This window comes from Pseudomonas sp. H3(2019), from assembly GCF_007713465.1.
Classification (GTDB): Bacteria; Pseudomonadota; Gammaproteobacteria; order Pseudomonadales; family Pseudomonadaceae; genus Aquipseudomonas.
This window is the reverse complement of record NZ_VMSG01000009.1, coordinates 56917-113404: the sequence shown is the minus strand read 5'-3', so window position 1 is coordinate 113404 and position 56488 is coordinate 56917. Positions and strand designations below refer to the sequence as shown.

At 59.7% G+C, this 56488-nt stretch carries 53 protein-coding genes and 1 pseudogene (2 of these 54 running past the window's edge); 27 read left to right on the top strand and 27 right to left on the bottom strand.

The features are described from left to right. From lnt to miaB, 5 genes are all read right to left on the bottom strand, one after another. Window positions 1-907 carry the 5' portion of an apolipoprotein N-acyltransferase gene (lnt, locus tag FPT12_RS11490; RefSeq protein WP_145016360.1) on the bottom strand. 617 nt of this gene lie to the left of the window's left edge, so only the first 907 of its 1524 coding nucleotides appear in the window; it begins with the start codon at window positions 905-907; its stop codon lies beyond the left edge, outside the window. Between the two features lie 8 nt (window positions 908-915). Next, window positions 916-1755, bottom strand: coding sequence for an HlyC/CorC family transporter (locus FPT12_RS11485; protein WP_019691823.1), 840 nt, complete (start codon window positions 1753-1755; stop codon window positions 916-918). A gap of 5 nt (window positions 1756-1760) precedes the next feature. Further along, window positions 1761-2261: an rRNA maturation RNase YbeY gene (ybeY, locus tag FPT12_RS11480; RefSeq protein ID WP_145016359.1), complete on the bottom strand. Its 501-nt coding sequence runs from the start codon at window positions 2259-2261 to the stop codon at window positions 1761-1763. After that, a complete protein-coding gene (locus tag FPT12_RS11475; RefSeq protein WP_145016358.1) occupies window positions 2254-3273 on the bottom strand; it encodes a PhoH family protein in 1020 nt (339 codons plus the stop codon). Before FPT12_RS11475 ends, ybeY begins: the two co-directional genes overlap by 8 nt. Window positions 3274-3477: 204 nt before the next feature. Then, complete coding sequence (gene miaB, locus FPT12_RS11470) at window positions 3478-4806, bottom strand: tRNA (N6-isopentenyl adenosine(37)-C2)-methylthiotransferase MiaB (RefSeq protein WP_178098716.1); 1329 nt, start codon at window positions 4804-4806, stop codon at window positions 3478-3480. A gap of 135 nt (window positions 4807-4941) precedes the next feature. On the opposite strand from miaB, the gene FPT12_RS11465 reads away from it, so the two are divergent. Continuing rightward, window positions 4942-5271 (top strand): DUF1820 family protein, encoded by a 330-nt coding sequence (locus FPT12_RS11465; protein WP_008052403.1) that lies wholly within the window; start codon window positions 4942-4944, stop codon window positions 5269-5271. Window positions 5272-5391: 120 nt separating this feature from the next. Here the strand turns inward: FPT12_RS11465 and FPT12_RS11460 are convergent, their stop codons facing one another. The 4 genes from FPT12_RS11460 to FPT12_RS11445 all read right to left on the bottom strand — a co-directional run bounded on the left by FPT12_RS11460 (window position 5392) and on the right by FPT12_RS11445 (window position 8918). Then, window positions 5392-5946, bottom strand: a complete 555-nt coding sequence (locus FPT12_RS11460; RefSeq protein ID WP_019691827.1) for a tetratricopeptide repeat protein — start codon at window positions 5944-5946, stop codon at window positions 5392-5394. A 223-nt stretch (window positions 5947-6169) separates the two neighbouring features. Beyond that, the gene (gene hemL, locus FPT12_RS11455) at window positions 6170-7453 is read right to left on the bottom strand and encodes a glutamate-1-semialdehyde 2,1-aminomutase (protein WP_145016356.1); all 1284 of its coding nucleotides are present in this window, start codon (window positions 7451-7453) and stop codon (window positions 6170-6172) included. A 25-nt stretch (window positions 7454-7478) separates the two neighbouring features. After that, window positions 7479-8102, bottom strand: a complete 624-nt coding sequence (gene thiE, locus FPT12_RS11450; RefSeq protein WP_145016355.1) for a thiamine phosphate synthase — start codon at window positions 8100-8102, stop codon at window positions 7479-7481. Window positions 8103-8120: 18 nt separating this feature from the next. Then, window positions 8121-8918 carry a hydroxymethylpyrimidine/phosphomethylpyrimidine kinase gene (locus FPT12_RS11445; RefSeq protein WP_145016354.1) on the bottom strand — a complete coding sequence of 266 codons (798 nt, stop codon included), beginning with the start codon at window positions 8916-8918 and terminating at the stop codon, window positions 8121-8123. A 318-nt stretch (window positions 8919-9236) separates the two neighbouring features. Here FPT12_RS11445 and FPT12_RS11440 point away from each other — a divergent pair, with 318 nt between their 5' ends. From FPT12_RS11440 to FPT12_RS11425, 4 genes are all read left to right on the top strand, one after another. Then, a complete protein-coding gene (locus FPT12_RS11440) occupies window positions 9237-11624 on the top strand; it encodes a hybrid sensor histidine kinase/response regulator (RefSeq protein WP_145016353.1) in 2388 nt (795 codons plus the stop codon). Between the two features lie 74 nt (window positions 11625-11698). Continuing rightward, complete coding sequence (locus FPT12_RS11435; protein WP_145016352.1) at window positions 11699-13348, top strand: acyl-CoA dehydrogenase family protein; 1650 nt, start codon at window positions 11699-11701, stop codon at window positions 13346-13348. 118 nt (window positions 13349-13466) lie between these two features. Next, window positions 13467-14966: an AMP nucleosidase gene (gene amn, locus FPT12_RS11430; RefSeq protein WP_178098715.1), complete on the top strand. Its 1500-nt coding sequence runs from the start codon at window positions 13467-13469 to the stop codon at window positions 14964-14966. A 70-nt stretch (window positions 14967-15036) separates the two neighbouring features. Beyond that, window positions 15037-15678: a pseudouridine synthase gene (locus tag FPT12_RS11425; protein WP_145016350.1), complete on the top strand. Its 642-nt coding sequence runs from the start codon at window positions 15037-15039 to the stop codon at window positions 15676-15678. Here FPT12_RS11425 and FPT12_RS11420 read toward each other — a convergent pair. Then, window positions 15673-15882: a DUF2788 domain-containing protein gene (locus tag FPT12_RS11420; RefSeq protein ID WP_003228500.1), complete on the bottom strand. Its 210-nt coding sequence runs from the start codon at window positions 15880-15882 to the stop codon at window positions 15673-15675. The genes FPT12_RS11425 and FPT12_RS11420 overlap by 6 nt on opposite strands. Before the next feature lie 175 nt (window positions 15883-16057). Further along, entirely contained in the window at window positions 16058-16537 is a 480-nt protein-coding gene (locus FPT12_RS11415; RefSeq protein WP_007894448.1) for an Lrp/AsnC family transcriptional regulator, read from the bottom strand. Between the two features lie 435 nt (window positions 16538-16972). On the opposite strand from FPT12_RS11415, the gene FPT12_RS11410 reads away from it, so the two are divergent. Beyond that, the gene (locus FPT12_RS11410) at window positions 16973-18055 is read left to right on the top strand and encodes a DUF6515 family protein (RefSeq protein ID WP_145016349.1); all 1083 of its coding nucleotides are present in this window, start codon (window positions 16973-16975) and stop codon (window positions 18053-18055) included. On the opposite strand, the gene FPT12_RS11405 is transcribed toward FPT12_RS11410, so the two are convergent. Together FPT12_RS11405 and FPT12_RS11400 are read right to left on the bottom strand one after the other, a co-directional pair. Further along, window positions 18040-18945 (bottom strand): cation diffusion facilitator family transporter, encoded by a 906-nt coding sequence (locus FPT12_RS11405; RefSeq protein WP_145016348.1) that lies wholly within the window; start codon window positions 18943-18945, stop codon window positions 18040-18042. The two genes, FPT12_RS11410 and FPT12_RS11405, sit on opposite strands and share 16 nt — an antisense overlap. Window positions 18946-18973: 28 nt before the next feature. Next, window positions 18974-19393 (bottom strand): polyribonucleotide nucleotidyltransferase, encoded by a 420-nt coding sequence (locus FPT12_RS11400; protein WP_145016347.1) that lies wholly within the window; start codon window positions 19391-19393, stop codon window positions 18974-18976. A gap of 109 nt (window positions 19394-19502) precedes the next feature. On the opposite strand from FPT12_RS11400, the gene hrpB reads away from it, so the two are divergent. Next, on the top strand, window positions 19503-22037 hold the full coding sequence (gene hrpB / locus FPT12_RS11395; RefSeq protein WP_145016346.1) for an ATP-dependent helicase HrpB: 2535 nt from the start codon (window positions 19503-19505) through the stop codon (window positions 22035-22037). 50 nt (window positions 22038-22087) lie between these two features. On the opposite strand, the gene FPT12_RS11390 is transcribed toward hrpB, so the two are convergent. Together FPT12_RS11390 and FPT12_RS11385 are read right to left on the bottom strand one after the other, a co-directional pair. Beyond that, on the bottom strand, window positions 22088-23167 hold the full coding sequence (locus FPT12_RS11390; protein ID WP_145016345.1) for an endonuclease/exonuclease/phosphatase family protein: 1080 nt from the start codon (window positions 23165-23167) through the stop codon (window positions 22088-22090). A 341-nt stretch (window positions 23168-23508) separates the two neighbouring features. Then, window positions 23509-24183, bottom strand: a complete 675-nt coding sequence (locus FPT12_RS11385; RefSeq protein ID WP_145016344.1) for a YciC family protein — start codon at window positions 24181-24183, stop codon at window positions 23509-23511. A 177-nt stretch (window positions 24184-24360) separates the two neighbouring features. Between FPT12_RS11385 and FPT12_RS11380 the strand changes: the two genes are divergently transcribed. From FPT12_RS11380 to FPT12_RS11360, 5 genes are all read left to right on the top strand, one after another. Then, complete coding sequence (locus FPT12_RS11380) at window positions 24361-25125, top strand: DUF2076 domain-containing protein (protein WP_145016343.1); 765 nt, start codon at window positions 24361-24363, stop codon at window positions 25123-25125. 136 nt (window positions 25126-25261) lie between these two features. Then, window positions 25262-25741 carry an NYN domain-containing protein gene (locus FPT12_RS11375; RefSeq protein WP_019691557.1) on the top strand — a complete coding sequence of 160 codons (480 nt, stop codon included), beginning with the start codon at window positions 25262-25264 and terminating at the stop codon, window positions 25739-25741. A gap of 39 nt (window positions 25742-25780) precedes the next feature. Then, the gene (locus FPT12_RS11370) at window positions 25781-26392 is read left to right on the top strand and encodes a PolC-type DNA polymerase III (protein ID WP_123584480.1); all 612 of its coding nucleotides are present in this window, start codon (window positions 25781-25783) and stop codon (window positions 26390-26392) included. Window positions 26393-26594: 202 nt separating this feature from the next. Beyond that, window positions 26595-27521, top strand: coding sequence for a drug/metabolite exporter YedA (gene yedA, locus FPT12_RS11365; RefSeq protein WP_145016342.1), 927 nt, complete (start codon window positions 26595-26597; stop codon window positions 27519-27521). Window positions 27522-27573: 52 nt separating this feature from the next. Further along, entirely contained in the window at window positions 27574-28908 is a 1335-nt protein-coding gene (locus FPT12_RS11360) for a DEAD/DEAH box helicase (RefSeq protein WP_145016341.1), read from the top strand. Window positions 28909-28962: 54 nt separating this feature from the next. On the opposite strand, the gene FPT12_RS11355 is transcribed toward FPT12_RS11360, so the two are convergent. Both FPT12_RS11355 and FPT12_RS11350 read right to left on the bottom strand, forming a co-directional pair. Then, the gene (locus FPT12_RS11355; protein ID WP_178098720.1) at window positions 28963-30204 is read right to left on the bottom strand and encodes a TIGR03862 family flavoprotein; all 1242 of its coding nucleotides are present in this window, start codon (window positions 30202-30204) and stop codon (window positions 28963-28965) included. A gap of 208 nt (window positions 30205-30412) precedes the next feature. Next, a complete protein-coding gene (locus FPT12_RS11350) occupies window positions 30413-31333 on the bottom strand; it encodes a histone deacetylase (protein WP_145016339.1) in 921 nt (306 codons plus the stop codon). A gap of 85 nt (window positions 31334-31418) precedes the next feature. Here FPT12_RS11350 and FPT12_RS11345 point away from each other — a divergent pair, with 85 nt between their 5' ends. The 3 genes from FPT12_RS11345 to FPT12_RS11335 all read left to right on the top strand — a co-directional run bounded on the left by FPT12_RS11345 (window position 31419) and on the right by FPT12_RS11335 (window position 33554). Continuing rightward, a complete protein-coding gene (locus FPT12_RS11345; protein ID WP_145016338.1) occupies window positions 31419-31988 on the top strand; it encodes a GNAT family N-acetyltransferase in 570 nt (189 codons plus the stop codon). 106 nt (window positions 31989-32094) lie between these two features. Continuing rightward, window positions 32095-32964: an acyl-CoA thioesterase II gene (gene tesB, locus FPT12_RS11340; RefSeq protein ID WP_145016337.1), complete on the top strand. Its 870-nt coding sequence runs from the start codon at window positions 32095-32097 to the stop codon at window positions 32962-32964. After that, on the top strand, window positions 32961-33554 hold the full coding sequence (locus tag FPT12_RS11335; RefSeq protein ID WP_145016336.1) for an HAD family hydrolase: 594 nt from the start codon (window positions 32961-32963) through the stop codon (window positions 33552-33554). The genes tesB and FPT12_RS11335 overlap by 4 nt, the downstream gene beginning before the upstream one ends. A 73-nt stretch (window positions 33555-33627) precedes the next feature. Here the strand turns inward: FPT12_RS11335 and FPT12_RS11330 are convergent, their stop codons facing one another. After that, window positions 33628-34593 (bottom strand): alpha/beta hydrolase, encoded by a 966-nt coding sequence (locus tag FPT12_RS11330; protein WP_145016335.1) that lies wholly within the window; start codon window positions 34591-34593, stop codon window positions 33628-33630. 360 nt (window positions 34594-34953) lie between these two features. On the opposite strand from FPT12_RS11330, the pseudogene FPT12_RS11325 reads away from it, so the two are divergent. Further along, window positions 34954-35067 (top strand): annotated as a pseudogene (locus FPT12_RS11325) (helix-turn-helix domain-containing protein); the annotation flags it as partial. Window positions 35068-35191: 124 nt separating this feature from the next. After that, complete coding sequence (locus FPT12_RS11320; protein WP_145016334.1) at window positions 35192-36070, top strand: DMT family transporter; 879 nt, start codon at window positions 35192-35194, stop codon at window positions 36068-36070. A gap of 46 nt (window positions 36071-36116) precedes the next feature. Here the strand turns inward: FPT12_RS11320 and FPT12_RS11315 are convergent, their stop codons facing one another. Continuing rightward, on the bottom strand, window positions 36117-37418 hold the full coding sequence (locus FPT12_RS11315) for an MFS transporter (protein WP_256676712.1): 1302 nt from the start codon (window positions 37416-37418) through the stop codon (window positions 36117-36119). 628 nt (window positions 37419-38046) lie between these two features. Between FPT12_RS11315 and quiC the strand changes: the two genes are divergently transcribed. Both quiC and FPT12_RS11305 read left to right on the top strand, forming a co-directional pair. Beyond that, window positions 38047-39948: a 3-dehydroshikimate dehydratase QuiC gene (quiC, locus tag FPT12_RS11310; protein ID WP_145016332.1), complete on the top strand. Its 1902-nt coding sequence runs from the start codon at window positions 38047-38049 to the stop codon at window positions 39946-39948. A 101-nt stretch (window positions 39949-40049) separates the two neighbouring features. Next, entirely contained in the window at window positions 40050-40727 is a 678-nt protein-coding gene (locus FPT12_RS11305; RefSeq protein WP_145016331.1) for a TetR/AcrR family transcriptional regulator, read from the top strand. Window positions 40728-40878: 151 nt separating this feature from the next. On the opposite strand, the gene FPT12_RS11300 is transcribed toward FPT12_RS11305, so the two are convergent. The 4 genes from FPT12_RS11300 to FPT12_RS11285 all read right to left on the bottom strand — a co-directional run bounded on the left by FPT12_RS11300 (window position 40879) and on the right by FPT12_RS11285 (window position 44757). Further along, window positions 40879-41733 carry a shikimate dehydrogenase gene (locus FPT12_RS11300; RefSeq protein WP_145016330.1) on the bottom strand — a complete coding sequence of 285 codons (855 nt, stop codon included), beginning with the start codon at window positions 41731-41733 and terminating at the stop codon, window positions 40879-40881. A 5-nt stretch (window positions 41734-41738) separates the two neighbouring features. Then, the gene (aroQ, locus tag FPT12_RS11295) at window positions 41739-42179 is read right to left on the bottom strand and encodes a type II 3-dehydroquinate dehydratase (RefSeq protein WP_145016329.1); all 441 of its coding nucleotides are present in this window, start codon (window positions 42177-42179) and stop codon (window positions 41739-41741) included. Between the two features lie 206 nt (window positions 42180-42385). Continuing rightward, window positions 42386-43465, bottom strand: a complete 1080-nt coding sequence (gene trmA, locus FPT12_RS11290) for a tRNA (uridine(54)-C5)-methyltransferase TrmA (protein ID WP_145016328.1) — start codon at window positions 43463-43465, stop codon at window positions 42386-42388. Beyond that, window positions 43462-44757 carry an NCS2 family permease gene (locus FPT12_RS11285; RefSeq protein WP_145016327.1) on the bottom strand — a complete coding sequence of 432 codons (1296 nt, stop codon included), beginning with the start codon at window positions 44755-44757 and terminating at the stop codon, window positions 43462-43464. The genes trmA and FPT12_RS11285 overlap by 4 nt, the downstream gene beginning before the upstream one ends. A 215-nt stretch (window positions 44758-44972) precedes the next feature. Between FPT12_RS11285 and FPT12_RS11280 the strand changes: the two genes are divergently transcribed. Both FPT12_RS11280 and FPT12_RS11275 read left to right on the top strand, forming a co-directional pair. Next, window positions 44973-45431, top strand: coding sequence for a DUF4879 domain-containing protein (locus FPT12_RS11280; RefSeq protein WP_256676704.1), 459 nt, complete (start codon window positions 44973-44975; stop codon window positions 45429-45431). Between the two features lie 79 nt (window positions 45432-45510). Continuing rightward, the gene (locus FPT12_RS11275) at window positions 45511-46062 is read left to right on the top strand and encodes a DJ-1 family glyoxalase III (RefSeq protein WP_145016326.1); all 552 of its coding nucleotides are present in this window, start codon (window positions 45511-45513) and stop codon (window positions 46060-46062) included. Here the strand turns inward: FPT12_RS11275 and FPT12_RS11270 are convergent. Beyond that, on the bottom strand, window positions 46028-47311 hold the full coding sequence (locus FPT12_RS11270) for an MFS transporter (protein ID WP_145016325.1): 1284 nt from the start codon (window positions 47309-47311) through the stop codon (window positions 46028-46030). The two genes, FPT12_RS11275 and FPT12_RS11270, sit on opposite strands and share 35 nt — an antisense overlap. A 396-nt stretch (window positions 47312-47707) precedes the next feature. Between FPT12_RS11270 and FPT12_RS11265 the strand changes: the two genes are divergently transcribed. From FPT12_RS11265 to FPT12_RS11255, 3 genes are all read left to right on the top strand, one after another. Then, window positions 47708-49141, top strand: coding sequence for a cytochrome ubiquinol oxidase subunit I (locus tag FPT12_RS11265; RefSeq protein ID WP_145016324.1), 1434 nt, complete (start codon window positions 47708-47710; stop codon window positions 49139-49141). Between the two features lie 3 nt (window positions 49142-49144). Further along, on the top strand, window positions 49145-50152 hold the full coding sequence (gene cydB / locus FPT12_RS11260; RefSeq protein ID WP_145016323.1) for a cytochrome d ubiquinol oxidase subunit II: 1008 nt from the start codon (window positions 49145-49147) through the stop codon (window positions 50150-50152). Between the two features lie 68 nt (window positions 50153-50220). Then, entirely contained in the window at window positions 50221-50388 is a 168-nt protein-coding gene (locus FPT12_RS11255) for a DUF2474 domain-containing protein (protein WP_123423563.1), read from the top strand. A gap of 84 nt (window positions 50389-50472) precedes the next feature. On the opposite strand, the gene FPT12_RS11250 is transcribed toward FPT12_RS11255, so the two are convergent. Together FPT12_RS11250 and FPT12_RS11245 are read right to left on the bottom strand one after the other, a co-directional pair. After that, entirely contained in the window at window positions 50473-51597 is a 1125-nt protein-coding gene (locus tag FPT12_RS11250) for a methyltransferase (RefSeq protein ID WP_145016322.1), read from the bottom strand. 204 nt (window positions 51598-51801) lie between these two features. After that, entirely contained in the window at window positions 51802-52518 is a 717-nt protein-coding gene (locus tag FPT12_RS11245; RefSeq protein ID WP_145016321.1) for an autoinducer binding domain-containing protein, read from the bottom strand. 347 nt (window positions 52519-52865) lie between these two features. Between FPT12_RS11245 and FPT12_RS11240 the strand changes: the two genes are divergently transcribed. After that, on the top strand, window positions 52866-53642 hold the full coding sequence (locus FPT12_RS11240; RefSeq protein ID WP_145016320.1) for a ferredoxin--NADP reductase: 777 nt from the start codon (window positions 52866-52868) through the stop codon (window positions 53640-53642). 45 nt (window positions 53643-53687) lie between these two features. Here the strand turns inward: FPT12_RS11240 and mscL are convergent, their stop codons facing one another. Continuing rightward, a complete protein-coding gene (mscL, locus tag FPT12_RS11235) occupies window positions 53688-54101 on the bottom strand; it encodes a large-conductance mechanosensitive channel protein MscL (RefSeq protein ID WP_145016319.1) in 414 nt (137 codons plus the stop codon). Between the two features lie 285 nt (window positions 54102-54386). Here mscL and katB point away from each other — a divergent pair, with 285 nt between their 5' ends. Together katB and FPT12_RS11225 are read left to right on the top strand one after the other, a co-directional pair. After that, the gene (katB, locus tag FPT12_RS11230; RefSeq protein WP_145016318.1) at window positions 54387-55928 is read left to right on the top strand and encodes a catalase KatB; all 1542 of its coding nucleotides are present in this window, start codon (window positions 54387-54389) and stop codon (window positions 55926-55928) included. Between the two features lie 63 nt (window positions 55929-55991). Then, on the top strand, window positions 55992-56488 hold the 5' portion of the coding sequence (locus FPT12_RS11225; protein ID WP_145016317.1) for an ankyrin repeat domain-containing protein. 58 nt of this gene lie beyond the right edge of the window; the window shows 497 of its 555 coding nt (coding positions 1-497); its start codon is at window positions 55992-55994; the stop codon falls past the right edge of the window.

Sequence of the window (56488 nt, the reverse complement as noted above, 5' to 3'; positions counted from 1 at the left end):
CGCCGGTAATCAGCGCCGAGTTACGTTCAGCGGCGAAGCTGCCCATCATGTTCAGGTAGCCCTCGGCAGACTCCTTGAGCACCGGGACTGCGGTTTCCGGCCAGATCAGCAGGTCGACACGTTTGGAGGTGAAGCTCATGTCGCGGTACAGCGCCAGTTGCGCGTTGAGCTGCGCCGGGTCCCACTTCATGCTTTGTTCGATGTTGCCCTGAATCGCCGCGACGCTCAGCGGATTGCCCGAAGGGCTGGTCCAGGCGTGGCCCTTGAGTAACAGGCCGATGACCCAAGGCGCGGCCAGCAACAGCAGGCCGGCGATGATAAAGCCTTTGTGTCCGGCCTTGATCAGGCGTGGCAGGTTGTACACCAGCGCGGCGGTCAGGGCCAGGCTGAAGGAAATCAGCCACATGCCACCCAATGGCGCCAATCCGGAAAGCGGGCCGTCGAGTTGGCTGTAACCGGAATAGAGCCATGGAAAACCGGTGAGGAACCAGCCACGAAACGCTTCCTGACCCACCCACAGCGCCGCGAATGCCAAGGCGTCGGCCAATGGCGCTTCGTTACGGCGCAACCAGCGCGCCCAGAGCCAGGCGGGCAGGGCGAAGAACCAGGCAATCGCGGCGGTGAACGCCAGCATCAGCAATCCGGCGAGCAGCATCGAAGCGCCACCAAAGTTGTGGATGCTGTAGTAGATCCAGCTGGTGCCCGCGCCAAACAGGCCGAAACCGAAACACCAGCCGCGACCCAGTGCCTGACGAGGTGTCAGTTCACGAAGGCCGGCATAGAAAAAACCGACCGCCAGCAACGCCAGCGGCCAGATATCGAACGGCGCCAAGGCCAGGGTGGTGAGTGCACCGGCCGCCACGGCCAGCAGGTTACCGGGCCAGCCGGGGCGGGTGATCCAACGCATGTCAGTCCTTAGCGGGCTATAGGGGTCAAGCGCAGCAAGTGAATGCGACGGCTGTCGGCGTTCAGGATGCGGAAGCGATAGGCGCCGATTTCAGTGATTTCGTTGCGTTTTGGCAAGTGCCCGAACGCGCTCATCACCAGGCCGCCAACGGTGTCGAATTCGTCGTCGGAGAATTCGCTGTCGAAGAACTCGTTGAAGTTCTCGATCGGCGTCAGGGCCTTGATCAGGAAGTCGCCGCTTGGCAGTGGCTTGATGTAGCTGTCTTCTTCAACGTCGTGCTCGTCTTCGATGTCGCCGACGATTTGCTCGAGCACGTCTTCGATGGTCACCAGGCCCGCCACGCCGCCGTATTCGTCGATGACGATGGCCATGTGGTTATGGTTGGCGCGGAACTCGCGCAGCAACACGTTCAGACGCTTGGACTCGGGCACGAAAGTGGCCGGACGCAGCAAATCCTTGATGTTGAAGCTGTCGCCGTTCTCCTTGAGGATCAGCGGCAGCAAGTCCTTGGCCAGCAACACGCCCATGACGTCGTCGTGGCTCTCGCCGATTACCGGATAACGCGAGTGCGCGGACTCAACCACGGCCGGGAGGAATTCACGGGGTGTCTGGGTCGCCTTGATGCTGACCATCTGCGAGCGCGGGACCATGATGTCGCGTACTTGCAGGTCAGCGACCTGGATGGCGCCCTCGACGATGGCCAGCGCTTCGCTGTCCAGCAACTTGTTCTGGTGGGCATCACGCAGAAGCTCCAGCAGCTCCTGACGGTTTTTCGGCTCGTGGGCAAAAGCCTGGGTGAGTTTACCCAGCCAGGACTTTTGCCCGTTGCTCGATCGATCTTCGCTCATAGCGATTACTCTGAATCCTTTGTTGTCACGATAGGGGATGTTTCGGTTTCGTCGTCCGCATACGGGTCAGGATGACCCAGTTCTGCAAGCAACGTTCGTTCCAGTGCTTCCATTTCTTCGGCTTCTTCATCATCTATATGGTCGTAACCAAGCAGATGCAAGCAGCCGTGAATGACCAGATGTGCCCAGTGGGCCTTCAACTCCTTGCCTTGTTCGGCCGCTTCGCGCTCAACCACTGCGACACAGATCACCAGATCACCCAGCAACGGGATATCCAGCAACTCGTCGGGCACATCGGCAGGGAACGACAACACATTGGTTGCGTAATCCTTTTGACGCCAGGTGTAGTTCAGCTCGCGGCCTTCTTCCTCGTCGACCAGGCGAATGGTCAGTTCGGAGTCGGCGCTGCGCTGACGCAGGGCCAGTTCGCACCATTGGCGGAACTCGGCTTCGCTTGGAGCAGGCGCTTCGGTCGCCAGTTGCAGATCAAGCTCAAGCTCAAGCATCGTGGCGATTGTCCTTTTCGGTGGAAAGTGTTGCAGGTTCGTCAATCAGGCGATTTTCGAAACGCTCATAGGCTTCGACAATGCGCTGCACCAGCGGGTGGCGAACGACATCTTTGGGTTTGAAGTGGGTAAAACTGATGCCCGGTACTTCCTTGAGCACGTCGATCACATGAATCAGCCCGGACTTGGTGCCTTTTGGCAGGTCGATCTGGGTGATGTCACCGGTGATGACCGCGGTCGAGCCAAAACCGATCCGTGTCAGGAACATCTTCATCTGTTCGACGGTGGTGTTCTGGCTTTCGTCGAGGATGATGAAGCTGTTGTTCAGCGTACGGCCACGCATGTAAGCCAGTGGCGCGACTTCGATAACCTGACGTTCGATCAGCTTGGCGACGTATTCAAAGCCGAGCATTTCGTACAGCGCGTCATACAGCGGGCGTAGGTACGGGTCGATTTTTTGAGACAGGTCGCCGGGCAGGAAGCCGAGTTTCTCGCCTGCCTCGACTGCTGGACGTACCAGCAGGATGCGGCGGATCTGCTCGCGCTCCAGCGCATCGACTGCGCAGGCAACGGCCAGATAGGTCTTGCCGGTACCGGCCGGGCCGATGCCGAAGTTGATATCGTTGCCCAGGATTTCCTTCACGTAGCGCTGCTGATTCAAGCCGCGAGGGCGAATCATGCCTTTTTTGGTGCGCAAGGCGACGGAGGGTTCGGCGGGCGAATGGTTGTCCATTTCTTCCACGGCCGATTCCTGCAGGAACAGGTGAACCATGTCTGGCGACAGCTCGCTACCCTTGGTTTCACGGTAGAGGCGGCGCAGAAGGTTTTCCGCGGAGGTGGTGTGCTTGAGTTCGCCGATCAATTCGAACTGATTGCCGCGATTGCGGATCACGATCGCCAGGCGCTGTTCGATCAAGCGCAAATGCTCGTCGAATTGCCCGCACAGATTGGCGAAGCGATGAGCCTCAAAGGGCTCGAGGATGAAACGATGTGGTTCTATGGGTGCGTTCAAGGTTGTTTTTAGCCGCCCTGGGGCAATGGAGATAAATCAAGGATAACGCCAGAGGCCTGGGTGCGAAAGCTCTTAAATAACCCTACATCAAGCACCAACCCTGTGGGAGCGAGCCTGCTCGCGATGACGGTCTGACATTCAACATCTATGTTGTCTGACCTGGCGTCATCGCGAGCAGGCTCGCTCCCACAGTGGAGTGTGGTGTTATCTAATCAGCGAACCACGCAGCGAGTGCGGCTGTGCGGCGTCGATGTGCACGTCTGCGAACTGGCCGATCAAGGTCGGATTGTCGCAGCGAAAGTTTACGATTCGATTATTCTCGGTCCGGCCTTGCAGTTCGCCCGGGTCTTTTTTCGAGTAATCGGTCACCAGGATCCGCTGGGTCGAACCGACCATTTGTCGGCTGATCTCGAAGCCTTGCTGGTTGAGGCGATGCTGCAGGGCGTTCAGGCGCTCTTTTTTCAGCTCTTCCGGGGTTTCGTCGGCCAGGTCGGCAGCCGGGGTGCCCGGGCGCTGGCTGTAGACGAACGAGTAGGAGAAGTCGAAGCCGACGTCTTCGATCAGCTTCATGGTCTGTTCGAAGTCTTTTTCGGTCTCGCCGGGGAAGCCGACGATAAAGTCCGAGCTGATGCAAATACCCGGCACGGCGGCGCGCAGCTTGCGCAATTTCGATTTGTATTCGAGTGCCGTGTGGTTGCGCTTCATCGCCGCAAGAATCCGGTCCGAACCCGATTGCACCGGCAAATGCAGGTGTTTGACCAGTTCTGGCACTTCGGCGTGGGCCTGGATCAGGCTGTCGGAGAACTCCAGCGGGTGCGACGTGGTGTAGCGGATGCGGTCGATGCCATCGACGGCCGCCACCACGCGGATCAGCTCGGCCAGATCGGCCAGGCGTCCATCGTGGGTCAGGCCACGGTAGCCGTTGACGTTCTGCCCGAGCAGGGTGACTTCACGCACGCCGTTCTCGGCCAGGTGAATGATCTCGGCAATCACGTCATCGAACGGCCGGCTGACTTCTTCACCGCGGGTATAGGGCACTACGCAGAACGTGCAGTACTTGCTGCAACCTTCCATCACTGAAACGTAGGCGCTTGGGCCATCGATACGCGGTTCCGGCAGGTGGTCGAATTTTTCGATTTCCGGGAACGAGACGTCGACTTGCGGCAGCTTGGTCAGGCGTGCGGCGTCGATCATTTCCGGCAGGCGATGCAGGGTCTGCGGGCCGAAGACCACGTCGACATAGGGCGCACGGTCGCGGATTGCCGCGCCTTCCTGGCTGGCCACGCAACCGCCGACGGCGATGACCATTTCCGGGTTGGCGAGCTTCAGTTCGCGCCAGCGGCCCAGCTGGGAATACACCCGGTCCTGGGCGCGTTCGCGAATCGAGCAGGTGTTGAGCAGGATGACATCTGCGTCTTCGGCGCGCGCCGTCACTTCCAGGGCCTGATGTTCGCCCAGCAGATCGACCATGCGCGAGCTATCGTACTCGTTCATCTGGCAACCGTGGGTTTCGATATAAAGCTTCTTGGCCATGGACGGGTTCATCACGTGATTCAAAGAACCGCGCATTATAGGGAACAAGTCCCCAGGTTCCTACCGTCGTGCGTCCAGCGGCTATGCTATAGTTCGCGCCCTCATTTTTATCCCTCGATGTGTTACTCGCCCACCATGACCAAACGTGAAGCTCCAATCTACAAGGTGATTTTCCTCAACCAGGGCCAGGTGTTCGAAATGTACGCCAAGCAGATCTATCAAAGTGATCTGTGGGGCTTTCTGGAAGTGGAAGAGTTCGTCTTTGGCGAGCGCACGCAAGTGGTCGTCGATCCGAGCGAAGAGAAGCTCAAGGCTCAGTTCGAGGGCGTGGTGCGCAGTTTTGTGCCGATGCATTCGATTGTGCGCATCGACGAAGTCGAGCGTATGGGCACCCCGAAAATCAGCGAAGCCCGTGGCGCGGTCGGCAATGTCATGCCGTTTCCGATGCCGATGCCTGAGAAGTAGTTGATTGAGTGATCGTTCCCACGCTCTGCGTGGGAATGCCGCTGCCGACGCTCTGCGTCGGGTGACGCAGAGCGTCGCTGGATGAATTCCCACGCAGAGCGTGGGAACTAGCTGACTACCTTAAGGAAGAGGTGAGAAAGGCGTACGCCCGTCGGCGCTTTGCAGTTCCATCAGGTATTTACGGAAAATTTGCCCCAGCACCTGGGTAGCAACTTCCAGCTCATCGCGTTGCATGTGCTCGGCGACTTCGTCGGCGGTGTCCAGCGCATCTTCCGCGCCGTTGACCGCGGCCATTTTCAGCACGATATACGCCTGAACGTTATTGGCCGGCACGCCTTCGCCATGGAAGAACATGATGCCGAGTTTGAATTGCGCTTGAGCGTGGCCTTGCAGCGAAGCTTTTTCGAAGTAACTCAGGGCTTGATTGAGGTCGCGCGGTACGCGTTTGCCTTCGTAGTAGAACTCGCCCAACTCGTATTGCGCTTCTGCATCCCCGGCGTCCGACGCTTTCTGGCAGGCGGCGAGCGCCTCCTTCAGGTCTTCAGGCTGGGTATTGAGGGTGCAACGACCCATCGCTGGGATCAACAACGAGTTGCCGCCTGCTTGTGCGTGCGCGAGCAGGGGCTGAAGGAGCAACAGGCAGCCCAGTGCAAGGGCGCGGCCGGTGCGGTTCATGGGAATCGACTTACCTCTGAAGGGCGCGCGGACCCGTCGAGGGATCCAATAAGCGCGCATTATGAAATAAGCAGGACCCACCTTACAAAGTCTTTACTCGTTTTTCTGCCGCGCGGGGATTATATCTGCTGCTTTTTGGGGAATTATCGGTGTTGCGTAAGAAATAAGGTCGGCATGTGGGATAAAGCTGACGCCGACAATCGTCGACGTCAGCGTCTATCGCTTACTTCAACGCAGCGAATGCACGTTCAGCGGCGTCCAGCGTCAGTTTCAGCTCGGCTTCGCCGTGAGCGATCGAGGTGAAACCGGCTTCGAAGGCGCTTGGTGCCAGGTACACGCCACCTTCGAGCATCAGGTGGAAGAAGCGTTTGAACAGGTTGGCATCGCTGGCCATCACGTCATCGAAGGTCACGATGTCGTCGGCGCCGCTGAAATACAGGCCGAACATGCCGCCAGCCTGGGTGGTCACGAACGGAATGCCAGCAGCATCGGCACGTTGTTGCAGGCCATCGAGCAGGCGACTGGTGTACTCGCTGAGTTCAGCGTGGAAGCCCGGGCGGCTGATCAGGCGCAGGGTGGTCAGGCCGGCGGCCATCGCCAGTGGGTTACCCGACAGGGTGCCTGCCTGGTAAACCGGGCCCAGTGGTGCGATGTGCGACATGATTTCGCGTTTGCCGCCGAAGCAGCCGACCGGCATGCCGCCCCCGATGATCTTGCCGAAGGTGCTCAGGTCCGGGGTTACGCCGTAATACGCCTGAGCCCCACCCAGTGCCACGCGGAAACCGGTCATCACTTCGTCGAAAATCAGCACCACGCCGTGTTTGTCACACAGGGTACGCAGGCCTTCGAGGAAACCCGGCGCTGGCGGCACGCAGTTCATGTTGCCCGCTACGGGTTCGACGATGATGCACGCCACTTCCTGGCCGACTTCGGCAAGCATTTTTGCAACGGCATCGATGTCGTTGAATGGCAGCGTCAGGGTGTGTTTGGCGAAGGCGGCAGGAACCCCGGCAGAGCTTGGCACGCCTTGGGTCAGCAGGCCGGAGCCGGCCTTCACCAACAGGCTGTCGGAGTGACCGTGGTAGCAGCCTTCGAACTTGATGATGCTGTCGCGGCCGGTGAAACCACGGGCCAGGCGAATGGCGCTCATGGTCGCTTCGGTGCCGGAGCTGACCATGCGCACCATTTCCATTGACGGCACGATCGAGCAGACCAGGTCGGCCATCTCGGTTTCCATCTCGGTCGGGGCGCCGTAGGACAGACCGTGCTCAAGCTGCTTGCGCACTGCGTCGAGCACGTCCGGGTGGCTGTGGCCGAGAATCATTGGGCCCCAGGAGCCGACGTAATCGACATAACGCTTGTCGTCTTCGTCCGTCACGTAGGCGCCTTCGGCGTGTTTGAAGAACAACGGCGTGCCGCCGACGCTCTTGAAGGCACGCACAGGCGAGTTCACGCCGCCGGGAATGTGTTTCTGAGCATTGGCAAACAGGGTTTCGGAACGAGACATGATTGGGCTCTCAAAAATCGGTAATTTAAGCTTTGAACAAGTCGTTGAAGGCGCGAGCACGGCGCGTCACTTCTTGAGTGTCTTCGGCACCAAACAGCCCGTGAACCACGGCCAGCAGATCAACCCCGTGGGCCACCAGCGGGGCTGCGTTGTCGAGGGTGATGCCGCCGATCGCGCAGATCGGCAGGTGCAGTTTGCTGCGGGCCTGGTCGAGCAGTTCGAGACTGCACGTCGGTGCGCCGGGCTTGGTGTTGGAGTTGAAGAAGCGGCCGAAGGCGACGTAACTGGCGCCTTCCTTTGCCGCTTGTTCGGCGAGTTCGAGTTGTGCGTGGCAGGTCGAACCGATAATCGCCTGGCGACCCAGCAGCGAGCGGGCCGGGGTCAGCGGGCCATCGGTCTGCCCCAGATGTACGCCGACGCCCAGGCGCGCGGCCAGTTCGGCGTCGTCATTGATGATCAGTTGGGTCTTGTAGCGTCCGCACAGGTCATGCAAGGCCTCGGCCTCACGCAGTCGGCGGGCCTCGTCGGTGCTTTTGTCGCGGTACTGCAGCAAGGTGACGCCGCCGTCCAGCGCAGCCTCCACGTAAGGCAGGAACTTGCCGGCCAGCAGTTGGCTGTCGGTAATGGCGTACAGACCACGTAATTTCATCGGGCAGGCCTCATGGCGTTACGAGCAAAAGTCCAGCGGCAGACGGCGTGGCACGAACTGGCCTTTGCCCAGCTGTTCGGCGTCTCGCAGGGTGCGCCACGTGTAGTTGAGCGCCGACTGTACCGCGCTGGCGAGGTGTTCGCCCTGGGCCAGACGTCCGGCCAAAGCGCTGGCCAGGGTGCAGCCCGAACCATGATAGCTGCCGGGCAGGCGCTGGCAGGTGTAGGTGTGGCGGCTGCCGTCGCGGCTGTACAGGCGATTATGTACTTCGTGTTCGTCGCCATGACCGCCGGTGATCAGCAGGTGTTTGACGTAAGGCAGGAGTTTTTCTGCGCATTCATCCGCCGTGCCTTCGGGCAGTTCGGCAAGGATGCGTGCTTCCGGGAGGTTAGGGGTGGCGATGATCGCCAGTGGCAGCAGGCGCTCGCGCATGGCGTAGCCGACCTCGTCCTTGCCCAGTCGTCCGCCACCGCCGGCGCGCAGCACCGGGTCACAGACCACCGGCAAATGCGGATACGCCTGAAGCAGTTCGACCACGGTGTCGACCATTTCCAGTGAGCCGAGCATACCCAGCTTGACCGCCGCGACCGTCGAGTCGTTGAGCACGGCGTTGGCTTGTGCCAGCACCCACTCACGGTCGAGAACGCGGAAGTCGCTGACGTTGACCGTGTCTTGCACAGTCAGCGCGGTAACTGCCGGGGCAGCATGACAACCCTGAGCGAGCAGGGCTTCGATATCTGCCTGCAAGCCGGCGCCACCACTTGGGTCGTGGCCGGAGAGACAGAGGACAACGGGGCGAGAGCTGTAGATATTCATGGTGCGCGAGCTTACCACCAAACCTCTTTTTTCGGTGTGCCGACCGATGACCCATGGCTCGCTCCGCGTAGCAGCCTTCGGCAGCTGCTACAGGGGGGGGCTTGTCACAATCTGACCGACTCAATCAATCTGGTTCTGTAAATCGCTCTGAAAGGCCCGTTCTAGAGCCTTTAGACTAAATTATTCAATAGTGTTCAATGGCCATCAACGGCTATGCTAGAGTGGATCCAAATCAATAACAGGTAATGCCGGTTTTACGTCTACTCAAAGGGAATGGGGGGCTTCCTGACACAACCGGACTGGCCACGCTGGGGCTTTATGCGCTATTTGCTGATGTTGCTGTTGAGCTTGCCGATGTTGGCGGCTGCAGCCGATTTTGATGAGCTCACCCAAAGCCTCCCCTTGGGACGAGTCATGCAGGTGTACGAAGATGTCTCCGGCACTGCATCCATCGCCGATGTACGCGCGCAAGCGGCGGCCGGCAACTTCAAGACCCACGACAAAGACACGTTGAACGCCGGTTATTCGCATTCGGCGTTCTGGCTCAAAGTCGATCTGCACTACCGCCCGATCAACCCCGACGCTCAACGCCGATGGTTGCTGGAACTGGCTTATCCGCCGATGGATCATATCGACCTCTATCTGCCGGACAGCGCCGGTGAATATCGATTGGTCAGTCGTACCGGCGATACCTTGCCGTTCGCCAGTCGCCAGGTTCGGCAAAACAACTACCTGTTCAAACTGGACTTCGTCCCCGATCAGCGCGAAACGCTGTACTTGCGCCTGCAAAGCGAGGGGTCGATACAGGCGCCACTGACCCTTTGGTCGAGCACTGCTTATCTGGAAGACCAGCCCTTGCGGCTGTATGTGCTCGGTCTGATTTACGGCGTGCTGCTCGGGATGTTGGTCTACAACCTGTTCATCTACCTGAGCGTGCGTGACACCAGTTACCTTTATTACATCTTCTATATCGGCTCATTCGGCCTCTATCAGCTGTCGGTCAACGGTGCGGCAGTCGAGTATTTCTGGCCGAACAACCCGTGGTGGGCCAACGCCTCGACACCGTTTTTCATTGGTAGCGCCGCGCTGTTCGGCAGCCAGTTCGCCCGCAGCTTCCTGCAAACGGCCAGTTGCAGTCGCAGGCTCGATCGCTTGCTGTTGGTGTTGATTGCGTGCAGCGCAGTGGTGGTCGGGCTGTCGTTGATGACCAGCTACGCCTTGGCCCTGCGCCTGGCGACGGCGTTGGCGTTGATCTTCACCGTGGTGATTTTCTTCGCCGGGATTTTCGCCTGGTGGCGCGGCTTGCGGGTGGCGCGCTACTTCATCATTGCCTGGTCGGCGTTTCTGCTCGGTGGTGTCGTCAATACATTGATGGTGCTCGGCTATCTGCCCAATATGTTCCTGACCATGTATGCCAGTCAGATCGGCTCGGCAATTGAAGTTGCGCTGCTGTCGCTGGCCCTGGCCGACCGGATCAACGCCATGCGCGAGCAGCAGGCACAGACGCTGTTTGACGCCGGGCAGAAGCTCGAAGTGTTGAACCAGCAACTGGCTCGCAGTAACCGGCTCAAGGATGAATTTCTCGCGACGCTGACCCACGAACTGCGCACCCCCATGAATGGTGTGATCGGTTCGCTGGAACTGATGCAGACCGTCGACCTCGACCCGGAGCTCGAGCAGTATCAACAAACGGCCGCCGGTTCGGCGCGGGAGATGATGCGCATGGTCAACGGCATTCTGACCCTGACTGAATTGCAGGCCGGCCGACTCAAGGTGTACCCCGAAGCGTTCAGCTTGCGCTCGATGGTCGAGACCTTGCAGCAGCAGTTCGCCGCCAATGCCGCGAGCAAGGCCTTGGACTTCAAGGTTGATCTGACTCCCGGGCTACCTGACCGTCTGCACGGTGACAGCGCCAAGCTGGCGCAAGGTCTGGAGTGCTTGCTGGATAACGCGATCAAGTTCACCCGGGTGGGTGGACTGGCCTTGCGGGTCAGCGGCAAGTTTGCCGAGGAGGGGCGTCTGGCGCTGTCTTTCGCCGTGATCGACACCGGCATCGGCTTCACCGATCTGGGTGACGCCACGCTGTATCAGCGGTTCTTCCAGCTCGACGGCTCGATGACGCGCGAATACGGTGGGTTGGGTGTCGGTCTGGCGATATGTCGGCAATTGGTCGAGTTGCTTGGCGGGCGTTTGACCCATCGCTCCGAGCCCGGACGCGGTAGCCGCTTTCAGCTTGATGTCGAGTTTGACGTGGTGAGTGTTGTGCAACCGGTTGTCACTCAATCGCGCCAGATTCACGGTAGCGTCCGTTTACGCGCACCGCAGGACTGTACGGTGTTGCTGGTCGACGACAACAGCATCAATCAGTTGGTGGTGCGTGGCATGTTGCTCAAGCTCGGCTATCGGGTTCGCAGCACCGACAGCGCTGAGGCAGCGCTGGAGCTTCTGCGTCGCGAATCGTTCGACGCGGTGCTGATCGACTGCCCGTTGCCGCTGCTCGACGGACTGTCGATCGACAGCCAGATCCGCGCATTGCCCGGTTATACCGAGTTGCCGGTGCTGGCTGTGGTGGTCTCGGTTCAGGGGCTGGATCTTGAGCAGGGATTGACCGATTACCTCGGCAAACCGGTGAAATTCGAAGAGTTGCAAGCGACGCTCTATCGTCGGGTGCTTTGTCCAAAACAAGGTGAAAGCGCCGATATTTAGGCGGATATGCCACTTTGTTCGGTGGGGAGGCAGTGCTTAACTGAAGGTCTCAACTGACCCAAGGAGGCCCCGCCATGAACCTGCATCAGTTCGCCGAAACCCACGAAGTCACCAACCAGCCGCCATCGCTGGACGGAACCAACCTCTACCGCATCGACTTGCCGTTGCAAGAGTGGGCGCGGCGTTTCGGGGCGGCTTGGGCTGATGCGCGCATCGATGCGTATGGCGCTTTGGCCGGTGGTCCGTTGATGGAGGCGGGGTTCCTGGCCAACCAGAACAAGCCGGTCTTCACCAGCCATGATCGCTACGGCCACCGCATTGATCTGGTGGAGTTTCACCCGGCCTACCATGAGCTCATGCGCACGGCGGTCGAGCACGGTTTGACCTCCTTGCCCTGGACCGATCCGCAATCGGGTGCCCACGTTGCCCGTGCGGCCATGAGCTACCTGCACAGCCAGGCCGAAGCCGGCAGTGGCTGCCCGCTGACCATGACCTTCGCCAGTGTCCCGGCATTGCGCCTGCAACCAGACATCGCCAAACAGTGGCTGCCGAAAATTCTCGCCACCGCCTATGACCCGCGCAATGTCGGCATGGCCCACAAGGCCGGCGTCACCATCGGCATGGCAATGACCGAGAAACAGGGCGGCACCGACGTTCGGGCCAACACCACCAAGGCTTACCCGGTTGGCGCTGCGGGGCCGGGCCAGGCGTATGAGCTGGTGGGACACAAATGGTTCTGCTCGGCGCCGATGTGCGACGCCTTCCTGACCCTGGCGCAAACCGACAAGGGCCTGACCTGTTTCCTGCTGCCACGTCATCGCCCGGATGACACGCGTAACCAGTTCTACATCCAACGGCTAAAAAACAAACTCGGCAATTGGTCCAATGCCTCCAGCGAAGTCGAGTTTCGCGGGGCGCTGGCGTGGATGATCGGCGAAGAAGGCCGCGGCGTGCCGACCATCATCGAGATGGTGGCCATGACCCGTTTCGATTGCATGGTTGGCTCCAGCGCCCTGATGCGTCAGGCATTGACCCAGGCCAGCCACCACTGTGCCCACCGGAAGGTTGGCGGCAAATTGCTCAGTGAACAGCCGCTGATGCAAAACGTGCTCGCCGACCTGGCGCTGGAAAGCGAAGCCGCACTGGCCTTGAGCCTGCGTATGGGCCGGGCGCTGGATCACCTCGATGACACGCGGGAAGCCAAATTTGCCCGTCTGGTAACGGCAGTGGGTAAATACTGGATCTGCAAACGTGCGCCGGCCATGATCAACGAAGCCGCCGAATGCATGGGCGGTGCAGGTTACGTCGAAGACAGCATCTTGCCGCGCCTGTACCGTGAGGCTCCGGTGAACTCGACGTGGGAAGGTTCCGGCAATGTTCAGTGCCTTGACGTGTTGCGAGCGCTGTCGAAAGAGCCGGGCGTGCTCGATGCGCTGTTCAGCGAACTCGGCGATGGTCATGGCGACAAGCGTCTGGCCGAACACATCAGTCAGCTGCAGGCAGCATTCAAGGACACCGACGACATTCAGTATCGCGCCCGACAACTGACCGAAGACATCGCCCTGGGCCTGCAAGCCAAGCTGCTGCTTGAGGCCGGTAACGCCAGCGTCAGCGATGCCTTTATTGCCAGCCGGTTGGGAACGGCCGGTCGGGTTTACGGCACCTTGCCGCGCGGTCTGGATGTGGAAGCGATTGTGGCGCGGTCGACCCCTCAAGGATTTTGAGGCACGAAAAGATCGCAGCCTGCGGCAGCTCCTACAGGGCTCAGCGGTATTCTGTAGGAGCTGCCGAAGGCTGCGATCTTGTTTTCCACTGTTTCCGTCGGACTGCGATACAGGCAAGATGAAGGTCTGCAAGTCAGAACACAGGAAGCTGATCGTGACCGAAGCCTTTATTGTCGTTCAAACCGCCGAACAAGCCGTCGATCGGCTTGCCGCTCTGCACGAGCGGGCCACCACGGCGTTGAGTCAGGCGCTCAAGCGTTATCTGAAGGACCGCATCGAACCCGACGCCGAGCAGCGTGCGATGTTTCGTTATCCGGAATTACGCCTGACCTACCTTTGTCAGGGTGAAGTCCCACAGACCACGCGGGCTTACGCCAAGGTCCAATTGCCGGGGACCTACAGCGTTACCGTCACTCATCCGGCGGCTTTCCGTAAGTATTTGCTGGAGCAACTGGTGCCGCTGATGCACGACTTCACCGTGACGGTGGAAGTCGGTGTCAGTGAGCAGAACATCCCGTATCCGTACGTGGTCGAGCAGGGCGATGAACTGGCGGGCTCCGGCGTCACCGCTGCGGTACTGGCGCGAGTGTTCCCGAGCACCGATTTGTCGGCCGCTACCGATGGCATTGCCGATGGTTTGTACGATTGGGAAAATACCGATCCGCTGCCGTTGGCGTTGTTCGATGCAGCACGGGTGGATTTCTCTCTGCGCCGTTTGGTGCACTACACCGGCAGCGACTGGCGCCATGTGCAGCCGTGGATCCTGCTGACCAACTACCACCGTTATGTCGACCAGTTCATCACCCATGGCCTGGAGCAACTGCGCACTGATCCGCGTTTTGTGCGCATGGTCTTGCCAGGCAACGTGATCATCGACAAGAGCATGGATCACGGCGAAGCGTCGGCCATTGCGGCGGGCGTAGTCTGGCACCGTTATCAGATGCCGGCCTATCACTTGCAGGCGTCTGACGGCCACGGCGTCACTCTGGTGAACATTGGCGTCGGTCCGTCCAACGCGAAGAACATCACTGACCACCTGGCCGTGTTGCGCCCGCATTGCTGGCTGATGATCGGTCACTGCGGCGGCCTGCGGCAGTCGCAGACCATCGGTGATTACGTGCTGGCTCACGCGTACATGCGTCGCGACGGGATTCTCGACCGGGTGGTGCCGCCGAACATTCCGATTCCGGCCTTGGCCGAAGTGCAGATGGCCTTGCAACAAGCCGCAGCCAACGTCACCGGCGAAAAAGGCGATGACCTGAAAAAACGCCTGCGCACCGGCACCGTGCTGACCTACGACGACCGTAACTGGGAATTGCGCTGGGCTCAGGAACGACCGCTGATCAACCTGTCTCGCGCGGTTGCCGTGGACATGGAAAGCGGCACCATTGCCGCGCAAGGCTATCGTCTGCGTGTGCCATACGGCACCTTGCTGTGTGTTTCGGACAAGCCGTTGCACAGCGAGATCAAGCTGCCGGGTTCAGCCAACGCTTTCTATGAGCGTGCGGTCAGCCAGCACTTGAAGATCGGCATCGCGGCGGTAGATCTATTGCGCACCGAGCTCAATTCGTTGCACTCGCGCAAACTGCGCAGCTTTGACGAGCCGCCGTTCCGCTGATTGGGTGGTGGTTATTTAACGGTCGGGCCACTAGCATGGTGAGCCCTGACCGTTAGATGTTGTTTTTTCCATGTCGCGTCCTCTTCGTCCCGCTTCCCGCCGCCCCAGCGTGAAACCTGCGCAATCCTCTTCAGCTCCGCGACGTGTTGCCAAAGCGCCACCGGCCGAGCCGAAGCTGATTCTGTTCAACAAACCCTTCGACGTGCTGACGCAGTTCAGCGACGCAGAAGGGCGGGCGACGCTCAAGGACTTTATCGAGATTCCCGGGATTTACCCGGCAGGACGGCTGGACCGTGACAGCGAAGGCTTGCTGCTGCTGACCAACGATGGCCAGCTTCAGGCACGCATCGCTGATCCGAAACACAAGTTGGCCAAGACCTATTGGGTGCAAGTGGAAGGCGAACCAAGCGCCGAGCAATTGCAGCGCTTGCGCGAGGGTGTCGAGTTGAATGACGGCATGACCTTGCCGGCGCAGGCGCGGCAGCTGGAAGAACCTGAACTATGGCCGCGTAACCCGCCCGTGCGCTTTCGCAAAAGCGTGCCGACCAGTTGGCTGGAATTGGTGATTCGTGAAGGGCGCAACCGTCAGGTGCGGCGCATGACCGCTGCAGTTGGCTTGCCGACCCTGCGTCTGGTGCGGGTGCGAATCGGCGACTGGACGATCGAAGGCCTCGATCAGGGCCAGTGGAAAGAAGTGCCGGCGCGCTTATAAAGCGCCGGATTCGATTAGGCCGATCACCACACTCTTGATGATGAACGCGGCCACGCCCAGACCCAGCACGAAGAACAGGATGAACGAACCGAAGCGTCCGGCCTTGGATTTTTTCGCCAGATCCCAGACGATGAAACCCATGAAAATGATCAGGATGCTGACCAGACCGGTCATCATCCACTCTTCAAATACTGCAGGATCCATCGATTATCTCCAGCGCATGCGGGGCAAAAAAGGCTCGGCAAGTATACGCCAATGGATATTGGCGGCGCATTGACGTGCGTCGGTCTGCCGCAGGTGCGGTGAGGTGAAGAACTGTGGACGCGGAGCGTCCATGGCGGCATTCCCACGCAGAGCATGGGAACGATCAGAGGTGGGATCAGCTGCGCAAATGGGTCAACGGCAACTCGGTGCTGTTGAGCACCTGGTTCAGCACAAAGCTGGAGCGTACGCTGGTCACCCCTTCGATGCGGGTCAGGTGGCCGAGCAGCAGTTTCTGGTAGTGATCCATGTCCGGCACCACCACCTTGAGTTGATAGTCGGCGTCCATCCCGGTCACCAGGCTGCATTCGAGCACTTGCGGCAAGGTGCGGATGGCGGCTTCGAAGTTCTCGAAGCGCTCGGGCGTGTGCCGGTCCATGCCGATCAACACGTAGGCGGTCAGGCTCAGGCCGAGCATCTTGCGGTCGAGCAGGGCCACCTGGCGGGTGATGTAGCCGTCGTCTTCAAGCTGCTTGACCCGCCGCGAACAAGGCGATGGCGACAGGCCGATGCGTTCGGCGAGCTCCTGATTGGAGATGCGCGCGTCGCGCTGCAATTCCGCCAAAATGCTCAAGTCGTATCGGTCGAGTTTGCTCATGAATCAGGCCTTTGTCATAACTATTGCGGCAGATTATCTATCCAAGGTTAAAAATTGCGCAAGTCATGTTTATTTGAGCAATCTTCGCAATCCTCTGTCGCCGCCCAAAGCCTATTCTTATCACCAGAATCACTGCCCGGACAAACAGTCCACAGCGGCCCGCCGAATCAGGCCAGCCGCGGCCACCACTCCCACAGGAGCTGAGTTGGCCCCCGGGCTACACACTGTCCAGAAGACGGAGTGAGGTGAGCCGACGTCAAAAGCGTCGAGCACGGACGAAGTTCTCAAAGGGAGGCCGACGGGTCTCCCTTTTTTATTACCTGCGAAACGCCTTTTATGGCCTGCAAAATAAGTCTCGTGACTGATAACCTGTTGCTGAACCGGCCTGTGCTTTTCCAGTCTTACGTATAGGTCACCACCGCAGTGAGGAATAGCATGAAGTCGCACATCTGGCGTATGGCAGGTGTTGGTGTGTTGTGTGTAAGTGTCAGCGCGCCATTGCTGGCAGAAGGTCAGGGGGGCGAGGAGCACCTTCAGGAACAGCAACGACAACAGCAACACAATAATGGTGGTGCTCAGCATGAGCATGGCGGCGAAGGCCGGCAGGGGAACAATCAACCGCGCCCCGAAAACAATCCGCCTCGCGTGGAGCCCAACCAGCAGCATCCGCAAAACAACCAACCTCGCGTCGAGTACAACCAGCCACGTCCGCAAAACAATCCGCCACGTCCGCAGACTGAAATCATTCGCGGCAACAACAGCCGCCAGTTCGAACAAAACGGTCAGACTCAGGGCCGACCTGCACCAGCGAACAACCTGCCGATCCAGGGCCGTCCGGACACTGTTCGCCAGACCCAGGAGCCACAGCGTGGCTACTATCAGGACATTCCGCGGCGCAACGATTACAACCAGCGTTGGCAGGCCGGTGGTCACGATGACCATCGGGATGAGCGTCGCTGGCCAGGACGTCCGGAAGGGCATGGCAATGGCTGGGGTGATGGTCCGCGGTATCGGCCGGGTTATGTGATCGACCGCTTCCCTGAGCGCCACGACCGTGTGCCGTACCGTGGACAGGATTACTTCTACTCCGGTGGCTATTGGTATCGCCCGAACGGGCCGCGTTATGTGGTGGTCCAACCGCCTCGCGGGATCCGTGTGAGGTATCTGCCCGATTACGCTCAGGAGGTATGGATCGGTGGCGCGCTGATGTTTCTGGCAGCCGGCGCGTACTACGCCTACGAGGAGAGCACTCAGGACTACGTTGTGGTTGAGCCGCCGGTAGGTAACCCGGCACCGCAACCGACCAGCAATGGTTATGACGTGGTGGCTTACCCGGCTAACGGGCAATCGCCGGAGCAGGTCGCTCAGGACGGTTACGATTGCTATCGTTGGGCGGTCCAGCAGAGCGGGTTTGATCCACGGACCGTGACCTATCAGCCGGCGCCACAGGTGGTACAGACTTACCGCCAGGCCGAAGGCAATTGCCTTGCCTCACGCGGTTATCAGGTCACTTTCTGATTCCGGACGGCTGTCACCACTTCCTGCGGGTCGGCGTGCACCAGCACTTCGGCTCGCGGGTAAACGGCGTGAATGGCGTCCGCCGCTTGATCACTGATGCCGTGCGCGACTGACAGCGTCAGTTCCCCCGGCAACTCCAGGTGCAATTGCACGAACCAGTGACTGCCGGAAATCCGCGTGCGCAAGTCGTGGGCGCCGAGTACGCCGGGCACGCCGCACGCCAGTTCGAGCATGTGCTGGCTGACGTCCGGTGGCAGTTCTTCATCCATAAGCACCGCAAAACTTTCCCGGGCGATTTGTATCGCACTCCACAAAATGTAGACGGCGATTCCCAGGCCGAACCAGGCATCGACTTGATGCCAGCCAAAACCGGCCAGTACCAACGCGACCAGGATGCTGCCGTTGAGCATCATGTCGGAACGGTAATGCAGCGAGTCGGCGCGCACCGCGCTGGAGCCGGTTTCGCGGATAACCCGGTGTTGCAGCATCAGCAGCGCCAGGGTCAGGGCGAGGGAAAAGATAATCACGCCGATGCTGATCCACGGCGCGCCCACCGGTTCCGGGTGTTTCAGGCGCTCGAATGCCTGATACGCGATCAGTACCGCACTTCCTCCGATAAACAGAGCCTGTGCCATACCCGACAAGGATTCCGCCTTGCCGTGCCCGTAGCGGTGATCGTCATCGGCCGGGCGCAGTGCGTAATGCACCGCCAACAGATTGAGCAGCGACGTCACACCGTCGAGTGCCGAGTCCGTCAGTCCGGCGAGCATGCTCACCGATCCGCTCAGCCACCAGGCAATGGCCTTGGCGACAATGAGTGTGCTCGCCACCGCCACGGAGGCGCGGGTGGCGAGACGTAACAGGCGAGCGTGTTCCGGGCTGCTGGTCATAGGTGGAGCGTTTCCTCGGTGTGGTGCATCAAGCAGCGGGTTTCAGGCCGAGCATGGCCAGTTGCTGGACGCTGCCCTTGTGTTGGATCAGGCGCGGATCATCCAGCGGGAAGCTGCGGCCCAGTTCGCTTTCGAGAATGGCCTGCAACTTGTGGTTATCGACCTTGCCGTCGGCATCAATGGCTTGCCGAAGTTTCTCGGGCGCCACTTGTGCGGTCTTGCCGGGTTCGAAGTAAATCGCGCCGGTGGTGAAGTCTATGGCAAACGCGACGAGCCCGGGGATGATATAGAACAGCAGGCCCACGGCGTCGAGCGCGGCAATCGCCGGGTCGATCTTGCCGTCGATCTGGCCACGGCGATCCGGGTAGAAAATCGAACCGCAAGCGGTCACTTGAGTCAGCAGGGTCGCAACCAGTACACCGCCAATCAGGCGAAATGGAGTACGCATGGTAAATCTCCTGAGCAAACATGAAACGAAACGTTGTCGGTCTGAATTAGGACCGTGATTAACGCCAGGCAGTTCGCCGTTATACTCGCCGATCTGTTTTGGAGCCAGCATGAACTCTTTGCCAATTGATGAAGTTTTACCCGCACTGCGTGAAGCCTTGGCGACACGCCACGAAGCCGTGCTCGAAGCACCGCCCGGCGCCGGTAAAACCACCCGTGTACCATTGGCGATGCTGGATGAGCCATGGCTGGCCGGGCAAACCATCCTCATGCTTGAGCCGCGTCGGCTGGCCGCGCGGGCGGCGGCCGAACGGCTGGCCAGCGAGCTCGGCGAAAAAGTCGGCGAAACCGTCGGATACCGGATTCGCCTGGACAGCAAGGTTGGACCGAACACGCGCATCGAAGTGGTCACCGAAGGCATCCTCACTCGTCGTTTGCAGGAGGATCCGGCGCTGGACGGTGTGGGCTTGCTGATCTTCGACGAATACCACGAGCGTAGTCTCGATGCCGACCTCGCGCTGGCCCTGAGCCTGAATGGCCGCGAGTTGTTTCGGGATGAGCAGCCGCTGAAGATCCTGCTGATGTCGGCAACCCTCGAAGGCGAGCGCCTCGCCGGGCTGCTGAATGACGCCCCGATCCTGCGCAGCGAAGGGCGCATGTACCCGGTGACGATGCGCTGGGGCCGGCCGTTTCAGCCGGGTGAATTCATCGAGCCGCGAGTGGTGCAGACCATTCTCGACGCCTTGAACGACGAAAGCGGCAGCTTGCTGGTGTTCCTTCCCGGGCAGGCCGAAATCCGTCGTGTGCATCAGCAGTTGGCGGATGCCTTGGGCGAACGTTCCGAGGTGTTGCTCTGCCCGTTGCATGGCGAGCTCGATCTGGCGGCGCAACGTGCGGCCATCGATCCGGCGCCACCTGGCCAACGCAAAGTGGTGCTGGCCACCAACATCGCCGAAACCAGTTTGACCATTAATGGCGTGCGCGTAGTCATCGACGCCGGGCTGGCGCGAGTGCCGCGTTTCGATCCCGGCAGCGGCATGACCCGCCTCGACACCCAGCGCATCTCCCGCGCCAGCGCCACCCAGCGTGCCGGCCGCGCAGGACGGTTGGAACCGGGCGTGTGTTATCGGCTGTGGTCGCAGGATCAACACGAACAACTGGCGGCCTATGCCAGCCCGGAAATTCTCTCGGCTGACCTTGCCGGGCTGGCCTTGCAGCTCGGGCGTTGGGGCGTGACGCCTGGGCAGTTGGTCTGGCTCGATGTGCCGCCGGCGGCGGCTTATGCACAGGCGCAGGACTTGCTCGAACGCCTTGGCGCGTTGCAGGGGGCGTCCGCTGAAGACTGGAAACTCACTCGCCACGGTCAGGCCATGGCCGAACTGCCGACCCATCCGCGCATCGCGCATCTGTTACTGCGTGGACAAGCGTTGGGGCTGGCGGACATGGCCTGCGACGTCGCTGCATTGCTTGGCGAGCGGGACATTTTGCGCGGTGCCGGTGCGGACTTGCACAGTCGGCTGATGCTGTTGTCCGGCAAAGAGCGAGCGGCGCGAGGCGCTCAGGGTGGTGTGCAGCGGGCGCGGCAATTGGCCCGGCAATATCGTGGTTATCTGCGTGGCAAAGCCGAGTCGCCGGTCAGCGATCCGGAGCATCCGCGCTGGCTCGGCGCATTGCTGGCGCTGGCCTATCCGGACCGCGTCGCCCAACAGCGCCGTTCCGGTGGTGCGGAGTATCGTCTGGCCAACGGTCGTGCGGCGTTGTTCGCCGAGGCTGACAGCCTGATGAAACAACCCTGGCTGGTGATCGCCGATCTGGGCAGTCGTCAGGGGCAGCGCGAAGAACGGATTTATCTGGCGGCGGATTTTGATCCGGCGCTGTTCGATTCGGTGTTGGCGGAGCAGGTGCGCTGCGTCGATCAGCTCGATTGGGACGAGCGCGAGGGCGTGCTACGGGCCGAACGTCAGCGCAAGGTCGGCGAGTTGGTGCTCAGTCGCGAACCGTTGACCGGACTTGATGAAACCGCGCGCAGCCAGGCGTTGGTCAATCTGGTGCGCCGCAAAGGGCTGGAGCTGTTGCCGTGGACGCCGGAGTTGCGTCAGTGGCAGGCACGAGTGGCATTGTTGCGTCAGTTGGACTTGAGCAAGCAGGGCGAGAGTGAATGGCCGGATGTCAGCGACGCGGCGTTGCTGGCCAGCCTCGAACATTGGTTGATGCCGTACCTGGGACGGGTTTCGCGGCTCAGCCATTTCGCCAGCCTGGATGTGTCGAGCTTTGTGCATAACCTGCTGCCCTGGCCATTGCCGCAACGCCTTGACGAGCAGGCGCCGCATCATCTGAGCGTGCCCTCCGGTTCATCGATTCGTCTGGATTACAGCGAACAGCCACCGATTCTCGCGGTGCGTTTGCAGGAGTTGTTCGGCCTGGCCGAAACCCCGCGCATTGCCAGTGGCCGGCAGGTGGTCAAGCTGCATTTGTTGTCACCGGCGCGCCGGCCGGTGCAGGTTACCCAGGACCTGGCGAACTTCTGGCGTAGCACCTATGCCGAGGTGAAGAAGGATCTCAAGGGACGTTATCCGAAACATTACTGGCCGGATGACCCGCTGGTGGCAGAGGCCACGGCGCGGGCCAAGCCGCGTAAGTCCTGATCATTCTCGTTCCCACGCGGAGCGTAGGAACGATCTGTGCCAGTCAGTGGCTACGGGGCGGGCGGGAGCAAAAAACGCGCAATCACCGGCAAATGATCGGAGATGCGCAACGTATCGTCCTGCCGCACTTGCGCTTCGATCCGTTTGATCCGTGGGCTGTAGAACAGGTAGTCGACGGTGCGATCCGGGCCGTTGAGGCCAGGGTCGTTAGGGTAATGGGTCAGCCACTGGTCCCGATCGACACCGCTGGCCTCGTTGTTGGTCGGGATCATCGGGTACTTGTCCCACAACAGATGCAGTGCGCTGTCGGCGGAATAGGGCGTGCGCTGCTCGGGCGCGAGGCGTTGATACTGGCCCAGCGGCAACAGGTTGAAGTCGCCACCGATCAGCCACGGCGTACCGCGACCTTCATACGTGTCGAGCACCTTGGCAACCGCCGTCACCTTCGCCTGCCGGGTCTCATCAGGCTTCACTGCCCGATCGAAGTGAGTGTTGAGCACCGCCATTTGCCCGCCATCGCGCAATGGCAGGTAACTCACCAACAGGGCGTTTTTCGGCTGGAACTGACGGCTGATGAAATTGATCGGCGCTTCAGGCAACTGCAGGCGTTCGGCGTGTTCGATCTGGTAGCGGCTCAAGGTCGCCAATTGCCGGCCAACGCTGCCAAAAATATGCGGATCGGGAACGAAGTCGGCCTTCCAGTCGAAGGCGTGCGTGCTGCACGGGTAGAGGTCGGCCAGGCGTTCCTGGAGCAACTTGAGCTGATTCTGATAGCCGCTGGCCTTGGCGTCATCATCCAGTTCCTGCAACAGGACGAGGTCCGGCTGCTCATCGCGGATTACCCGTGCCACTTCATCAAGGCTGAAGGCCATGTCTTCCGCAGTCGGACTTTCGTCAGGGCCTTGAGCCAGGTCATTCCAGAACACATAGCGTTTGCCCGCCAGGTACTGGACGTTCCAGGTCATCACCTTCAACGCCTGTCCCGGCACGAGCACAGGCGCGCTGGTACTGCAACTGACGGGGAGCGTTTCCCTGGCGTCGGGGCGCCAGGTCAGGCTGTAGAGAAAGGAAAACAGCAGGCTGACGAGTATCAGCAGGCCCAGCAGGGTGTAGCGCAGTAGACGGGTCATGGCTCGGCTTATGGCGTTACAAAGTTGAGCCCGAGCATAACCGAGGCGGGCCTAGGGGGCATTCTCAATTAGTTTCCACGCCGCGCCGGGTCTGCTGTTGTGCAGGGCAAGGCGCGAGAAGCGTGGTTTGGTCATTCCAAATAAGCTTCGAGCAACGCAGCCCTGCACAACAGCAGGCCCGGCCCTTCGGGTTGTGCCTTAAAGCGGGCCAGGCTGCGTTGCAGGCCTTGGAAAGGGAGCGACCATTCCCCGCGGCCTGCGCCTTGCCTGGCCCGCTTTAAGGCGACAACGCGGCGGGGAAACTAATTGAGAACGCCCCCTAGACCCCAAGGGCAGAGCTGTCAGGCGCTGCCTTCGGTTTTGTCGGGGGCCTCGCTGATCAACATGAACAGACGAAACAGCACCACGCTGGTGAACAGTTGCAGAAAGCTGTGGACGCTTTCGATGATCAGCGACAGTGCCGGGTTCTGCGGCTCCGGGTAGATGGCCATGCTCGCACCTTTGAGTATCCACAACGGGCCCATCACGCAGAGAATGCACAGCAGGATGCGCAGGAAATTGCCACGGGCCAGGCGCATGCTTTCCCGGATGGCCTCCAGTGGTTGCATGTTGCGCAGCACCAGCAGGTATTCGGCAAAGGCGAGCATCACCATCAGCCATATGCCTGGCAGGAAATACAGCGACAACCCCACCAGAATCAGCAAGGTGTTGACCGCCGTCAGCAATGCAAAGCGCGGCCACAGGCTGACCGACGCCGACAACAGGTCCAGGGTGCGCGGCGATTCGCCACGGCTGCGGGCATCGAGAAACAGGATCAGCGCGGCGGTGTACAGCGGATACACCAGCAACCCGATAATCACGCTATAACCGGGAAAGGCGTCTGGCCCCTGGGAGTGGTCGACCAGTTGCTGAAGCAAGGCTTCAAGCACGACCAACGGCAGACACAGCGGCACGATGCGGCCCAGGTTGCGCTGGAAGAAATACAGGGAGTCGCGGAGTACGTCTAACGGATTCATCGGTCGCTTTCGCTGATTACAGAGTATGTCGACACTGTAACCGATGCGACCGGCAGTCGAGCAAACGTAAACGTTCGGTAAAGGCCATTGAAACAATCAGCAACAGCCCCATAACTAGGGGGCACCTTATCCATAAGGGAAAAGGGCAACGATTTTCCGGCAATCTATGAGGTCGCCATGAACAGCGAAGAACAAACCCTGATCGATGGACTGTTTTCACGGCTGCAACAGGCCGAAACGGATTCAGCCCCACGCGATGCTCTGGCCGAGGCGCGGATCAAGGAACACCTGAGCCGCCAGCCAGCAGCGGGCTATTTCATGACTCAGGCGATTCTGGTGCAAGAGGCGGCGATCAAGAGCCTCGACGAGCAAAACAAACAGCTCACCCAGCAAATTCAGCAACTGCAAGCCGAACTGCAACAAGCCAAGGCCCAGGCCGCCGCACCGGCCCCGAGCAACAGCGGCGGTGGTTTCCTGTCGAGCATCTTCGGCGGCTCCCGTGATCCGCAGCCTGCACCGGCCCAAAGCGCTCCAGTGTCGAGCGGCGGCTGGCGTGAACCGGCGCGGCCTTCTGCGCCACCGCCACAAAACTATGGCGCGCCACAGCAGGGCTTTGGTGCACCCCAACAGAACTACGCCGCCCCGCAGCAGCAGGCGCCGGCAGCCGGCAGCAGTTTCCTTGGTGGCGCCTTGAAAACCGCAGCCGGCGTGGCGGGTGGCGTGATGCTGGCAGAAGGTATCAGTAGCCTGTTCCACAGCAACCAGCAGCAACCGCAGCAAATCGTTGAAGTCATCAAGGAAGAGCCGGCTCAAGTGAATGACAGCGAGCGCCTGGCCAACAACGACTCCTGGAGCAACAACGACCAGGGCGGGCTGGCCGACACCGACTACAGCGATGATGACTCATCGTTGTTTGGCGATGACGACGATTCCTTCGTCTGATACGCCGTTCGTCCGGGGCGTTGTCGCGCCCCGGACTGATTGTTCGCGGAAAAATCCTTCTGACTGGCATACTGGGCGACTTTTCGGACCTTGGGTCTGATCAATCGCCTGCGCTTGTGCGCCATGAGGATTTGCGGTGAAGAAGATCGCGGTGTTCGCCGATGTCCAAAACCTCTATTACACCGTGCGCCAGGCCTACGGTTGTCATTTCAACTACGCCGCCCTCTGGGCTGACGTCAGTCAGCGCGGGCAGATCGTCGAGGCCTATGCCTATGCCATCGATCGCGGCGACAGCAAGCAGCAGCAATTCCAGCAGATCCTGCGCAACCTCGGTTTCATCGTGAAGCTCAAGCCCTACATCCAGCGCAGCGATGGCTCGGCCAAGGGCGACTGGGACGTGGGCATCACCCTCGACATCATGGATGCCGCCGATCACGTCGACGAAGTGGTACTGGCCTCGGGGGACGGTGATTTCGACATGTTGCTGGAGCGGATCATCGCCAAGCACGGTGTTGAAGCAGTGGCCTATGGCGTACCGGGGCTCACCGCCAATTCGCTGATTCGCGCGGCCAGCCGTTATGTGCCGATCGAAGGCGCGCTGCTGCTTAAAAACTGATGCTGCTTAAAAGCTGATTATTGAACGCAAGGAACAGGTTTGGAACGCATAGCTGTCATCGACTTCGAAACCACCGGAATCTCCCCGAGCAGCACGTGCCGGGCCACGGAAATTGCCGTGGTGATTCTTGAACAGGGGCGCATTGTCGACCGTTACCAAAGCCTGATGAACGCCGGCGTGCGTATTCCGGCCTTCATCGAGCAACTGACCGGTATCAGCAACGCCATGCTGCGCACTGCACCCTCGGCCGAGCAGGTGATGAATGAGGTCAACGAATTCGTCGGTATCACGCCGCTGCTGGCCCACAACGCCGCCTTCGACCAGAAGTTCTGGGACTTTGAGCTGGGGCGGATCAAACGCACACGCTTGCAGAACTTTGCCTGCTCGCTGTTACTCGCCCGCCGCCTGATGCCGGCTGCACCGAACCACAAACTCGGCACCCTGACCACCTTCGCCCAATTGCCCCACACCGGTCAGGCTCACCGGGCCATGGCCGATGCGGAAATGGCCGCCAACCTCACCGCGCATCTGGCGCAAGAGCTGCGGCAGAAACACGGCTTGCGCGAGTTGTCCCATGACTTGCTGTGCAGCTTGCAGAAAGTGCCAGCGGCGAAGATCAACGAACACCTCAAGCGCCATCGCGGATTCTAAGCTTGATCGTTCCCACGCGGAGTGAATGATCGTTCCCACGCTCCTGCGTGGGAATGCCTCACTGGACGCTCCGCGTCCGCTCTTGATGTGACGCGGTGGTACTTTGAAAAGTGTACTGGCCTTATAAACAGGTTTTGTAACTTAAGTTCCGTCCGTCGGCTTTCTAAAATAACGCTCTCCTTGTCCTGCCTTCGAGCGTCCCATGCCAGGCCTACGCCGTTTTCCGTTACCGCTGATGGGTGCTTTTTTTGCGTTGTACGTGATCTGGGGATCGACCTATCTGGTGATACGCATCGGCGTGCAGTACTGGCCGCCGCTGATGCTTGGCGGCATTCGTTTTATTGTCGGCGGGACGCTGATGTACGCCTTCCTGCGCTGGCGCGGTGTGCCAGCACCGACTTGGCCGCAGTGGAAGGCGGCGGGGCTGATCGGGATTTTGTTACTCAGTTTTGGCAACGGCGCGGTCAGCATGGCCGAGCACACGGGCGTGGCCTCTGGCGTTGCGGCCTTGGCGTTGGCGACAGTGCCGTTGTTTACCTTGCTCTGCGGGTATTTCTGGGGCACGCGTAATACTCGTCTGGAATGGGCGGGGATTGTGCTCGGGCTGATCGGTATTGCCATGCTCAACCTGGGCTCCAATCTGCAATCGAGCCCTTTGGGGGCTGTGCTGCTGATTGCTGCGGCGGCAGCCTGGGCGTTTGGTTCGGTTTGGAGCAAACATTTGCCAATGCCTCAGGGCGCGATGTCCAGTGCGGCGCAAATGCTGGTCGGCGGCGTGGTGTTGTTGATCGGCAGCGCGCTGACTGGCGAACAGCTGCAAAGCTTGCCGCCACTCGAGGGGTGGGTCGCGATGATGTACCTGGCGGTGTTCGGTTCGATCGTCGGCTTCAACGCCTACATGTATTTGCTGAAAAACGTCCGTCCGGCGGCGGCCACCAGTTATGCCTACGTCAACCCGGCAGTGGCGGTGTTGTTGGGGATCGTTTTTGCTGGAGAGAGCATCGGTATCGAAGAGGCTTTGGCGATGGCGGTGATCATCAGTGCCGTGGTGCTGATCAGTCTGCCGCAGTGGCGACGTGCTCCTGAGCGGCCTGCGGTCCTGGTGCCGACAGAATCCCGTGTGAATTAGGGTAAACTGCGCGCCATTGCACACTCGCGCTGATTTTTCCTACGGTATTCCCATGACTTTCGCCACTCTTGGCCTGATCGAACCCTTGCTGCGCGCCCTTGAGACGCTCGGCTACCAGACTCCGACCCCAGTGCAGACGCAAGCCATTCCGGCGGTGCTGGCCGGTCGCGACCTGATGGCTGCCGCCCAGACCGGTACCGGCAAGACCGCTGGTTTCGCTGTGCCGCTGTTGCAATTGCTGGCCATGGAAGGGCCGAAAGTCACCAGTAACTCGGTACGCGCGCTGATTCTGGTGCCAACCCGCGAGCTGGCTGAGCAGGTTCATGAAAGCGTGCGTCAGTATGCCGAGAACCTGCCGCTGAGCACCTACGCGGTGTACGGCGGCGTCAGCATCAACCCGCAAATGATGAAGCTGCGCAAAGGCGTCGATCTATTGGTCGCCACGCCTGGTCGCCTGCTGGATCTGTTCCGCCAGAACGCGCTGAAGTTCAACCAGTTGCAAACCCTGGTGCTGGACGAAGCCGACCGCATGCTCGATCTGGGTTTCTCCGAAGAGCTGGCGAACATTTACAAGGCGCTGCCGAAAAAACGTCAGACGCTGCTGTTCTCCGCGACCTTCTCCGATGCGATTCGCGAGTTGGCCGGAAAAATGCTCAATGATCCGCTGAGCATCGAAGTCAGCCCGCGTAACGTTGCCGCCAATACCGTCAAACAATGGGTGGTCACGGTCGACAAGAAGCGCAAGGCCGAGCTGTTCATTCACTTGCTGCGCAAGAATCGCTGGAAGCAGGTGCTGGTGTTTGCCAAGACCCGCAACGGCGTGGACGCGTTGGTGGAGAAACTCCAGGGCCTGGGCGTGAATGCCGATGGCATCCACGGCGACAAACCGCAAGCTACGCGCCAGCGTGCACTGGACCGTTTCAAGGCCAGCGAAGTGCAGATTCTGGTCGCCACTGACGTCGCGGCCCGTGGTCTGGATATCGAAGACTTGCCACTGGTGGTGAACTTCGACCTGCCAATCGTCGCCGAGGACTACATCCACCGTATCGGTCGCACCGGCCGTGCAGGCGCGACCGGCGAGGCGATTTCGCTGGTGTGTGCCGATGAAGTGAATCAGCTGTCGGCCATCGAGATGCTGACGCGTCAGACGTTGACCCGCCACATGGAGCAGGACTTCGAGCCTGAACACCGCGTGCCGGACACCGATGCCAGCGGTCAGGTGGTCAAGAAGCCGAAAAAACCGAAGAAGCCAAAAGTCTCCGGGGGCAGCAAACGCAACCTCGGCAAGTGGGTGGAAAGCGGTGATGCTTCGGCGCCGGAACCTTCGATCAAGCCTGTGCGCAAAGTACCGGTGTTCAATACCGGGCCGCGGAAGCGTAAGCCTTAAGCCCCCCCGACAATGATCGTTCCCACGCAGAGCGTGGGAACGATTAGCGACGAATTACATCCTGCGCTGCAACCACTCCACGATCCCCAGCCCCGCCGCTCGCCCACTGGCGAAGCACGCGGTCAGTAGATAGCCACCCGTTGGCGCTTCCCAATCGAGCATTTCCCCCGCGCAGAACACGCCAGGCAATTGCTTGAGCATCAGCTTTTCATTCATCGCTTCGAACGTCACGCCGCCGGCGCTGCTGATGGCTTCGTCCAATGGGCGGGTGTTGACCAGTGTCAGAGGCAAGGCCTTGATGGCGCTGGCCAGCAAAAGCGGGTCAGTGAAGCATTCGGCCGGTGTCAGTTCGCGCAACAGTGCCGCTTTGACCCCGTCGAGGCCGAGTTGGCTGTGCAGGTGTTTGGCCATGGAGCGTGAACCACGGGGTTTGCTCAGCGCCGCCTGGATTTTATCCACAGGCCGGCCAGGCAGCAGGTCGAGGTGGATGGTTGCCGAGCCGGTCTGATTGATGGTCTCGCGGATCGGCGCCGACAACGCGTAAATCAAACTGCCTTCGATGCCGGTGGCAGTGATCACGCATTCGCCGAGTCGCGGGACATCGTCGTTGAGGCCAATGGCGATATTTTTCAGCGGGGCCCCGGCGAATTTGCTGACCATCAGCTCGCTCCAGGCCTTCACCTCGAATCCGCAATTGCTCGGTTGCAGCGGCGCCAGGGCGACTCCGCGTTGTTCCAGCGGCAGCATCCAGGCGCCATCCGAGCCCAAACGCGACCAACTGCCGCCACCCAGCGCCAGTAACAGCGCATCGGCGCTGATCGCCTTCTGGCCCTCGGGGCTATCGATACGCAGGCTGCCATCGGCGTTCCAGCCCAGCCAACGGTGGCGGGTGTGGATAACAACGCCGGCATCGCGCAGGCGTTTGAGCCAGGCGCGCAGTAGCGGGGCGGCTTTCATGTCGGTCGGAAACACACGGCCAGAGCTGCCGATGAACGTTTCGATACCCAACCCATGAATCCACTGGCACAAGGCCTCAGCCCCGAATTCGCGCAGCAACGGGGCGATGCGCGGAGCGCGCTCGGCGTAACGCGCCAGAAATGCCGGGTAGGCTTCGGAATGAGTAATGTTCATGCCACCGACGCCGGCCAGCAGGAATTTGCGACCTACCGAGGGCATGCCGTCGTACAGATCGACCTTGACCCCGGCCTGGCTCAGCACCTCGGCGGCCATCAGACCGGCAGGGCCGCCACCGATGATGGCGACGTGGTGAGGGCGGTTGGCGGAGGGCTGGGTCATGGCGTGAGCTGCGGTTCGGCGGAATAGGGCGGGCATTCTATCAGCACACCTTTGAAATACGCTGCAGGACTGCTACGGGGGGTATGGGTTTGAGCTGGTTAAAAAACGCTCAATGGCTTACAGGCTATACGCGCTATAGCCTGTAGGTCCTTTCACTCAGGTTATCCACAGGCCGTTCCACAGGCATTGTGGGTAAAGCATCCACACCTCAGTGACAACCTGATGACTGCCAGACCCGTTGTGCGCTGTGATGGAGGATGCCATGGCGTCGCGCCAGAGCCTTGCGGTCCTTGCTGTAGCCGCCGCCGATCACCCCGACCACCGGGATGTCGCGCCCCAGGCAATGGCGCAGTACGCTTTCGTCGCGGGCAGCGACGCCTTCATCGGTCAGTTTCAGGTAGCCCAGCGCGTCATCTTTATGCACATCGACACCGGCGTCATACAGCACCAGGTCGGGCTGATAGAGCGGCAGCAGGTAATTCAGCGCGTCGTCGACCACTTTCAAGTAGTCCTGATCGCCCATGCCCATGGGCAGCGGAATGTCCCAATCGCTTTTGGCCTTGCGTGCGGGAAAGTTCTTTTCGCAATGAAGGGAAACCGTCACCGCGTCCGGGGTATGTTCCAGTATTCGTGCAGTTCCATCGCCTTGGTGCACGTCGCAGTCGAAGATCAGCACCCGACCGACGCGGCCGCTTTCCAGCAGGTAATGGCTGATCACCGCCAGGTCATTGAAGATGCAGAAACCCGCCGGGTGATCGTAATGAGCGTGATGCGTGCCGCCGGCCAGATGACAGGCCATGCCGTGTTCCAGGGCCTGTTCGGCGGCCAGCAATGAGCCGCCAACCGCGCGCACGGTGCGTCGGGCCAGTGCTTCGTTCCACGGCAGGCCGAGCCGCCGTTGGTCTTCGCGGGACAACTCGCCGCCCATATAGCGTTCGATATACGCAGGGTCATGGGCGAGGGCGAGAATCTCGGTCGGGCAGATTTCCGGGCGCAGCAACTGCTGATCCTGGGTCAAACCACTGTCCACCAGGTGATCGCGCAGCAGTCGGAACTTGTCCATGGGAAAGCGATGTTCCGCCGGGAACTCGGGGCTGTAGTCTTCGTGGTAAATCAGCGGCAGCGACATGGCGATTTCATGGAGTGAATGAGTGAATGAGTGAAGGATCCTACCAGCGATGTAGACTTGTTTGCAGGGGAACGGAGGGGGAACGATGGAGCCGATACTGCAACTCGAAAGCGCGCGGCTGCTGATGCGCCAATGGCGCGATGAGGATTTGCCGGCGTTTGCGGCGATGTGCGCCGACCCACAGGTCATGCGCTACTTTCCGGCACCCTTGAGCCGTCTGGAAAGCGCGGCATTGATCGGGCGAATCCGTGGTCATTTCGCGGAGCATGGTTATGGCTTCTGGGCGCTGGAGCGCAAGGACACCGGCGCGTTTATCGGTTTTACCGGATTGGCGGTGGTCGGGTTCGAGGCTTCTTTCACCCCGGCGACTGAAATCGGCTGGCGCCTGGCCCGTGAGCACTGGGGGTTGGGTTACGCCAGTGAAGCGGCCTGGACCGCTCTGCGTTGCGGCTTTGACCGTTTGGCGCTGGACGAAATCGTGGCGTTTACCACCGAAGCCAACCTGCCTTCGCAGAAAGTCATGCAGGCGATCGGTATGCATTACGACCCGTCGGCGGATTTCGAACACCCAAGGGTCGGGCGTGAGGATCCGTTGCGTCACCATGTGCTGTACCGCATTACCCGCGAGCAGTGGTTGGAAACCTTGCATGGATAAGCTCGCCGGGATGTTTACAATGGGCTCATGGTTGGCCCTGGCCACTATCTGAATCGACCGTCGCAGCCAAGACTGGGCGGCATTGCTCTGTGTGAGGAGAGTCTGAATGAGCCATGTGTTGGATGATCTGGTCGACTTGCTGACCCTGGAACCGATCGAAGAAAACCTGTTTCGCGGTCGTAGCCAGGACCTGGGTTTTCGTCAGCTGTTCGGCGGCCAGGTATTGGGCCAGTCCCTTTCCGCAGCCAGCCAGACGGTCGAAGACGCGCGCCATGTGCATTCGATGCACGGTTATTTCCTGCGTCCGGGCGATGCGGGTATGCCGGTTGTCTACCAGGTGGATCGAGTGCGCGATGGTGGCAGCTTCAGCACCCGCCGCGTGACGGCGATCCAGAAGGGCAACCCGATCTTCACGTGCAGCGCGTCGTTCCAGTACGACGAAGAAGGCTTCGAACACCAGACGACGATGCCGCAGGTGGTCGGACCGGAAAACCTGCCGTCCGAGCTGGAAATCACCCAGCAACGCGCGCATTTGATTCCCGAGCACATGCGCGAAAAACTGCTGTACCCCAAGCCGATCGAGTTTCGCCCGGTGACGAAAAGAGACCCCTACAACCCACAACCGGAAGATCCGGTCCAGTACGTCTGGTTCCGCACCGACGGTGCGTTGGCCGACTCGCCAGCGCTGCACAAATACCTGTTGGCCTACGCCTCTGATTTCGGATTGCTGGTTACATCGATGTTGCCGCACGGCAAGTCGGTCTGGCAGAAAGATATGCAAGTCGCCAGCCTCGATCACGCCTTGTGGTTCCACGCCGACCTGCGCGCCGATGACTGGTTGCTGTACGCCATGGACAGCCCATGGGCCGGCAATTCTCGTGGTTTCTCCCGTGGCAGCGTGTTCAACCGCGCCGGCAAACTGGTAGCGTCGGTCACTCAGGAAGGCCTGATTCGTCATCGCAAGGATTGGGCATGAGTCTCTCCGAGGTGCGGCATTGGGTGTTCGACATGGACGGCACGCTGACCATTGCCGTGCACGATTTCGTGGCGATTCGCCAGGCGCTGGCGATTCCCGCTGAGCACGACATCCTCACCCACCTCGCGGCGCTGCCGGCCGATGAAGCCGCGGCGAAACACGCCTGGCTGCTGGAGCATGAGCGGGACCTGGCCTTGGGCTCCAAACCGGCACCCGGCGCTGTGGAACTGGTGCGTGAGCTGGCCGGACGCGGCTATCGCCTCGGCATTCTCACGCGCAATGCTCGTGAACTGGCCCATGTCACGCTTGAGGCGATCGGCCTGGCTGACTGCTTTGCGGTGGAGGATGTGCTGGGACGTGATGAAGCACCGCCCAAACCGCATCCGGGTGGTTTGCTGAAGCTGGCCGAGGCCTGGGACGTGGCGCCAAGCGAGCTGGTGATGGTCGGTGATTATCGCTTTGACCTGGATTGCGGGCGCGCGGCGGGCGCACGGACGGTGTTGGTGAACCTGCCGGAGAATCCGTGGCCAGAGTTGGCCGATTGGTATGCGCAGGATTGTGTGGAATTGCGGCAGATGCTGTTGGCTTGAGGGATTTGTTGTCTGGTTAACCGCTATCGCGAGCAGGCTCGCGATGGGTCCATATCAGGCGACATACTTCCAGCTACTGAAACAACGCCTTCTGCCCCTCGGGTGAGGTGAACATCTTGTCCCCGTTATGCCCGACGCCGGGCGCTTCGATCAGCCGCTGATTCAGTCCTTCGGGATGGCGCTGCTGCAAGTAGTCGAAATAGTGGTGTCCACGAATCAGCCGATACGCGCCCTGCGTCTCGGCGGCGCAACTCCTGTCCAATGCCGGATGATGGGGGTTGGTGTCTCGCTGGCCCAGCAAATAAGTGATGTTGCGCTGAACGTAGCCTTGCTCCAATTGCTGCGCCGTTTGCCCGTTGGCGTAGTCCGGCAGCTTGAGAAGTCCGTACTTCCAGTCATTGAAACCTGGGCAACGTGCAACATTGAACGGCACCGGTCGCTGCTCATCGAAATACGCATACGAAGACGGGTTGGCGATCACGTAGCGCACGCTGATGCCTGCAGCTCGCAGGGCCGGCTGGTCGTGGCCGAGCAGTGCATAACGTTGCACCACTTGCGCACCACCGGAGTGGCCGGCAATGACGATTTCTTTCAGCGTTGGAAACTGCTGGCGATCGCTCAGGCGTTCCAGAATATTGTCGAGTACCGCGTAGGAGCTCAGCGGACTCGGGCCGGTGGACAGATCGCCGGCCATCCAGTCATCGCCGCGCCAGCGCAGCAGGCTGTCGGGCAGTTGATGGCGTGCGATGTCGGTTTCATTGAGGAACTGTGGCGCGATCACCAGGGTAGTCGCGCTTTGTCCGGCCTGCTCAGCGGCTTTTTCCGCGCTCTGGCGGTAGGTTTCAGCGTTGCGCAAACGGCCATGAATCACGATCAGCACACGCTGAATCTGCGGTGATGATTGGCTCACGCCAACCGCCAGTTCGGAGTCGCCCATGTTCAGCCGACCAGGGCTGATGACCTTGACCGCATGCTCGGCAGCCAGGAGATTGGCGCTGCCCGATAACAGCGCGAATACCAGCAGCCAGCGCGTATGCATTTAGAGGCTCTTCGCCGCGAAGGTGTTGCATTGACTGACCCGGCCCCGTTGACGTGCGACCTGGATCCTGGCGGATACGCCGAGCAAGGTTTGCATGTGAGAATCCTCTGGTTGAGCGTGGTGATGAGTGTTGCCGGTGAGCGGGATCGTTGCCAGTCCGATCGTCAGACTATGCCGGATGAAAGGCAGTATGGCATTCACCTGCGAAACCGGTGGCTGCAGACGAGCTTCGGCGAACGTCTCAGGCATCGCACTGGCAGTTGGGTTCCCTCGCCGGCAGTTGTTGAACGCCGCAGTTCCACATTTCGCATTCATCCCGTTGTCTTCTAGAATCGGTCAGATTTCGTCTGGAATCCCACCATGGCCGGCAATCAAATCGAACGCGTCTTCAGTGTTCTGGAAAGTCTTGCCAGCGACCCGCGAGGCCTGCCGATGCAGGTGCTGGCCGAGCAGCTGGAGATCCCGAAAAGTGCGATGTTCGAACACATTTTTCTTTTTACTGTTCAGGAAACTGGAATCAAGTTCTAGATTGTTGAAATTCCATGGTGCCTTGCGCGCGATGTTTTTGACCATTGACGCAAGACACAAGGGATACCCCATGACGCTCAGCACCCCGCTCTCCGGTATCAATCAACCGTTCAAAGGCATTCTGCTGATTGTTGTCGCCACCTTGCTGTTTTCCACTCACGACGCCTTGTCGAAATACCTGTCGGGCTTCTATCCGGTGGTGATGGTGGTGTGGGCGCGTTATCTGGTTCATACGCTGCTGATGGCCGGGATTTTTCTACCGCAGTCCGGGCTGCGTGTCCTGCGTACCAAGCGCCCGTTGCTGCAGTTGCTGCGGGCGTTGTGCTTGCTCGGTACCAGCCTGCTGTTCACGACTGGCTTGTTGTTCATCCCGTTGGCGGAAGCTACGGCGGTCAACTTTCTTGCACCGGTGCTGGTGACCGCATTGTCGGTGCCATTGCTCGGTGAGCGGGTGACGCGTGGGCAATGGCTGGCGGTGATGTGCGGGTTTGTCGGCGTGTTGATCATCGTCCACCCCGGCGGCGAATTATTTACCCCGGCGGTGTTGCTGCCGTTCTGCTCGGCGTTGTTCTTCTGCTTTTACCAACTGCTGACGCGCAAACTCAGCGAGGTCGACAGCCCGACCACCAGCAACTTCTTTGCCGGTTTGTGCAACACCCTGGTCATGAGCGCGTTGGTGCCGATGTTCTGGCAAGTGCCGAGCTTTACCCACGGGCTGTTGATGCTGGCGCTGGGGGGCTTCGGGATGACTGCGCATCTACTGCTGACTCAGGCGTTTCGGCATGCGGCGCCGGCACTGCTGGCACCCTTTGGTTACTGTCAGATCGTGTTTGCCGGACTGCTGGGTTGGTTGCTGTTTTCCCACACGCCAAGCCTGACCACGGTGATCGGCATCGCGATCATTTGCCTCAGCGGTCTGGCAGCCGCCTGGCAACAGCGGCGTCGTTGAGCGGGAGGAGACGCAGGCCCGGGATCAGGCCTGCGCGAGGGTGGGATCAGTCTTTGAGGTGCGGAATCTTGCGCGGTGCCATGAAGTACAGCCAGGTCAGCGCAATGAAGTACATCGCCGGAATCATGGTGAACAGCACGGTGTAGTTGTTATTGGTGATGGTCAGGATGTGCCCGACCAGTTGGGTCATGAACATCCCGCCAATGGCGGCGCACATGCCACCGAAACCGAACACCGTGCTCATCATGTGCTTGGGCGTGTAGTCCATCACCAGGCTCCAGATGTTCGCGGTCCAGGCCTGGTGCGCGCCGATGGCCAGCGAGATGGCAAACACCGCGACCCACAGGTTGCTGGAGCCGGCGGCCATGATGACGCCGATGATGCAGCAGGCGAACAGCAGCATGGACATCAACCGGGCCTTGATCGGGTTGATCCCGCGGCCGATCAGGAACGAGGACAGAATGCCGCCGCCCACGCTGCCGAAGTCGGCCGTCATATAGATGATGATCAGCGGAATACCCATTTGGGTCACGTTGATGCCCAGGTTGTATTGCTGGTTGAGGAACGGTGGCAGCCAGTACAGGTAGAACCAGAACACCGGCGCGGTCATCGAGTAGGCGAGGGCGAAGGCCCAGGTGCCACGCATCCGCAGGATCCGCGAGAACGGTACGCGGGTTTGTTCCGGTTCGGCTTCGTTCTGGATGTAGTCCAGTTCCGATTGCTTCACCGACGGGTGATCTTCCGGGTTGAAGTACTTCAAGCCCCAGAACAGCAGCCAGATCCCGCCCAGTGCCGACATGCACAGGAACGCGGCTTGCCAGCCCCAGGCGTGGAGGATCAGCGGCAGCAGCATCGGCGTGAACATCGCGCCGACGTTGGTCCCGGCATTGAAAATGCCAGTGGCCACGGCACGCTCACCGGCAGGGAACCACAGCCGGGTGGTCTTCACGCAGGCCGGGTAGTTGGCGGCTTCGGTCAGCCCGAGAATAAAGCGGCAGACCATAAAGCCCAGGGCCGAGGTCGCCAGGCCATGGGCGCCGGTCGCCAGGCTCCAGAGCAGCACCGCGCAGAAGAACACGCGCTTCACACCGACCCGATCGATCAGCCGGCCTTGCAGCACGAAGCCGACGGCGTAACCGACCTGAAACCAGAAGTTGATGTTGGCGTAGTCCATCGCCGTCCAGCTCATTTCCTTGGCCAGGATCGGCTGCATGACGCCCAGCGCGGCGCGGTCGATGTAGTTCAGGGTGGTGGCGAAAAACACCAGCGCCAGCATGCCCCAACGGGTTTTGCCGACCGCCATGGCGCCGCGGATTTTGTCGCCGATGCCGCCAGACGCGACGCCCATGGCCGGGGCTATGCGGGCGCTTTCTGTGTGAGAGCTCTGAGAAGGAATCATCTGTGCCATCCGTTCAATGACTGACAAGCAAGGCTCGTCGGGACTTCATGGGCGCGTGATCAATCGTCGGGGGTGCGCAGATGCGCAGGGTGAAAACACTGATTGACCGGCTGAGTGTTTGTGTTGGCTCAGTGTTGGCTGAGGCAACCAAAGCGCGTGTTCAGCGTGCGGGCCGGGTTCGGTCGCAGGCGCCAGAAAGGTCTGAAGGCGATTGGCGGTCGGGCGCCAGGCACGGGGAATGAAGGAGAGAGCAACGGAGCAAGGCGTTGAATGCAAGCATGAGCGTGTACCCGATTTTTGAATTTTTTATGGTGTGTTCTGGGTCGTTGGTCACTTCGACCGGTGGTTGATGACCGGACTCGATGTGCTGTCGATGGTGCGCAGTGAGCGAAAAATCGTCAATTCGCCAACCGCCATTGTGTTCGATAATCGCACAGTAAACTAACCGGTTGGTACACTTTGAATTGCTCAATGAACAGGCCGGCTCAATAATTCTCCTGGCCTCAGCACACCCAAAAAACGTGCGGCGCCTCGAACAAAATCAACAAGATCAGCCCATCCCACCGGGAGTCGAAACATGCAGCGTTCCATTGCCACCGTTTCCTTGAGCGGTACCCTGCCGGAAAAACTCGAAGCCATTGCCGCTGCGGGTTTCGATGGGGTGGAAATTTTCGAAAATGACCTGCTGTACTACGACGGCAGCCCGCGTGAAATTAAACAGATGTGTGCTGACCTCGGCATCGCCATCACCCTGTTTCAACCGTTTCGTGATTTCGAAGGCTGTCGCCGCGACCGCCTGCCGCGCAACCTCGAACGCGCCGAGCGCAAGTTCGACCTGATGCAGGAACTGGGCACCGACCTGGTGCTGGTGTGCAGCAACGCTTCGGCCGACAGCGTTGGCGATGAGCAGATTCTGGTCGATGACTTGCGACTGCTGGCCGAGCGCGCCGGGGCTCGTGGCTTGCGGATCGGTTATGAGGCACTGGCCTGGGGCCGGCATGTGAACACTTATCAACAGGTCTGGAATATCGTCCGCCAGGCGGACCATCCGAATCTGGGCGTGTTGCTGGACAGTTTTCATACCTTGTCGCTCAAGGGTGATCCACGGGCTATCGCGGACATTCCCGGCGAGAAGATTTTCTTTGTGCAAATGGCCGACGCACCGATCCTGGCGATGGACGTGCTGGAGTGGAGCCGACATTTTCGTTGCTTCCCCGGACAGGGCGAATTCGACTTGCCGGGGTTTCTCGCACCGATTATCCAGAGTGGTTACACCGGACCGCTGTCGCTGGAAGTTTTCAATGACGGATTCCGCGCCGCGCCACCACGCGCCAATGCCGCCGATGGCCTGCGCTCCTTGCTGTATCTGGAAGAGAAGACCCGAGCACGTTTGCAGCAACAAGCGACGCCCACGCCGAACCTCGACATTTTGTTTGCCACGCCACCGGCCAGTGAGTACGACGGCGTCGAGTTTCTCGAGTTCGCGGTGGACGAAAGTCTTGGCGCCAAACTCTCGCATTGGCTGGAGCGACTGGGTTTCGTCAAGGCCGGTGAGCACCGCTCCAAGAACGTCACGCTGCTGCGCCAGGGCGATATCAATCTGATCCTCAACTCGGAACCCTATTCGTTTGCCCACAGTTTTTTTGAAGCGCACGGGCCGTCATTGTGTGCGACTGCGGTGCGGGTCAAGGACAGCGCCAGTGCACTGGCCCGAGCGGTGGCGTACAAAGGGCAACCCTATCGCGGGCTGGTCGGCCCCAATGAACTGGAACTGGCGGCGGTCCGTGCGCCGGATGGCAGCCTGATTTATCTGGTGGATGAACACGCCGATGTCTACGGCACCGACTTCAGTCTGCATCCGACGGCAGCCACCGGTGGCGGACTGAAAAGGATCGACCATATGGCGATGGCGCTGCCGGCGGACAGCCTCGACAGTTGGGTGCTGTTCTACAAGAGCCTGCTGGATTTCGAGGCCGACGATGAAGTGGTGTTGCCTGACCCTTACGGCCTGGTAAAAAGCCGCGCGCTGCGCAGCCGATGCAGTTCGATCCGTTTGCCGCTGAACATTTCCGAGAACCGCAACACCGCCATCTCTCACGCCTTGTCCAGTTATCGCGGCTCCGGTGTGCATCACATTGCTTTTGATTGCGACGATATGTTCGCTGAGGTCAGTCGCGCCAAAGCCGCCGGCGTACCACTGCTGGACATCCCGCTCAACTATTACGATGACCTCGCCGCACGCTTTGATTTCGATGACGAGTTCCTCAGCGAGCTCGCCTATTACAACGTGCTGTATGACCGCGATGCCCAGGGCGGTGAGCTGTTTCATGTGTACACCGAGCCCTTTGAAGGGCGCTTCTTCTTCGAAATCATCCAGCGCAAAAACGGCTATGCCGGATATGGTGCGGCCAACGTCGCGGTGCGCCTGGCGGCGATGGCGAAATCACGCAGCGGAGGTGTGCGTCACGCCAAGTTGTAGGAAATTGGTAAACACAGGGGTAAACGGCCGTGGCGAAGCTTCCTTCACTGCAGCGTGCGGCCCATAATCGCCAGCTGTGCAGTGAAGGCCATGAGCCCGGAATGAGAATGACCACAGAACTCACCGTCGCGCCCGACGAACCCTTGATCGAGCCGCGCAAGAGTCGCAAGAACAACCCGGAAAAGACCCGCGAGAACATTCTTCAAGAAGCCATTGTCGAGTTCGTCCAGCAGGGCCTGTCCGGCGCTCGTGTCGATGCAATCGCCGAGCGTATCCACACCTCGAAGCGGATGATCTATTACTACTTCGGTAGCAAGGAACAGCTCTACGTCGAGGTGCTGGAGAAGCTTTACGGCGATATCCGCAGCACTGAAAGTCGCTTGCACCTGGCTGAGCTGGAACCGCGCGAGGCGATCCGGCGGCTGGTGGAGTTCACTTTCGATCACCATGACCGCAACGTCGATTTTGTGCGCATCGTCTGCATCGAGAACATTCACAATGCCGAGTACGTGAAGCAGTCCGAAGCGATCAAGGCAATGAACAATACGATCCTCGATTCGCTGGGCGTGATTCTGCAGCGCGGTGCCGAGGAGGGCGTATTCCGCATCGGGCTGGACCCGCTGGACGTGCATTTGCTGATCAGTTCGTTCTGTTTTTACCGGGTGTCGAACCGTCATACCTTTGGCGAGATTTTTCAGATCGACTTGCCGGACGAAACGATCAAGCAGCGTCATCGCCAGATGATCTGCGAGTCAGTGCTGCGTTATTTGCAGGCGTGAAGCTCAAGCCAGCAGATTGCAGATCGTTCCCACGCTCTGCGTGGGAATGCCTCACTGGACGCTCCGCGTCCGCTCTTGATGGTGACGCAGAGCGTCATGGGCTGCATTCCCACGCAGAGCGTGGGAACGATCATCAAGAAGGCCGTGGTCGTCAACCATTCATGCTTTGAAAGTGCGCGAGCATCCGCTGTGCATCCGGCACCACGCCACTGAACAACTCAAAGGCCTTCACCGCCTGAAACACGGCCATGTTGCCGCCATCCAGAGTACGGCAGCCCAAGGCACGAGCGTTGCGCAGCAGTTCGGTTTCGAGTGGAAAGTAAACAATCTCCGCGACCCACAATTCGGCCCGCAGCAACTCCACCGGCACTGGCATGCCGGGCAGTTTGGCCATGCCCATCGGCGTGGTGTTCACCAGCCCATCGGCCTGCGCCAACGCACTCGGCAGATCGCTGCCGGCACAGGCCCGGCCGCTGCCGAAATGCTGATTGAGGTTGTTCGCAAGGCTTTGCGCACGACTGACGTCCACGTCGAAAATACTCAATTGCTGAACGCCTTCGCTCAACAGCGCGTGGGCCACCGCAGCCCCCGCACCACCAGCGCCCATTTGGACGACGCGCTCGCGGGCAGCATCCTTCAAGCCACGGCGAAAACCTTCGGCGAAACCGAGGCAGTCGGTGTTATGCCCGATGCGTTTTCCGTCCTTGAGCACCACGGTGTTTACCGCACCGATACCTCGGGCTTCCGGTGAGAGTTCGTCGAGCAGCGGGATGATCGCCTGCTTGCACGGAAAGGTGATATTCAGACCGGTAAAGTTCATCCGTTCCGCCGATATCAGCAGGTCGGGAAGGGCGCCGCTGTCGAGTTTCAGTTGATCGAGGTCGATCAACCGATAAAGGTAGCGCAGGCCTTGGGCATCACCTTCGCGTTCATGCAGCGCCGGGGTTCGAGACGCCTGGATACCGGCGCCGATGAGTCCTGCGAGTACCGTGTTGTTCTGCGACATGTGGCTCATCCCTTCAAGCGTTGACTGAAATGCTCCAGCGCCAGGCGATAGCCGTGGCTGCCGAATCCGCAGAGGACGGCGGTGGCGATGGCCGACACGAACGAATGGTGACGGAACGGTTCGCGAGCATGCACATTGGACAGGTGTACTTCGATCACCGGTAACTCGCTGGCGATCAGCGCGTCACGAATCGCGACCGAAGTGTGCGTCCAGGCCGCCGGGTTGATCACGATTCCGGCACAACGACCGCGTGCCGAGTGAATCCAGTCGAGCAATTCGCCCTCGTGGTTGGTCTGGCGAAACTCCACTGCCAGGTCGAACTCTGCGGCGGCGCGACCGCACAAGGCCGAAATGTCGGCCAGGGTTTCATGGCCATACGTCGCTGGCTCACGGGTGCCAAGCAGATTCAGGTTCGGGCCGTTGAGCACCAGAACGATAGGGGGCATCAGGGCGTTCTCCATTGTTATTGTGGGCGTGGGTCGAGGGTGACCCGCCTATGGAGATAAATTGTACCAGCCGGTTAATTTGGTCAATTGAACCTGAGCGGCAAGCCTCGCAAGACGGCAATAAGTGTTCGATGATCGGACAGTCGCAGGCGCCACTCACAAAAAAGCCGTCATCAAGACGGCTGTTTTGTCATGAGCGTGTGCAATCAACGTCGGGTCAGCAAGACCCCGGATTCCATGTGGTGCGTCCACGGGAACTGATCGAACATCGCGCAGCGGGTGATGCGGTGGGTGTCGTGCAATTGGGCGATGTTGGCCGCCAGCGTTTCCGGATTGCACGAGATGTACAGGATGTTCTCGAAGCGTCGGGTCAGTTCGCACGTGTCCGGGTCCATGCCGGCGCGCGGTGGGTCGACGAACACGCTACCGAACTCGTAGCTCTTCAGATCGATGCCATGCAAACGGCGGAACGGGCGAACTTCATTCAGCGCTTCGGTCAGCTCTTCGGCAGACAGACGCACCAGGGTGACGTTATCCACAGCGTTTTCACTGAGATTGCTCAATGCTGCATTCACCGAGGTCTTGCTGATTTCGGTGGCCAGCACTTTGCGCACGCGGGTCGCCAGCGGCAGGGTGAAGTTGCCGTTGCCGCAATACAGCTCCAGCAAATCGTCGGAACGATCGCCCAGAGCGTCGTAAGCCCAGTTGAGCATCTTCTGGTTCACCGTGCCATTTGGTTGGGTGAACGCGCCTTCCGGTTGGCGATAGCTGAAGGTACGACCGCCGACTTCAAGTTTCTCGACCACATAATCATGGCCAATCACTTCGCGTTTGCCCTTGGAGCGACCGATCACGCTGACGTTGAGGTCCGCGGCCAGTTTCGACGCCGCCGCATGCCAGTGCTCGTCCAGCGGACGGTGATAACACAAGGTAATCATCGCATCGCCGGCCAGGGTGGTCAGGAACTCCACCTGAAACAGCTTGTGGCTCAGGGCGGCGCTGGCTTGCCAGGCGGCCTTGAGCTGCGGCATCAACTGGTTGATGCGCAGGCTTGCGATCGGGAACTCTTCGATCAGGATCGGTGTGCGTTTGTCTTCCTGAGAGAACATCGCGTAGTGACGCTGGCCGGCTTCGCGCCACAAGCGGAATTCGGCGCGCAGGCGAAAGTTCGCCAGCGGCGAGTCGAACACCGCAGGTTCTGGTGCATCGAACGGCGCCAGCAGGTCACGCAGGCGCGTGGTCTTTTCTTCGAGCTGAGCCGTGTAAGTCTGGAAATCGAAAGTCATGCGTTGAACCAACCCAACTTGATCACGAACAGAATCGACAGAACCACCAACGCCGAGTTCAGTTCACGGCCGCGACCGGACAGCAACTTGATGGCGGTCCAGGAAATGAACCCGAACGCGATACCGTTGGCGATGGAGTAAGTGAATGGCATGGCCAGCGCGGTAACGACCACTGGCGCGGCAACGGTGATGTCGTCCCAGTCTATTTCCGCCAGGCCCGAGGTCATCAGTACGGCGACGAACAGCAGAGCGGGCGCGGTGGCGAAGGCCGGTACGCTGGCGGCCAGAGGTGCGAAGAACAACGCCAGCAGGAACAGAATGGCCACCACGACGGCTGTCAGGCCGGTACGGCCACCGGCGCTGACACCCGCAGCCGACTCGATGTAGCTGGTGGTGGTCGAGGTGCCCAGCAGGGAGCCGGCCATGGCCGCGGTGCTGTCAGCGATCAGCGCACGGCCCATTTTCGGCATGTGGCCGTCCTTGTCCATCAGGCCGGCGCGCTTGGCGACGCCGATCAGGGTGCCGGAGTTGTCGAACAGGTCAACGAACAGGAAGGCGAAAATCACGCTGACCAGACCGATGTCCAGCGCGCCCTTGATGTCCAGTTGCAGGAAGGTCGGGGCCAGCGAAGGTGGCATGGCCATCACGCCGCCGAACGGTGTGAAGCCCAGGGCGATGGACGCAATGGTCACGGCCAGGATGCCGATCAGCACCGCACCGCGCACTTTCAGTGCTTCAAGGGCGACGATCAGTGCAAAACCCAGAGTCGCGAGGATCGGTGCCGGTTGTTTCAGGTCGCCGAGGCCAACCATGGTCGCCGGGTTGCTGACCACGATGCCCGCGTTGTGCAGGGCGATCAGCGCCAGGAACAGACCGATACCGGCAGCAATCGCCGAGCGCAACGCCAGCGGGATGCTGTTGATGATCCATTCGCGGATGCGAAAGATCGACAGCACGAAAAACATGACCGCCGAGATGAACACCGCCCCCAGCGCCACTTGCCAGGTGTGGCCCATGTGCAGCACCACGGTGTAGGTGAAGAAGGCGTTCAGGCCCATGCCCGGTGCCAGGGCGATCGGGTAGTTGGCGATCAGGCCCATGGTCGTCGAGCCGATGGCCGCTGCCAGGCACGTCGCGACAAACACCGCGCCCTTGTCCATGCCGGTCTCGCCGAGGATGCTCGGGTTGACGAACAGAATGTAGGCCATGGCCAAAAAGGTCGTGATACCGGCAAGAATCTCGGTACGCACGTTGGTGTTGTGTGCCTTGAGTTGAAACAGCCTTTCCAGCATGTCTGCTCCCCGTGGCGCGCCCGGCGCCGTGAATGTATCGACTTCAACAGCAAAGCACAGGCCGTGCCAGGCACCTGAGTATTTTCTATCGGTCGGAAAAAGCCGCGCATCATACCAGCCGTGTGCGGCTATGGCTGCCTAATGGCGTTGATCGTCGGCGATGTTTTGCAGTTTGAGGGAGTGGGGCATACTGCGCGCTGGTTTTGGGAGTGGATATGTCTTCTATAAAGAACAGGATGATTCTGGCTTTTGGCCTGTCTGGCGCCATGTTGTTCGGTGCGCACACCGCACTGGCAGCGTCTGCACCGCCACTGAGCGAAGTCAAGGTCCTCAAGGTCCAGTCGACCTCCTGCGGCATTGAAGATATTGCGCCAGGGCAGGAGAAGACGCAGTGCGATCATGCCGGCCCCGGCATCAAGATCTACGTGCTGGAGATCGGCTACGGCCGCCTGCCGAATGCAACGCTGGACGGCTTTGAAGTCAATGGCGTGCGGGCGCCTGTCTGCGCCTATGGCAACGGCAATCTGACGGAATGCTCCGGCGTGGCCAGCAAAATCGTCGGCAACCTCTACACCTTTGATCTGGCAGGTAAGCAGGAAGGCACTTTCACCTTCAGTAATACCTCGATCAATGCACCGGGCAATACGCTGTCGACGCAGCTGTACATCAAGTAACTTTCACTGGTAACAGCAGGCTCGAACATCTGTCAGCAAAGCTGACTACGCTTTAAGGATCACCCTGTGGACGCGGACCATGACCTTTAGAGCCCTGATTACCCTTGCCGAAGGTATCGACGACCTGCAAGCCGTGACACTGATCGACGTGTTACGCCGTGCGAAAGTCGAAGTGGTGGTGGCGAGCATCGAATCACGGCGCATGCTCACCTGCGCCCGTGGCACTCGATTGACCGCCGACGCGATGCTGGTCGATGTGTTGGCGCAACCGTTCGATCTGGTCGTTTTGCCGGGTGGCGCCGTCGGCGCTCAGCGCCTGGCCGCTCATCAACCTTTGTTGCAACTGGTCCAGGATCAATCCGCCGCCGGGCGCCTGTTTTCCGGTATCGCCGAGTCACCGGCGCTGGCGCTGCAAGCCTTTGGCGTATTGCGTCAGCGGCGCATGACCTGCCTGCCCGCCGCCAGCCATCATTTGCTCGGCTGCACATTCGTCGATCAACCGGTGGTCATCGACGGCAACTGCATCACCGCCCAAGGTTCGAGCGCAGCCCTGGCGTTTGCGTTGGTGCTGGTTGAACGACTGTGTGGCAAGGCCGTCAGGGCTGCGGTGGCATCAGAGTTGCTGGTTTAGCGGGCTCCATTGAGGCCTTCGGCTCATCCACCGGCACATGCATGCGGTCGCGCTGTGCCAGGGTCGGGAACAGTTTGATCCACGTCCCGGTGACCAGCAGCGTACCGATTCCGCCCATGACCACCGCCGGTACGGTGCCGAACCAGTGGGCGGTGAGTCCGGATTCGAATTCACCCAACTGGTTCGAAGCACCGATGAACAAACCGTTCACCGCGCTGACCCTGCCGCGCATTTCGTCCGGGGTTTCCAGTTGCACGAAGGACGCGCGGATCACCATGCTGATCATGTCGGCTGCGCCGAGCACCACCAGCACCGCCAGCGAGAACCAGAACGAGGTCGACAGGCCGAAGGCGATGGTCGCGACGCCAAACACCCCGACGGCCGTGAACATGACCCGTCCGACGTTGCGTTCCACGGCAAACCGCGCCAGCCATAACGACATCAACAAGGCCCCGACCGCTGGCGCCGAGCGCAGCAGGCCCAGCCCCCAGGGACCGGTCAGCAGGATGTCCTTGGCAAACACCGGCAGCAGCGCCGTGGCGCCTCCGAGCAACACCGCGAACAAATCCAGTGAGATCGCCCCGAGAATGTCCGGGCGGTTGCGAATGAAGCGAACCCCGGCAAGCAACGAATCCAGCGTTGCCTTGCCCTTGTTCAGCGGGGTTTGCCGTGCGGGCAGGTTGAGCATCAGGGTGCAGGCGATGAGGTACAGAATCACCGTCGGGCCATACACCCAGACGCTGCCGAAGGCATACAGCAAACCACCCAGCGCTGGCGCGACGATGGTGGCTGACTGCTGAGCCGACTGGGACGCGGCCACTGCGCGCGGAAACAGTGCACTGGGGACAATCGTCGGTAATAACGCCTGGGTGGTCGGCATTTCGAATGAACGGGCGGCGCCGAGCAGGAACGCGAGGATGAAGATCATCTCGCGGGTGACGTGATCAGTGGCGCTGCCAATCGCCAGGGCGAGGGCGATCATCGCCTGCAAAGACTGGCAGATGGCCGCGACTTTGCGCCGGTCATAACGGTCCGCCACATGCCCGGTGTGGAGCATGAACAACACCCGTGGCGCGAACCCCACGAGCCCGACCAGGCCCAGGTCCAGCACGTTACCGGTGAGTTGATAGAGGTTCCAGCCGATAGCCACCGTCAGCATCTGGAAGCTGCTGGCGGCAAACACCCGCGCCAGCCAGAACGCAATGAACGGGCGGTGATGGCGCAACAACAGCGGGGCTTGGGTCGGCATCGGCAGGCAGGTCTGAACGAGGAAAAATCGAGATTATCACCAAGTTGTAACCTGAAGTTGCGTGTGCGGGAAATTTAGTTAGCTAGACACCTATCCTGAAGCCCGCGTCGTACCTTCGCCACAGCGAATACCGCAGCCCTGAACAGAACGGTGAGGCAACCTGTCACGCGGCAAAAGACCACACAGTCGGGCGCTGAAAATGGGACTACTCTTTCATCGTTACTTGATCCAGATCAAAACCCTTGGTGGATTTGCTCTGGCGGCCAGATGGCCAGACTCCCTGCGTTGCGATGGTTGTAAAAAACAACGAATTTGAATTCGCCACACTCCATAACCGTGGGGGCGGTGGGTGCAGGCTTCCAGCCAGCAGCCGTATTACCAGACAGAGGAAGACTTATGTTCGGTTTGGAGGCACTTGATCTCGCCCGAATTCAGTTCGCGTTCACCATCTCGTTTCACATCCTGTTCCCGGCGATCACCATCGGCCTGGCGAGTTACCTGGCGGTGCTTGAAGGCTTGTGGCTGAAGACCCACAACGATACCTACCGTGATCTGTACCACTTCTGGTCGAAGATATTTGCCGTCAACTTCGGCATGGGGGTGGTCTCCGGATTGGTCATGGCTTATCAGTTTGGCACCAACTGGAGCCGCTTCTCGGACTTTGCCGGTTCCGTCACCGGGCCGCTGCTGACCTATGAAGTGCTTACGGCGTTCTTCCTCGAAGCCGGTTTTCTTGGCGTCATGCTGTTTGGCTGGAACAGGGTCGGGCGCAAGCTGCACTTCTTCGCCACCGTCATGGTGGCCATCGGCACGCTGATCTCGACGTTCTGGATTCTTGCCTCCAACAGCTGGATGCAAACCCCGCAGGGCTACGAAATCGTTAACGGCCAGGTAATTCCGGTGGACTGGCTGGCGGTGATTTTCAACCCGTCGTTCCCGTACCGCTTGATGCACATGGCCACTGCAGCTTTTGTGGCCACTGCCTTCTTTGTCGGCTCGTCAGCCGCCTGGCACTTGTTGCGCGGCCGTGATAACCCGGCGATTCGCACCATGCTGTCGATGGCCATGTGGATGGCCTTGATCGTTGCACCGATTCAGGCCGTGATCGGTGACTTCCACGGCCTCAACACGCTCAAGCATCAGCCGGCGAAAATCGCCGCGATTGAAGGTCACTGGGAAAACGTCGGCAATGAGCCGACCCCGCTGATCCTGTTTGGCTGGCCGGACATGAAAGCCGAGAAGACCAAGTTCGCAGTCGAAATTCCGTACCTGGGCAGCCTGATCCTGACTCACTCGCTGGACAAACAGGTCCCGGCACTCAAGGAGTTCGCGCCCGAAGACCGGCCGAACTCGACCATTGTGTTCTGGTCGTTCCGGATCATGGTCGGGCTGGGCTTCCTGATGATCTTTACCGGTCTGTGGAGTCTGTGGCTGCGCAAGCGTGACAGGCTGTATTCGAACCGTGCATTCCTCTACCTGGCGCTGTGGATGGGGCCATCGGGCCTGATCGCGATACTCGCCGGTTGGTTCACCACTGAAATCGGCCGTCAGCCGTGGGTGGTGTACGGGCTGATGCGCACTGCCGATGCTTCATCCATGCACAGTTTCCTGCAAATGAGCATTACCCTGGCGCTGTTCGTCGTGGTGTATTTCTCGCTGTTCGGCGTCGGCCTTGGCTACATGATGCGCCTGGTGCGCAAAGGGCCGAAGATCAACGAAGGTGCTGAAACGAGCCACGGTGGCCCTGGTCAGCAACGCACGCCGGCCCGTCCGCTTTCCGCGGCCGACGATAACGGTGATCACAGCCACAGCCTGAACAAGGGGAATTGAGTCATGGGTATTGATCTTCCGCTGATCTGGGCCGTGATCATCATCTTCGGCATCATGATGTACGTGGTCATGGATGGTTTTGACCTGGGAATCGGCATTCTCTTTCCCTTCATCAAGGGCGACCGCGACCGCGATGTGATGATGAACACCGTCGCGCCGGTCTGGGACGGTAATGAAACCTGGCTGGTATTGGGTGGTGCGGCGTTGTTCGGCGCGTTCCCGCTGGCGTATTCGGTAGTGCTGTCGGCGTTGTACCTGCCGCTGATCCTGATGCTGATCGGCTTGATCTTCCGCGGTGTGGCCTTCGAGTTCCGCTTCAAGGCCAAGGACCACAAGCGACACATCTGGGACAAGTGCTTTATCGGCGGTTCGCTGACGGCGACGTTCTTTCAGGGCGTGGCGCTGGGGGCATTTATCGACGGCATCCCGGTGGTCAATCGGCAGTTCGCCGGCGGCACGCTGGACTGGCTGACACCGTTCTCGCTGTTCTGCGGTGTGGCGCTGATCGTCGCTTATGCGCTGCTCGGCTGCACCTGGCTGATCATGAAAACCGAAGGCCAGTTGCAGGAGCAGATGCACAACCTGGCACGACCGCTGGCGTTGGTGCTGCTGGCGGTGACCGGTATCGTCAGCATCTGGACTCCGCTGGCCCATGCCGAGATTGCTGCGCGCTGGTTCACCCTGCCGAACCTGTTCTGGTTCTTGCCGGTGCCGATCCTGGTGTTGGTGACCCTGTACGGTTTGATACGTGCTGTGGCCCGTAATGCCCACTACACGCCGTTCCTGTTGACCCTGGTGCTGATCTTCCTCGGTTACAGCGGTCTGGGTATCAGCCTGTGGCCGAATATCGTGCCGCCGTCGATTTCGATCTGGGACGCCGCCGCCCCGCCGCAAAGCCAAGGCTTCATGCTGGTCGGCACCCTGTTCATCATCCCGTTCATTCTGGGCTACACCTTCTGGAGCTACTACGTGTTCCGCGGCAAGGTGACCCATGACGACGGTTACCACTAGCAGGAGCAAAGCTTGCTCGCGATGGCGTCTTGAAAGGCGCCATCAAACCCAGACCGAGGACCGGGGCAATGGCTAATAAACACTCTTTGCAGGAAATCGAACAGGCTGAGAAGAAGCCGCTCTGGCAGCGGCTTGGCTGGCTGGCAATGATCTGGACCGGCAGCGTATTGGCGCTGTTTGTCGTGGCCAGCCTGATGCGCATGTTCATGAACGCTGCTGGCCTGACCACTCACTGATCGACCCGAACATCCCATCCCGTGCTTTGCGGCACGGATTTATAACCCTCCGCTGGAGGGTTTTTTTTGCCTGGGAGTTGGCCTTTATTTACGGGCCTTGAGGATCACGAATTTGGGCGTTGCCGCGACCTGCTCGACACCGCGGAACAGCCGCGCCAGTTTGCTGTGATAACCCAGATGCCGGTTGCCGACGATGTATAGCGCGCCGCCCACCACCAGTGATTCGCGAGCCTGCTGGAACATCCGCCAGGCGAGGAAGTCACCGACCACCTGTTGTTGATGGAAGGGTGGATTGCACAGCACCACGTCCAGCGACTGCGGCTCCTGCCCGGCCAGACCATCGCCCGCCCGCACGATGACTTCGCGTTCACCGAGGGCGGCCTGCCAGTTTTCGGTGGCGGATTGCACGGCCATGAACGATTCGTCCACCAGCGTGTAGTGGGCTTGAGGGTTTTGCAGGGCACTGGCGATGGCCAATACACCGTTGCCACAACCCAGGTCGGCGACTCGCGCGCTACCCAGGTTTTTCGGCAGATGAGGGAGAAATGCCCGGGTACCGATGTCCAGGCCTTCGCGACAAAACACATTGGCGTGGTTCAGTAGCTCGATTGCCGGCTCGTCGAGCGTGTAGCGAGTCGGGTAGGGCGACTGCGCGGGTTGCCTGGCGCCGGGAGTGGCAATCAGCAAGCGGGCTTTCTTGACTGCAAGCGACGCTTGCACCGGGCCGATGTGGCGCTCCAGCAGATCACCGGCAGCCCGTGGCAGGTGTTTGATCATGGCCGCGGCAACCACTTGCGCGCCAGGTGCCAGTTGCGTTTGCAGGCGGATCAGTTGCTCTTCCAGCAACGCCAGGGTTTTGGGGACGCGGATCAGTACCCGATCGAACGGACCGACCAGTGGCGCGCTAGCCGGTAGCACTGACACGGCATCAAAGGGAAGGCCATTGCGTACCAGGTTCTTTTCCAATGCCAGGGCTGCGAGAAACGAATCACCGCTACTGGTGACCTGAACCTTACCGACAAGGCTCGCCGCCAGCGCACCAAAGCTGTCATTGAGCACCAGCACCCGGGTATCGGCGCTGGGCTGCTGTTCGGCCAGATGATTGAGCAGGTACTCGTCGGCTGCATCGAACGCTTGCAGCGGTTCGTTCTGCTGTTCGGGCTGGCGGATCAGGTCAAGTTGGGCGAAGGGGCTTTCGAGCAGGGGCATGGGGCGGGGACTCTGGGTAATCAACGGGTGTCCCGCGGTTTTGCACGTATTCAATGCTGGACGGGACCGCCTGAGTGAACTGCGTTGCGGTGTCGTTCGCTTCATCACTCAGAAGGGGTGTAAATGGTACGTTTTTTTCCGTCGGATTACTCGCAGGTTTTACCGTCGAGGTCAGCAATGACAGGCAGGGGCGTTGGTTGTGGCTCAGATATATTTGCACTTCGCAGCCTGCACCACCGCAGAAATTTTGTTGGTGACCCCCAGTTTCTTGATCGCATTGCCCATGTGGAAATTTACTGTACGTGGGGTGAGGTTCAGGATGAGCCCGGTTTCCGATGCGGTCTTGCCTTGCGCAGACCACTTCAGCACCTCCGTTTCTCGCGTCGATAATTGAGTCGCGCTTAAGCCGCCCTGAGTCTTGCAGGCCAGCTTTTGCAACGCGAGGACATGCAGCTTATGACTGATGAACGTTGCATAACCGAGGTTTTCATAGAGTTCATACGCGGTGATACGGCAATGGCTTCGGGCGACGCTGAGCATGCCGCTGTTGTGGTGGTTCAGGTCATGTACCGGTAGTGCCCAACCATATTGCATGCCTTCATGTGCGAGTTCGCGCCGCAGTTCGGGGACGTTGCTGAAGGTCTCGCTGTCCCAGAGGATAGGTAGCATTGAGTGATTGCAATGGGCCACTGTCGGATCTGTCGCGCAGTAATTGTTTTGCTCATAATGGGTGTTCCAGCTGGTTGAGTAATTATTAAGATTTACCTTGTTAAAACAGTGGGTTGGTGCATGAGAAAACATCGAAAACGCACAATATTCGTAGCCAAGATTGTTAAAGAAACCGAGTGCTATTTTGTAAGCATTTTCAATATTTAACTCGCAAATCAACAGTTTTAGCTGATTTTCCTTCCAGGTATCCATAGAAAGCGCTCCTTGTATTTCACTTCGTAGGCACTGGCATTTATTGGATCCAATTTTCACGTCACGATTGTAGGATGAATCTTACATATGTGAAGTGAATTTTTGTTCTTGATGGATTCTTCAAATGAATAACCGGTTCTTAGGAGAACAGAACCTGTACAGAGCATTAGACTTCGTCCGTTATCTGTAGAGATATTAAAACTATCTTCATCTTTATAGCCGTGAACCCTGCCTTTAACTCTTTGGTTAACAGTTCGTCGTCTGTTGATTAATACCACTGCAAATCGGCGGTGTTTCTTCGTCCGGCTTTGCGGGACACTGGAGCGACCAGACCAATGGAGCGCCCCATGACCGCCAGCGCAGAGAAGTTCACCCGTCAAACCCTGCTCGATGTCCAGCCATTGACCCCCAGCCTGTTCACGCTGCGTACCACGCGAGATCCGGGATTTCGTTTTCGGGCCGGGCAATTTGCTCGTTTAGGGGTTACCAAGGCTGACGGCAGTACGGTATGGCGTGCCTATTCCATGGTGTCCTCACCCCATGATGAATTTCTTGAGTTCTTTTCCATCGTCGTTCCGGGTGGCGAATTTACCAGCGAGCTGAGTCGTCTGGAGGTGGGCAATACCTTGATGGTCGACCGTCAGGCCTTTGGTTTCCTGACCCTTGATCGCTTCGTCGATGGCCGTGATCTCTGGTTATTGTCCACGGGGACGGGTATTGCGCCGTTTCTGTCGATCCTGCAGGACTTCGAGGTCTGGGAGAAGTTCGAGCGAATCATTCTGGTGTATAGCGTGCGCGAAGCACGGGAGCTGGCATATCAGGCGCTGATTGCTGAATTGGATGAGCGTGAGTATTTGGCGGAACACGCCCATAAATTGCAATTTATCACCACGGTCACCCGTGAGCCGCATCCGCCAGCGTTGAGCGGGCGTATCACCCGGTTGATCAAAAATGGCGAGCTGGAGCGGGTGGCTGGTGTCGCCATCACGGTCGAACATTCGCGAGTGATGCTCTGTGGAAATCCGCAGATGATCGATGACACACGCAGCCTGCTGAAAGAGCGCGGCATGCAACTGAGTCTGACTCGGCGACCCGGTCAGGTGGCTGTGGAAAATTACTGGTAATGAAAAACGACGCCATCAGGCGCCGTTTATTTCGCAACGCAGCCTTCAGGGCTTGTTGTTCTGTGCTTTGAGCAGGTCGCGAATCTCGCTCAACAGCTCTTCTTCCTTGGTCGGAACCGGCGGCAGGCTTGGCGCCACAGCTTCTTCACGCTTCAGGCGGTTGATGGCTTTCACGCCCGCGAAGATCGCGAACGCGACGATCAGGAAGTCGATGATGCTCTGGATGAATTTGCCGTAGGCCAGCACCACGGCCGGGACAGTGCCCTGTGCCGCTTTCAGCGTGACCGAGAGGTCCGCGAAGTCCACCCCACCGATCAGCAGGCCGATTGGCGGCATGACAACATCGCCGACAAACGACGAAACGATCTTGCCGAACGCGGCGCCGATGATAATACCGACGGCCATGTCGACCACATTACCTTTGACCGCGAAGGCCTTGAACTCATTGAGCACGCCCATAGGTTATTCCTTGTTACAGATGAGGTTGGTGAACGCAGTGTAAATCAGCACGTCGGGTCTTGCTCGACACAACTTCTTATAGCGTTCGCTGCTATCGACCCGATTGGCGGTCAATAGTTTTCAAAGTGCCATCAATCGCACGCGAAATACCCGCCACCCCACAGATAGACCAGAAAAAACTCTCAATCGACTCGTTGTGTTCTTTCTATTTATGTTTTGACTGTCTGGTCACTAGCCTCTGTTCAGCGCACCTGGATGCGCTGCACAAAACCAGAGGAGTTCGACATGACCACCGCCATTAGCCGAGGGGCTTTTTCCCATCGCCGTGTATTCGGCGTCTTGACCGCCAGCCTGCTGTCATTCTCCGTTCACGCGGCGACCCTGACCCGCGATAACGGTGCCGCCGTGGGCGACAACCAGAACTCGCAGACCGCGGGGGCCACTGGTCCGGTGCTGTTGCAGGACGTGCAACTGATCCAGAAACTCCAGCGCTTTGATCGCGAACGCATCCCGGAGCGGGTCGTACATGCCCGCGGCACGGGTGCCCATGGCAGTTTCACGGTAACCGATGATCTCAGTGACCTGACCAAGGCCAAAGTCTTTGCCGCTGGCCAGACGACGCCGGTGTTCGTGCGTTTTTCAGCGGTGGTGCACGGCAACCATTCCCCGGAAACCCTGCGCGATCCACGAGGCTTTGCCACCAAGTTCTACACCGCAGACGGCAATTGGGACCTGGTCGGCAATAACTTCCCGACCTTCTTCATCCGCGATGCAATCAAATTCCCGGACATGGTCCACGCCTTCAAGCCAGACCCTCGCTCCAACCTGGATGATGACTCACGCCGGTTCGACTTCTTTTCCCATGTCCCGGAAGCCACTCGGACGTTGACCGAGTTGTATTCCAACGCCGGTACGCCGGCGAGTTACCGGGAAATGGACGGTAATGGCGTTCACGCCTATAAATTGGTCAATGCCAAAGGCGAAGTCAGTTATGTGAAGTTTCATTGGAAGAGTTTGCAGGGGATTAATAACCTCGACCCAGAAGCCGTTACCAAAGTTCAGGGGCAAGACTACAGTCATATGACCAATGACTTGGTGGCTCATATTAATAAAGGCGACTTTCCAAAGTGGGACTTGTACGTTCAGGTTCTAAAACCTCAAGACTTGTACAAGTTTGACTTCGATCCATTGGATGCTACCAAGATCTGGCCGGGTATCCCTGAGCGAAAAGTTGGACAAATGGTGCTCAATCGTAATCCTGCGAATGTCTTTCAGGAAACCGAGCAAGTTGCTATGGCGCCGGCCAATCTAGTGCCGGGAATTGAACCTTCGGAAGATCGTTTGTTGCAAGGTCGCGTGTTCTCTTATGCCGATACGCAGCTGTATCGCCTGGGCGCCAATGCGTTGCAGTTACCGATCAATGCGCCAAAAGTAACGGTGAACAACGGTAACCAGGACGGAGCAATGAACACGGGTCGCAGCAGCGGCGGTGTGAACTATCAGCCGAGTCGTCTGGAGTCACGTGAGGAGCCTCAAGCGGCACGCTATAGCCAGTCGGCGCTGTCGGGTACGACCCAGCAGGCGAAAATCCAGCGCGAGCAAAACTTCAAGCAGGCCGGCGATCTGTATCGTTCGTTCAGCAAGAAGGAGCGTAGCGACCTGATCGAAAGCTTTGGTGGCTCGCTGGCTACCACGGATGACGAAAGCAAGCACATCATTCTGTCCTTCCTCTATAAGGCTGACCCGGAATACGGCACCGGCGTGACCAAGGTCGCCAAGGGGGATCTGAGTCGCGTCAAGGCGCTCGCGGACAAACTGGTCGACTGATCGTAATTGCCTCAACCGGCTCTCGCACGACTCAGTGCCGTGCGAGAGCCCAGGAGCTGTGCCATGCGAATGTATCTTTGCCTGTTTCTGGCCAGCCTGGCGTGCAGCGTTTATGCAGAGCCGGGTGCCGACCTGACCAAGGATCCGGCAGCGCTCAAGGCGCAATTGCAGGATTACTACTTTGACGCCGCTCGTCGCGGCGATGTGCCGATGCTCGAGACGTTCATCGAGGCAGGCTATTCCCTCGAGACTCGCGACAGCAAGGGTTACACCGCGTTGATCCTGGCGGCTTACCATGGTCAGTCTGCGGCGGTAGAGCGCTTGCTCGGCGCCGGGGCCAATGCCTGCGCCCAGGACCTGCGTGGCAACACGGCGCTGATGGGGGCGATCTTCAAGGGCGAAGTGCAAATAGCCCGGCGACTGTTGGCGACCGATTGCAACCCGGAGCAACGTAATGGCGCAGGCCAGACAGCGGCGATGTATGCGGGCCTGTTCAAACGGCTCGAGTTGCTCGACGCCTTGGCTGCCAAGGGGGCCGACCTGAATGCCGAGGATCCGCT

Bases quoted from the DNA above. Each gene is read 5' to 3' on its own strand.
- FPT12_RS11485 (WP_019691823.1), bottom strand. From the start codon at position 1,755: ATGAGCGAAGATCGATCGAGCAACGGGCAAAAGTCCTGGCTGGGTAAA.
- ybeY (WP_145016359.1), bottom strand. From the start codon at position 2,261: ATGCTTGAGCTTGAGCTTGATCTGCAACTGGCGACCGAAGCGCCTGCT.
- miaB (WP_178098716.1), bottom strand. From the start codon at position 4,806: ATGGCCAAGAAGCTTTATATCGAAACCCACGGTTGCCAGATGAACGAG.
- FPT12_RS11465 (WP_008052403.1), top strand. From the start codon at position 4,942: ATGACCAAACGTGAAGCTCCAATCTACAAGGTGATTTTCCTCAACCAG.
- FPT12_RS11460 (WP_019691827.1), bottom strand. From the start codon at position 5,946: ATGAACCGCACCGGCCGCGCCCTTGCACTGGGCTGCCTGTTGCTCCTT.
- hemL (WP_145016356.1), bottom strand. From the start codon at position 7,453: ATGTCTCGTTCCGAAACCCTGTTTGCCAATGCTCAGAAACACATTCCC.
- thiE (WP_145016355.1), bottom strand. From the start codon at position 8,102: ATGAAATTACGTGGTCTGTACGCCATTACCGACAGCCAACTGCTGGCC.
- FPT12_RS11445 (WP_145016354.1), bottom strand. From the start codon at position 8,918: ATGAATATCTACAGCTCTCGCCCCGTTGTCCTCTGTCTCTCCGGCCAC.
- FPT12_RS11440 (WP_145016353.1), top strand. From the start codon at position 9,237: ATGCGCTATTTGCTGATGTTGCTGTTGAGCTTGCCGATGTTGGCGGCT.
- FPT12_RS11435 (WP_145016352.1), top strand. From the start codon at position 11,699: ATGAACCTGCATCAGTTCGCCGAAACCCACGAAGTCACCAACCAGCCG.
- amn (WP_178098715.1), top strand. From the start codon at position 13,467: ATGAAGGTCTGCAAGTCAGAACACAGGAAGCTGATCGTGACCGAAGCC.
- FPT12_RS11425 (WP_145016350.1), top strand. From the start codon at position 15,037: ATGTCGCGTCCTCTTCGTCCCGCTTCCCGCCGCCCCAGCGTGAAACCT.
- FPT12_RS11420 (WP_003228500.1), bottom strand. From the start codon at position 15,882: ATGGATCCTGCAGTATTTGAAGAGTGGATGATGACCGGTCTGGTCAGC.
- FPT12_RS11415 (WP_007894448.1), bottom strand. From the start codon at position 16,537: ATGAGCAAACTCGACCGATACGACTTGAGCATTTTGGCGGAATTGCAG.
- FPT12_RS11410 (WP_145016349.1), top strand. From the start codon at position 16,973: ATGAAGTCGCACATCTGGCGTATGGCAGGTGTTGGTGTGTTGTGTGTA.
- FPT12_RS11405 (WP_145016348.1), bottom strand. From the start codon at position 18,945: ATGACCAGCAGCCCGGAACACGCTCGCCTGTTACGTCTCGCCACCCGC.
- FPT12_RS11400 (WP_145016347.1), bottom strand. From the start codon at position 19,393: ATGCGTACTCCATTTCGCCTGATTGGCGGTGTACTGGTTGCGACCCTG.
- hrpB (WP_145016346.1), top strand. From the start codon at position 19,503: ATGAACTCTTTGCCAATTGATGAAGTTTTACCCGCACTGCGTGAAGCC.
- FPT12_RS11390 (WP_145016345.1), bottom strand. From the start codon at position 23,167: ATGACCCGTCTACTGCGCTACACCCTGCTGGGCCTGCTGATACTCGTC.
- FPT12_RS11385 (WP_145016344.1), bottom strand. From the start codon at position 24,183: ATGAATCCGTTAGACGTACTCCGCGACTCCCTGTATTTCTTCCAGCGC.
- FPT12_RS11380 (WP_145016343.1), top strand. From the start codon at position 24,361: ATGAACAGCGAAGAACAAACCCTGATCGATGGACTGTTTTCACGGCTG.
- yedA (WP_145016342.1), top strand. From the start codon at position 26,595: ATGCCAGGCCTACGCCGTTTTCCGTTACCGCTGATGGGTGCTTTTTTT.
- FPT12_RS11360 (WP_145016341.1), top strand. From the start codon at position 27,574: ATGACTTTCGCCACTCTTGGCCTGATCGAACCCTTGCTGCGCGCCCTT.
- FPT12_RS11355 (WP_178098720.1), bottom strand. From the start codon at position 30,204: ATGACCCAGCCCTCCGCCAACCGCCCTCACCACGTCGCCATCATCGGT.
- FPT12_RS11350 (WP_145016339.1), bottom strand. From the start codon at position 31,333: ATGTCGCTGCCGCTGATTTACCACGAAGACTACAGCCCCGAGTTCCCG.
- FPT12_RS11345 (WP_145016338.1), top strand. From the start codon at position 31,419: ATGGAGCCGATACTGCAACTCGAAAGCGCGCGGCTGCTGATGCGCCAA.
- tesB (WP_145016337.1), top strand. From the start codon at position 32,095: ATGAGCCATGTGTTGGATGATCTGGTCGACTTGCTGACCCTGGAACCG.
- FPT12_RS11335 (WP_145016336.1), top strand. From the start codon at position 32,961: ATGAGTCTCTCCGAGGTGCGGCATTGGGTGTTCGACATGGACGGCACG.
- FPT12_RS11330 (WP_145016335.1), bottom strand. From the start codon at position 34,593: ATGCATACGCGCTGGCTGCTGGTATTCGCGCTGTTATCGGGCAGCGCC.
- FPT12_RS11320 (WP_145016334.1), top strand. From the start codon at position 35,192: ATGACGCTCAGCACCCCGCTCTCCGGTATCAATCAACCGTTCAAAGGC.
- FPT12_RS11315 (WP_256676712.1), bottom strand. From the start codon at position 37,418: ATGGGCGTCGCGTCTGGCGGCATCGGCGACAAAATCCGCGGCGCCATG.
- quiC (WP_145016332.1), top strand. From the start codon at position 38,047: ATGCAGCGTTCCATTGCCACCGTTTCCTTGAGCGGTACCCTGCCGGAA.
- FPT12_RS11305 (WP_145016331.1), top strand. From the start codon at position 40,050: ATGAGAATGACCACAGAACTCACCGTCGCGCCCGACGAACCCTTGATC.
- FPT12_RS11300 (WP_145016330.1), bottom strand. From the start codon at position 41,733: ATGTCGCAGAACAACACGGTACTCGCAGGACTCATCGGCGCCGGTATC.
- aroQ (WP_145016329.1), bottom strand. From the start codon at position 42,179: ATGCCCCCTATCGTTCTGGTGCTCAACGGCCCGAACCTGAATCTGCTT.
- trmA (WP_145016328.1), bottom strand. From the start codon at position 43,465: ATGACTTTCGATTTCCAGACTTACACGGCTCAGCTCGAAGAAAAGACC.
- FPT12_RS11285 (WP_145016327.1), bottom strand. From the start codon at position 44,757: ATGCTGGAAAGGCTGTTTCAACTCAAGGCACACAACACCAACGTGCGT.
- FPT12_RS11280 (WP_256676704.1), top strand. From the start codon at position 44,973: ATGTCTTCTATAAAGAACAGGATGATTCTGGCTTTTGGCCTGTCTGGC.
- FPT12_RS11275 (WP_145016326.1), top strand. From the start codon at position 45,511: ATGACCTTTAGAGCCCTGATTACCCTTGCCGAAGGTATCGACGACCTG.
- FPT12_RS11270 (WP_145016325.1), bottom strand. From the start codon at position 47,311: ATGCCGACCCAAGCCCCGCTGTTGTTGCGCCATCACCGCCCGTTCATT.
- FPT12_RS11265 (WP_145016324.1), top strand. From the start codon at position 47,708: ATGTTCGGTTTGGAGGCACTTGATCTCGCCCGAATTCAGTTCGCGTTC.
- cydB (WP_145016323.1), top strand. From the start codon at position 49,145: ATGGGTATTGATCTTCCGCTGATCTGGGCCGTGATCATCATCTTCGGC.
- FPT12_RS11255 (WP_123423563.1), top strand. From the start codon at position 50,221: ATGGCTAATAAACACTCTTTGCAGGAAATCGAACAGGCTGAGAAGAAG.
- FPT12_RS11250 (WP_145016322.1), bottom strand. From the start codon at position 51,597: ATGCCCCTGCTCGAAAGCCCCTTCGCCCAACTTGACCTGATCCGCCAG.
- FPT12_RS11245 (WP_145016321.1), bottom strand. From the start codon at position 52,518: ATGGATACCTGGAAGGAAAATCAGCTAAAACTGTTGATTTGCGAGTTA.
- FPT12_RS11240 (WP_145016320.1), top strand. From the start codon at position 52,866: ATGACCGCCAGCGCAGAGAAGTTCACCCGTCAAACCCTGCTCGATGTC.
- mscL (WP_145016319.1), bottom strand. From the start codon at position 54,101: ATGGGCGTGCTCAATGAGTTCAAGGCCTTCGCGGTCAAAGGTAATGTG.
- katB (WP_145016318.1), top strand. From the start codon at position 54,387: ATGACCACCGCCATTAGCCGAGGGGCTTTTTCCCATCGCCGTGTATTC.